Raw genomic sequence first — 56,698 nt, forward strand, 5'->3', positions numbered from 1 at the left:
AGCTACCGGAATTCGAACACCCCCACATGGGCGCAGTCCGGAACTGCGGCCGAAGGCAAAAACAACAGATGTGCCGAGCTCGCGGATATTCGCAGCTATCAGTACATGCGCATGCTGGCCTTGGGCATGGGGCAACAATTCACCCCCGCCTCTCCCACCACTAATCACGTCAACGGCTCTTACACCGAATGCCCGTCTACCAGTTCCACCGGATCAGTGTGCGATGCCATCCCGTCCGGGGCCCGCTGATGGGGTGATATTCAGGACCACCCGCCCAATCCCGGTGACAGCGGGCCACTATTACGCTTTTGGCCTCAACACCGCGTACATGAATTGCGGCCTGGCTGCGGGCGATCCGTCGTATCAGTTCGCCGCCGTTGACGGCGACGGGACAGCCACGCCGGTCGGGAACCCACTCAATGGGTGCCAAACCTGGGACGATCCCAACGTGGACTCGTTCCGGCAACAAGTCACCAGCGACGTCGGCGGAACCCCGGGAACCGTCACCAGGACCGTCAACGTCAACTCGATGACGTCGAACACGGCGATCCAGGCCAATGGCAATTCCCTGGGGCTTGAAATGTGGAATAACAACGGCACCACCAACGGGAACGATGGCGCCTTTGACGAAGTGCGCCTGCTTGACGTCACTCCAGAACTGAAGCAATCTTTCACTCCCGCGGTGGTGGGCCCCGGCGGGATTTCCACCCTCACGCTCACCGTCACCAATACCAGCGAACTCAACGCGAAGCATGACTGGTCCATCAACCAGGTGCTTCCTTCCGGACTGACGATCGCCGGGGATCCGAACATCGGGGGAACGTGCGTTCAGGTTCCCGGAACCAACCCATTCCTTCGCTCGGCAGATGCCGGCAGCGGAACGCTCTCGATTTCCGGCGGCGACCTCAGCCGGGGCCAGGCCTCGTGCACGGTGGTGGTGAATGTGACAGTTTCGGCCGAGGGCACGTATTCCAGCGCACCTACCGACATTGCAAGCAACTTGAACCCTCCGGCAGCGGCCTCCCTGGTGGTCCGGGCTCCCAGGATTACGCTGGGCAAGGCGCTGACCACCGCCCGCGCTGCGGTCTCCGACCAATTCACCATGGAGATCCGTGCGGGGTCTCCCACCGGTCCAGTGATAAATGCCACTACTCACTCCACTACCTCAGGATCTGTAGCAGGTATCGCAGCGGGCTCTGGTGTCACGGGTCAGACGACGGCCAACGCAGGCACTACCTACTACCTCACGGAAGCCGGCGGCATCCCGTCCAATTACCACCGGAACATCACCTGTACGGACACAGCTGGCCTGCAGCCGAATTTGCCCGCAGGAGCGGTGGTTGACCGACCCTTTGCGCTGACGCCCGTCGCCGGCGCAAACATCCAGTGCATTTTGACTGGCGCCGCTGCGCCCCTTCCCGGCCTCGGGTTTACCCACAGCGCTGATGCCTCCGCTGTCCACTCGCCAGCGCAGGCAGGGGATGTGATTCGCTACATCTTCAGGGCAACGAACAGTGGGAACGTGCTTCTGACTGATGTGGTCATCAACAACACTCTTGCCGGACTCCCGGAGCTGGCATATTCGTGGCCCGGGATCCCCGGCCAGCTGCTACCGGGTCAAACAGTGAGTGCTGTCGCTGCCTACAGCATCACCCAAACAGACCTCGACGCCGGTCGGGTCGCCAACTCCGCTGCGCTCGCCGGTGTTCCCGGCGCCGGCGGCCTCACGGCCTCGTTGCCTGTGACTACAGATACACCGTTGTCACCGGATGCACGCCTTGAGTTCTCCACCACCGCAGATGCCTCTGCGGTGGGTGATCCCGCAAAGGTGGGCCAGGTCATCACCTATCACTTCACGGCGAAGAACGCCGGAAACACCGCCCTCAAGAACGTCGCCATTGCGGATCACGCGCGAGGACCCAGGCCACTGGTCTACGCATGGCCCGGAGCCGCGGGTGAACTGCTGCCCGGCGAAACTGTGACGGCTTCCGCAAGCTACGAACTTACGTGGTGGGACGTCAAGGCAGGCAACGTCGCTAACTCGGCAACAGCTATGGGGACGTCTTCGGCAGGTGGGCTGGTAACAACGCATCCTGCCACAACCGCCGTGGCCTTCCCGCGAACAGGGCAGCAGGAGATCGAAAAGGCTTTCCTGCGGATAGCACCGCAACCAGGACACCAGGCCTCCTCGCGGCCCGATTCGAATCAGCCCGCTCCGAATCGGCCCGTTCCCAATCAGCCCGGCGGGTCGGTTCAGCCCGGCGGGTCCGTGATTACTTCCAATTCGTCAGCCGGGGCATTGGCCAACACGGGAGTCGCGTTCTCCATTCTGCCGGTCGCCGTCCTTATCCTTTCGGGTCTCGTCCTCTACCTGATGGGACGCCGCAAGACTGTCCGGAACCAGCCGTAGACCTAGGTAGTGGCGTGCTTCTTCTGCCACTGCGCGGCATGCCAGAACAGAAGGGCGGCCGTGACCAGAATGGCGCCTGGAAGGACGTAGGGCACCGACTGCAGGACCATGAAATTCACTTGGGATGGGGGACTTGTCGCCGTCGGACCGGTCATTGCCGCTACCGAGTCGAAAGCCCAGATGCAAAACCACGCCAACCCAGCGTCCAGCACCCAGAGGGCCGCGACGAACGGGTTCACGAGTACTCGGCGCCGTGCCCGTTCGGGGGCTTCAGGGGCATGCGGATTCACTGCCCGCACCGCATTCCCGTGTTCATCGATCTCGCGGAATCCGATCCGCTCGTGGATGTCGTCAGCCACTGGTCCCCCAACCGTAGAGTTTCTGTGCCGTTGACTCTACAGCCCTTGGCAAGAGCCGGGGTATTTTCCACGGCGTCAGCTTCCAATGAAAGTCAATGACGCTCCCCTGTTCACAAAACGGCCAGAATACGTACGTTGGGCGAAATAGGTCACAAAAGTTTGACGAAAAGGCAAGCCTAAGTAAGGCTTGCCTTTGCTAACTAGCGCCCAATGATGGAAGGAAGCTGACGTGACGTCACCAAGTGTCGAAGAGCGGATCGCTCAGGAGCAGGACTTTGGCTCCAAGGTGGAACTGGCCCTCGCTGCCACAAACCAGCTGTTCAACGCTCGAAATTCACCCAGCTATGTGGCGCAGGTTCTTCAGGGAGTCAACGCTGTCTCCACCAAAGTCCAGCGAACGGCCCGTCCGTTCACCGGCGTCGCGCATGCAGAACTGAAGGCCCGGGTTGGTGCCGTCGACCTCGAACGTCCGCTGCCGGATACGGCTGCTGCCCTTGAGGAGCTTGACGGGCTCTACCTCAAGGACGCGATCTACTTCCACGATGCCCGTTATGCGGCACACCTGAATTGCCCGGTGGTCATTCCCGCGCTGGTTGGTGAAGCCGTGCTCTCGGCAGTGAATTCCTCCATGGACACGTGGGACCAGAGTGCCGGCGCCACCATGATCGAGCGGCGCCTCATCGATTGGACTGCCGGCCGTATTGGTTTTGACGCCGCGGCCGATGGTGTCTTCACCTCGGGTGGGAGCCAGTCCAACTTCCAGGCTCTGCTGATCGCCCGCAATCACGCCGTGGCCAGGCTGCGTGCCACGAACGGCGACGCGCGCCTGCCGCACCTGCTGGATCGACTCCGGATCTTCACCTCCGTTGACAGTCACTTCAGCATCCAGAAGTCTGCTTCCATGCTCGGGCTTGGCTTCGACGCGGTGATCTCCGTGCCCACCGCTGCCGACCACCGAATGGACCCCGCCGCACTTGCGGCTGCTCTGGCGGAAGCGCACGACGCCGGCCTGGTACCGATGGCGGTCGTGGCTACTGCTGGAACCACTGACTTCGGCTCGGTCGATCCTCTCTCCGAACTGGCGGCGTTGGTGCGCGCCTATAATTCCTGGCTGCACGTGGACGCTGCTTACGGTGGCGGCCTCATCGTTTCCGGCCGCTACCGCCACCTCCTGGACGGGATTCACGTGGCCGACTCCGTCACCGTCGACTTCCACAAAACCTTCTTCCAGCCCGTCAGCTCCAGCGCAGTCCTGGTCCGCAACGGCTCAATGATGCGCCACGTCACCTACTACGCCGACTACCTGAACCCGGAGAGCGCCGCGAAGGCCGAAATCCCCAACCAGGTGGACAAGAGCATCCAGACCACCCGGCGCTTCGACGCCCTCAAGCTCTGGCTCACCCTGCGCATCATGGGCGCCGACGCGATCGGCGCGTTGTTCGACGAAGCGATCGACCTTGCTGGCCGCGTTGGAGCCCTGTTGGTGGATGACGCCGAGTTCGAACTCGCCGCCGCACCCCAGTTGAGCACTTTGGTGTTCCGCTACCGCCCGGCCGTTAACGGCGTGATCTTGGACGAGGATGCCGCAGACGTCCTCAACCCGGCCATTCGCACAGCGATCTTTGCTTCGGGCGAAGCCGTTGTTGCAGGCACCAAGGTGGCCGATCGCCACTACCTTAAATTCACCCTCCTCAACGCCGAAGCCTCCCTGAGGGACATTCAGGAAATCATCGAACTTATCCGCCGGACGGGCGACAACCTGCTGGCGAGCACCATGGAGGCTGCAGCATGAGCACCCAAGACAACGGCAAGATTTACGACGTCGCCGGCATCGGCGTCGGGCCCTTCAATCTGGGCCTGGCCGCGCTGAGCGAGCCGGTGGACAACCTCCACTGCGTTTTCCTTGACCGCAGCAAGTCCTTCGACTGGCACCCCGGCATGATGCTGGAGCCGGCCCACCTGCAGGTACCGTTCATGGCGGACCTCGTCACTCTGGCCGATCCGACGTCGCCGTTTTCGTTCCTGAACTTCCTGAAGCAGACCGGACGCTTGTACCGCTTCTACATCCGTGAAAACTTCTACCCGCTGCGGGCGGAATACAACCAGTACTGCCAATGGGTGGCCGGCCAGCTTGAGTCGGTTCGTTTTAGCACGGATGTGCTGAATGTGGCGTACGACGACGGCGTGTACCGCCTTTTGGTGCAGGGTCCGGACGGCGCTGAGGTGCTTCGCGCCCGCAAATTGGTTCTGGGAACCGGCACCTCACCGTATATTCCGGACTCCTGTGCAGGGATTGTGGACGGCGGCGGACTTGTCCTTCACAACGCCGAGTACCTGTTGAGGAAGAGTGAGCTGCAGTCCAAGCGCAGCATCACCATCGTCGGTAGCGGCCAGAGTGCCGCGGAGCTTTACTACGAACTCCTTCAGGAAATCGACGTGTGCGGCTACCAGCTCAACTGGGTGACCCGCTCGGGCCGCTTCTTCCCGTTGGAGTACACCAAGCTGACGCTTGAGATGACCTCGCCCGAGTACGTGGACTACTTCCATTCGTTGCCGGGGGAGCAGCGTGACTCCCTGATCAAGAATCAGAAGAACCTCTACAAGGGCATCAACCCGGACCTGATCGACGACATTTACGACCTCCTATACACCAAGAGCCTCTCCGGCATGGTGGATACGCAACTGCACACGCACTCATCGCTAACAGCCGCTGAGTGGGACCCGGCCACGGGCACCCACACACTGCAGTTGCACCACGAGGAACACGGCCGCAATTACAGCCTCGAGTCCGAAGCCGTTGTTCTCGCCACCGGCTATACGTACAAGGAACCCGCCTTCCTGGCCGGCATCCCGGATCGGATCCGCCGCGATGCCAAGGGCCGCTTCGACGTCGAGCGCAACTATGGAACCGGCGTCGAACCCGGCGAAATCTTCGTCCAGAACGCCGAGCTTCACACCCACGGTTTCGTCACGCCGGACCTTGGCATGGCCGCTTACCGCAATTCCTGCATCCTGCGGGAAATCACCGGCCGCGAGGTCTACCCGATCGAGCGGAGCATCGCGTTCCAGCAGTTCGGCGCACCGGCTCCAGTTGCTTCAACAGTTCCGAACGCCGCGGGGGCTGCTGTATGAGCTTCACATTCCGGCCAGTCGACCCCATAGCGGACGCACCGGTCCTCCACAGCTGGGTAAGCCAGGAGTACGCACGCTTCTGGGGCATGGTTTCGGCCACCGAGCAGGACGTTGTGGAGGAGTACTCGCGGATCGCCGAATCGGGTCACCACCAGGCGTTACTGGGACTCGACGACGGCGTGCCCGCCTTCCTGATGGAGCGGTACCGTCCAGAGTCCTCGCCGTTGGCGGACGTCTACGAGGTCCAGAGCGGTGATGTGGGTATGCACCTCCTTGTGTCCCCACCAGGTGGCGACCCGCAGCCCGGTTACACCACGGCCGTCTTGCAGTCCGTCATGGCGGAACTGTTCGACCACCCCGCAACCCAGCGGGTCGTCGTGGAGCCTGACGCCCGCAACCACAAGATCCATGTGCTGAATGAGAAGGTGGGCTTCCGTCCGCACGGCCTGGTGACCCTTCCCGCCGTCGATCCTGCCGAAGACCATAAGCAGGGGCTTCTGAGCTTCTGCACGCGCGAGGATTTCCTCGCGACCCTGACCCCGATTCTGGCCGCGCCTGCCGCGGCGACCAGAGGAGATTCCCTGTGACCACTACCGCTGAAGCGACCCTCCACGAGGCAGCCGAACTTGTATCCCACCTGACTCCGGAGCGCTGGGGCCGTCGCCAACAGGCACTTGATCCGAAAAGCCATCGCCGAGTTCTCCCACGAGCGGATCCTGGTGCCGGAGCTGATCTGTGAGGAGGGCGGCGGCGTCGGGCTCTACAAGGTGGTCAGCGACGACGCCACCGTTGAGTACCGCTTCCGTGCGCGGTTCTTGGCGCTTGAACACTGGTCCGTGGCTGTTGAGTCGATCGTCCGGCTGCGCGATGGTGCGGAGCTGCCGCTGGACGCCTTGGACTTCATCACCGAGTTCCACGAGGCACTGGCCATTCGCCAGGAGATGCTGCCCGTCTACCTCGAGGAAATCAGCAGCACACTGGCCAGCCACGCCTACAAGCAGGGCAAGCCTTTTAGCTCTGCCGAGTTGGCCGCGGGCATCACCCGCGGCGCGGACCGGGCGGCCGATTTTCAGGCGGTCGAGCACAGTATGGCTGAGGGGCATCCGTGCTTCGTTGCCAACAACGGCCGGCTGGGTTTCGGCATTGCCGATTATCATGCGTTCGCGCCGGAAACCGGTGCTGTGGTGAAGCTTCAGTGGATCGCTGTGCATCGGAGCAGAGCCGTCTTTACGTCCAGCGCAGGCTTGGATTACCGGACGCACTTTGAGGCCGAACTTGGACCTGCAACTCTGTCATGGTTCAAAGCGGAACTTGCCGCTTCCGGCCTTGATCCTGAGGACTACCTGCTCATGCCGGTGCACCCCTGGCAATGGGACAACAAGCTCACCGTGACGTTCGCGGCAGAAATCGCCCAGCGCCACATCGTAAACCTGGGCAGCGGCGAGGACTCCTACCAGGCGCAGCAGTCCATCCGTACGTTCTTCAACACCACCTCACCGGAGAAGGCGTACGTCAAAACGGCCATGTCCGTGCTGAACATGGGCTTCATGCGTGGTCTTTCTCCCCAGTACATGAAGGCAACGCCGGCGATCAACGATTGGCTGCATCAATTGATCGGCAATGACCAGGAGCTCCAGAACCGGGGCCTGGCCATGATCCGTGAAAGGGCGGCCATTGGATACCACAACCGCTATTACGAGGCTGCTTCGGCCAAGGGCTCGCCTTACCCGAAGATGCTCTCGGCTCTGTGGAGGGAAAGTCCCCTTCCGTTGCTTGAAGACGGCCAGCAGTTGGCCACCATGGCGTCCTTGTTGCACGTGGATCCCTCCGGTGCCTCGGTGGCCTCAGCCTTGATTCAGCGCTCCGGGTTGGCTCCGACGGATTGGCTGCGTCGCTACTTTGAGGCCTACCTCGTTCCGTTGATCCACTGTCTCTACGAGTATGAGCTCGCGTTCATGCCTCACGGCGAGAATGTCATCCTGATCCTGGAAGGCGGTGCACCCGTCCGCGCGATCATGAAGGATATCGCCGAGGAAATCGTGGTGATGGGAGACCGGCTCGAGTTGCCCGAGGAAGTCTCCCGCGTCAAGGCCGAGATTCCTGCCGAAGAAATGGTCCTCGCCATCTTCACCGACGTGTTCGACTGCATCTTCCGTTTCCTGGGGGCCATCCTTGTGGAGGACGGGACGCTGCGGGAAGACGAGTTCTGGGGGACTGCCGCTGCCGTGGTTCGTGAATATCAGGAACGCCATCCGGAACTAGCGGAGCAGTTCGCCATGCATGATCTGTTCGCTGCGGACTTCGAGTTGTCCTGCCTCAATCGGCTGCAGTTGCGGAACAACCAACAGATGCTCGATATCTCGGATCCCTCCGGGGGATTGCAGATGGCTGGCCGCCTGGCCAACCCCCTGGCAAAGTTCGCTTAGGCGGAAAATTGGCGGAGGCGCCACCGGGAAAGATTGCTTCATCCGGTGGCGCCTCCTCGTGACTGGCTGCCTGATCCGACCCCAGGCAGCAGCCACGCCTATGTAGTACTGGTTGCCGCTGAATCGTGTTGCGGAAAAGGACGCGGCTTCACAGCATTTCCTTATTCCGTGGCATTTCCTTTGTCAGGCTGCCCGTCTATATCGGAGGCCTGCGATTGCCCGCTCGCACTCAGCCGGCGAGGTGGGAAGATCCAGGAATTCCACGAGCGTGCGCCGCCCACCGCCCAGGTGTAGTGCGTCGATGCGTTGCAGACAGCGGAACAATGCCTCGTAACTCTCCCGCTTGCGGGTCATCATGGTGTGAATGCTTCCGCGATGGTAGGCCGCAGTGGCGTCGACCGCCGTTAATTCGCCTCGGCATATGTGTCCCATTTCGGCCAACATTTCCCAGTTAAGCAGCTTGCCGCCTTCAGACCAGCCGAGGTGCAGGGTTGCTATCGTGTGGCTTCTCCGCCGGGCGCTGCTGCCGAGCGATATTTCATGAATCAGCCGTTCGAAGTGCGCCATGGTGGCAAGCCCGGTAAAGACGTCGGTGCAGGAGAACGGCTCAAGACGTTCATTTTCCGTCGCCCAACCCTCGACGAGATCCCGCATGGAGTCGTCATCAGCAGGCACACCTGCCGCTTCAAAAAAGGCACTGAGGTCCTGCATGGTTTCGCGGACTCCAACGCCGTGATAGGCGCGGGACGCCCCAAGGTTTTTGGCAGACATTTGCAGCTCGCCACCCTCCGCTTGGGCCCTTAGCATGTCCTCGACTTCAGGAACAAGCCAGTCACCGGGAAATAGCCATCCGGATTGCTCACTACGTTGGCGCCAGCGCCCACGGAGCTGTAAGGATCTGCTTTCGATTCTCAAGTGAGCGAGTTGATCTTCCATGTCCAATGAGTGCCGGGGATGTGGAAGTCGTGACGCAATTTGGTCCAAATACTGGACATTGGTCTCGCTCGGCATCGTTCCGTGCGCAGTCCGGGCCTTGGCCACCATCTTCCTGTGAGACCCCGAGAGCTGCCTCTCAAAAAGTTTTCGTTTTCTGCGACACGAATTTTTCCCACCCCGCACTCATTGACTGGAGATCCACCTTGAAGGACGCAAGTGGGAGGCCTCCGTTGCTTCAACGTTTTGCTCGTCGGCTGTGGGGTCGGCCGGTCACTGTTCTTTGGAAGGAACCCCTTGAAGTATCCGCTAGGGAAGATTACGGCGTTCGTTGCCGCGTTGATGGTGGTCCTCGGGGCACTTTCAGTGGTGGCGCTCGGCCTGACTGCACCGGCTCAGGCCTATGAGATAGCGACCAGCCCGGCGAACATCACTGGCGGTGACGCCACTTTGACGATGCCGGGGTCGGGCCTGACCGCGACCTACGACCAATCGGGGCTAACCGACCTCGTGGGCCGGACAACGATGGATAGTCGAGGCTATGTCGCGAGCGACTTTTCACCGGCAATCCCAGCCGGGTCGCCAGCTGTCGAATTCGCCACCAACGCAATCAACAATTGCGCAGCAACTGGTCCTTGTAGCGGCTTGGGGACTGTCACGATCGCGTTCAGCCAGCCAGTTAGGAATCCTGTGCTCAACGTTGCAGGAATCGGGGCCACCTCATGGCTTGATATTGGCAAAGACGGCACGATCGACCAACAGTCCGAATTCCACGTCGTGCTGGACATGGCAACGACAGGTTTGTCCATGACCCGGCTTTCCGGTGGAAACCTGGCGGTAGTGGGAAATACGATCACTGCCACTAACGACAACACTGGCATTCGCTGCGACACGAATGTTAACGGTGGCACGCCTCCTCAGCATGACGCAGAGGCTACGGCAGCGTGCGGCTCCGTCCGGATCAACGGCATTGTCACGTCCCTGACGTTCAACATCAGCGCCATCTTCACCCAAACCACCAGCACTATGCCGCCCAACACGATCAACGACCCACAGGACTCGGGCCATAACGCCGACAACTTTCTGATGGCGATGACCGTTCCGCAGGATTTCGGTGACGCGCCTGCTTCCTACGATCAAAACAATGCCGCAAGGGCTGTTCTTTCGGATGTGACCCTTGGGGCGAACGTGACTGAGGATAACGCTCAGGTCGCCAACGGCACCGCGTCGCCGAATGCGGGTGCGACGGCGGCCCAGGACCTGATGGACGACGGCGTGGCTCTGGCGCCCATGACGCAAGGTGCTACCAGCTACTCAACCACCGTGGCGATCAGCGGGGCCAGCAAAACCGGAACGACCTGTGGCTGGATTGACTTGAACAAGGACGGCCTGTTCAATAACACCGCGGAGCGCGCCTGCGCCACGTTCGTGGCCGGTGCCACGACCGCAACACTTACCTGGACAGTCCCTGCCGGGGTCACCGCTGGGACAACGTATGCGCGGTTCCGGATCGGCTACACCGCCAGCCAGATCCAGGTCCCGATCGGTGCCTCGAATTCCGGCGAGGTGGAAGACTACATCTTCACGATCGCTCCGGCGTCCGCTCCTGCGATCACGCTGGTGAAGACGGTGGACAAGACCACCCTGGTGGCCGGTGAGACCGCCACGTATACGTTCGTGGCGAAGAACACGGGCAATGTGACGCTGACCTCGGTGGTGATCACCGAAACCCTGTTCTCCGGAACGGGCACCATGTCGGCTTTGTCGTATGCCTGGCCTGGTCTTCCGGGGATCCTTTTGCCGGGGCAGTCCGTGACGGCGACCGCAACGTATGTGGTCACGGCCTCGGATGTGACCACGGGGTTGGTGACCAACACGGCGAAGGTCACCGGGAACCCGCCCCTGGGGTTGCCTGTTTCGGCAACCGATGATGCGCAGGTCACCGCGCCGGCTGCGTGGAAGATCAAGAAGAGCGCCACGGTCAACGGGTCCGTTCCCGCAAACCAGTCCGTGAGCCCTGGCCAGACCATCGTGTACACGGTGACGGCGTCCAGTATCAGCGGCACCATCACCGGGGTGGTGCTGAAGGACAACCTGGCAGAGGTCCTGGATGACGCGACGTTCGTGTCCGGGTCAGCGACCCTGGTCATCGGCACCGGAGCACCCGTACCGGTGCCCAACCCCGTACCGCCCTCCACGGTGCTGACCACGGCGGCGTTCACGCTGCCGGCCGGTCAGACGGCCACCCTGACGTACAGTGTGCTGGTCAAGGCCGGGGCGTGGAACGAACAACTCGTCAACGTCGTGACGGGCACCTCCACCACCACACCACCGCAGACCTGCGCACCCTCTTCCGGGGCGCCCGGCCCTGACTGCACCACCACCCATCACACCCCGGCGAAGGTCCTGATCGAGAAGATCGGCGAGTCCTCCGGCGGGACCTGGGTGCCGATGGCCGGCTCCACCTGGGCGGTGCACGTCGATAACGCCGGCACCCCCGGTGCCGTGCTGGCCAGCCCCGCCATCACCGCCGTGGCCGGGCAAACAGGCCGGTTCCAACTCGAAGGAATCCAGCCCGGAACGTACTGGCTTGAAGAAACCACCGCCCCGGCCGGCTTCAACCTCCTGGCCGAACCGGTGAAATTCACCATCGCCACCAACGGCACCGTGACCCTCGGACAAGGCTCTACGGGTCAAGGCTCCGCGGGTGGGGTGGTGACCAGTACCGACGCCGATGGTGACGGGATCTTCCTGCTCACGGTCCGGGACGTGCCGGCCCTGGAGCTGCCCGAGTCCGGCGGCATCGGCTGGTGGCCCTTCACTACCGCAGGATCGGCCCTGTTGCTGGCCGCCCTCGCACTGGCCCTGGCCGCCAACCGCCGCCGCGAGTCCGCTACTACCCGGCAGGAATCCACGACCACCCGGCACGAGTCCATTACCTAAAGAAGAGCCGGGACGAGCCGGTCACCACCTAAAGAAGAGTTCCCTCCTGGCCTTGTGCGTGTTGCGGGGCGGGGCGGTGCATGTCCATCTCCGAGTACCACCTGTAGGAAGAACCATCACGATGAAAGAGGAAAACACTGTGAGTAATCACCACACCGGGCGGCTTTGGAAGACCGCCGCCGCCACGATTGCCGGGGCGGTGTTGGCGATGTCCTTCTCCGTGGCCCCGGCTTCGGCTGCGCCCCTGGTTGACGGGGACACGACCGGTTCCATCACGGTCCATAAGTTCGAACGTCCCTCCACCCCGACGGGCCTGCCGAACAACGGCACGTCCGTGGACACGACCGGTCTGACACCGTTGGCCGGTATCGAGTTCACCATTGAGCAGGTCAACACCATTGACCTGTCCACCAACGCCGGCTGGGACGCCGCGCACAACCTCTCCAGCGTCTTCGCCCCGGCCGATCCCAACGGTTCGATCACCGGCGCCGGGTACACCCTGGGTGCCGCCCAGGTGAAGACCACCGACGCTGCCGGCACCGCAGCGTTCACCGCCTTGCCGGTGGGCCTGTACCTGGTGACGGAAACGAACTACCCGGCCGGTGTGACACCCTCGGCCCCGTTCCTGGTCTCCGTGCCGTTGACGGACCCGGATAACAACGACAACTGGATCTACGACGTCCACGTCTACCCGAAGAACTCCGTCGCCGGTGCTGAAAAGACCGTCACGGACGCCCCGGACGTGAAGCTCGGGGACCAGATCGACTTCACCATCACCGGTGACATCCCGAACGAAGCCGTCATCGATGGCTACAAGATCGTGGACGTCCTGGACCAGAAACTGACCTACATCGGCGCGTCCGCGACCCTCGCTGACGGCACACCCCTGACCGCGGGCACGGACTACACCGTGAACTTCGACGCCGCGAACAACACCGTCTCGGTCATCTTCACCCCCGCCGGTCTTGCCAAACTGGCAGCCCACACCGACACCCGCGTGCAGGTCATGGTCAACACCAAGGTCAACACCATCGGTGAAATCGAAAACGAAGCCCTCGTTTACCCCAACGCTGCCAGCTTCACCATCGCCCCGGGCCAGCCCGGCGGCCCGGTCGTCACACCCCCGGTCGTGACCAAGTGGGGCGAAATGACCCTGCAGAAGGTCAACGAGAACGGTGCAGCCCTTGCCGGTGCCGCGTTCTCCGTCTACACCAACGAAGCCGACGCGAAAGCCGGAACGAACCCGGTAGACCTCAACGGCCAGAGCGTCTTCACCGTCGCCGCGGACGGCACCCTGACGATCTCGGGCCTGCGCTACTCGGCCTGGGCCAACGGCGCAGCCGTGGCACCCGGAACCCCGGACTACCGCACCTACTACCTCGTGGAAACCACCGCCCCGGCAGGCTACGAACTGCTCGCCGAGCCGGTGTCCTTCCTGATCAACAGCACCACCACCGGCGTCGGGATCGACCTGCAAGTCAAGAACATCCCCTCCAACAGCGGCTTTGAACTGCCGCTGACCGGTGGCGTCGGAACCGGCATCCTCTACGCAGCAGGAGCCCTCCTCGTCGCCGGCGCAGCCCTGATGCTCGTCCGCAACCGCCGCACCAACAACAACTAACACCCACTGCAGGGCGCCGCTACCGCGGCCCCCGCAGCAACCCCAAGTGGGGAAGAACGCCAACCAGGCGCTCTTCCCCACTTGCATTCCCTTCTGCAGTCTCCATGACTGCTGCACTGTTCCAATCGACTCACCCCAGCTACAGGAATCTTGATGACACACGCCCCAACCCGCACCCGTCGTGGACTCCGGTATCTGACCGGACCCTGGAGCCGGCAACGGCTCCTGATCGTGGTGGTCGCGGTGATGGGCGTCGGGATCCTGCTTTATCCCACGGCGGCAGCCTGGTTCTCGGATCGCGTCCATGCCACCGAGATCAGCGGGTACGTGGACTCTGTCCAGACCATGAACCCTTCCGCGAAGAAGTCCCTCCTGGACCAGGCCCGGGAGTTCAATGAAGAACTGCCCTCAGGGCCCCTCCGGGACCCTTACTCCTTGAACGAAGCCGGCGAGCAAACCACCATTGGTGCCGGCTCCGAGGCGTACAAGAAGATGTTGGCTGTGGGGCCCTGGAGGAATGATGGGCCGCATCAGCATTCCCTCCATCCACGCAGATTTGCCCATCTTCCACGGTACGGACGAGGACACTCTCTCCAAAGGTGCCGGCCACCTCTTCGGGTCCGCGCTGCCAGTGGGCGGCGAAGGCACTCATAGTGTCTTGAGTGCCCACTCAGGATTCGTCAATGCCACCCTTTTCGACGACTTGGACAAAGTTCATGAAGGCGATGTTTTCAGCATCAACGTGCTCGACGAGACCATCTACTACAAGGTCGACCAAATCCTCACGGTCCTGCCCGACCAAACCGAGGCCCTGCGCAAAGTCGAGGGCAAGGATTACCTCACACTCATTACCTGCACCCCCAAAGGCATCAACAGCCACAGACTCCTGGTTCGGGGCGAACGAACCACAGCCCCCACCAGCGCTGACGGACCCCGCACTCTGCCGTCCACTACAACAGACCCCGGATTCCCCTGGTGGATTCTCGGCATCACCGGTTCGATAGCCCTCGCCATCATCGCCACCAAGCCACGCAGGCGGCCCTCTGACGAAGAGCACGGGCCCTCTGGCGAAGAGCACTGGCTCTTTGACGAATAGACAGCAGCGCCGGGAGCGTTCAGCGCATAGTCTAGGCGCATGACGACTCGAGCCAATGAACTCACCGCCCTGGTCACCGGTGCCACGGCCGGGCTCGGTGCGGAATTCGCGCGCCAGCTCGCCGAAGCCGGACACCACCTCGTCCTGGTAGCCCGCGATGAAGAACGCCTCAAGGAAAAGGCTGAGGAGTTCGAACGCGACTTTAGTATCTCGGCGGAGGTTCTGTCCGCCGACCTGACTACCGACGTCGGGGTTTCCTTGGTGGCTGACCGCTTGCGGGACGCGGCGCGACCCGTGGATGTCCTGGTCAACAACGCCGGAATCGGACTCTTGAAGTCGTTCGAGCAGAACGATGTGGAGGAAGAAAGGCGGCACCTACGCCTTCACGTTCAGACACCGATGGAGCTGTGCCACGCGGCGCTGGAAGTCATGCTGGCACGTGGCAAGGGCCGGATCATCAACGTTGCCAGCGTCGCAGCCTTCGCCAACAGGGGCACCTACTCGGCGGCCAAAGCCTGGCAGGTGACGTTCAGCCGTTGGGCGAATATTGCATATGTGAAGTCCGGCGTGCAGGTCACAGCGGTGTGCCCTGGTTTCACGCACACAGAATTCCACGACCGCATGGGCATGGATAAGTCCGTGGCGCCGAGATTCCTGTGGCTCACCGCCGAGCGCGTGGTGCGGGAAGGGCTGGAGGACAACGCCGCGGGCAAGGCTGTTTCCATCCCGACGCGTCGATACAAAGTGGTTAGCTTCTTTGCGCGTATCTTGCCGGCGAAGCTTACCTCCGGCCCGCCGCGCCGGCCCCTGCAGCCCTAGGAGCCGCAACCACTGGTGCCCTGACCAGCACCGCTACCGCGATTCCAACCACCGCTCCGACAAACGTCTCGACGGCCCGCTCCATCACCAGCACACCCGGATCCATGGGCGACGCCAGTTGGGCGATGAGCAGGACCACGGGCGTGAAGAACACCAAGGCCCAGCCGTAGTGCCGCGCCATGAACAGCTCAGTGGGGAACTGGCAAAGGACCACCACAATGGCCAGGACGATGGCAGCATGGCCGGGGAAATACTGCAGCGGTGACAACGGACTTGGGAAAAGTACGACGGCGACCACCGCCAACCCGAGGAACGTTCCCACGATGCGGTGGATGCCTCGGTGAACGCGGCTCGGGAGGTCCGCACCTGCCAAGGGTACGGCTGCTGCGGCCATGGCCCAATGCGGATGGCCGCTCCCACTCAGAACGCCACAAGCGCCGGCAGCACTGACAGCGAGAGTGTAGCGGGCCGCATGAACAAGGGCAGATTGCCGTAAGGGTCCGCGGAGGACGGGGACATCGCGGGCAGCGCCCGGCTCCCACCTTCGGTGCCGAAGCCAGCCAGCGAATCCGACCAGAATCGAGAACGCCGCCGAAGCTGCACCGATCAGCACCGCCGTCAGGAACGGAACGCTGGTGGGGACCGACGCGCACGCCCCCAGGGCGAGGATGCCGAAGAAAGGCCCGATCGGTTTAAGACGCACTGCGTCTGCATATAAGGAACCTGCGCCGGCAAAGAGCGTCGCCACCAGCACCAGCCACCAGGAATGGATGTGATTGACGGAAAGAAGCGTGCCGATCGTGAGCCCGCCAACCAGAACAAGTGCGGCTTGGGCTTGGTGTTTGAGCCGCAGTTGGTGGGTTTCGTTGCGTCCGTACATTCCGGTGAGCGCGCCGAACACCGCATACATCATGAGGTCCGGACGGCCCACGAGAATCAGGACCAGCCCCGGAACTGCGACACTGAGGGCCACCCGAACCGCCGACAGGCGGTCGTTGTTTGGCGGCCCCAGCCTGTGGAGCTCCCGGGCATGCGCCATGAATGCGGGCAGGGAAAACACCACCAATCATTCAAGGCTTATGGGTGAACTATCAGTATCGAAAAGTATCAGGAGGCCATGCTGGCCCGCCACAAGCCCGGTCACAACCCGTAGCAAGGCACTGGCAGTACCCCTTACGTCAGTGCCTCCCAAATGGCTTGGGAAGGTTGTTGACTGGATCAATCGAGTTATTCGAAGCAAAGGGAGGCATCATGCACACACGGACACTTGGGCAAGGCCTGGAGGTCTCCGCCATCGGGCTTGGCTGCATGGGCATGTCCCAAAGCTACGGCCCAAATCCGGGGGACCGGGCGGCGATGATCAAGGTGCTCCGCGAAGCAGTGGAGATCGGAATCAATTTCTTTGACACGGCCGAGGTGTACGGGCCGTTCGTCAACGAGGAACTCGTCGGCGAGGCGCTTGCTCCTATCAAGGACCAGGTAGTCATTGCCACGAAATTCGGCTGGCGGATCGAAGACGGCAAGTCCGTTGGGCTGGACAGTTCTCCTGAACGGATCAAACGTGTGGCGGACGAGTCGCTCCGCAGGCTTGGGGTGGAAACCCTGGACCTCTTTTATCAGCACCGTGTTGATCCCAACGTGCCCATCGAGGACGTCGCGGGAGCTGTGGGTGAGCTGGTCCAGGCCGGTAAAGTACGCCACTTCGGCCTGTCCGAGGCATCCGCCAGCACTATTCGCGCGGCCCACGCGGTCTTTCCCGTGACCGCTGTCCAGAGTGAATATTCGTTGTGGACACGGGATCCGGAACCGGAGGTGCTGCCCGCCCTCGCGGAACTCGGCATCGGCTTTGTCCCGTTCAGCCCACTCGGCAAGGGATTCCTCACGGGCACTGTGGATCCGTCCACCCAATTTTCGCCGGGTGACGTCCGAGGCACTATCCCTCGATTCACCGCAGAAAACCGGGCGGCCAACCAGGCACTGGTGGATCATGTGGCCGAACTCGCCGCCTCGAAAGGTGCATCACCCGGTCAGATCGCGCTGGCTTGGCTTCACGCGCAGCAGCCACGGATCGTCCCGATCCCGGGCACACGGCGTCGGGAACGACTTGATGAGAATGCTGACGCAACCAAGGTTGCGCTATCCGCTGATGAAGTTGCCGATCTGGATGCCATGGCCAGCCGGATCGGGGTGCAGGGCAACCGCTACAACGATCAACACATGGGCCTCGTGGGAAGGTGACAGCAACACTGAGCGCTGCCCGGCAGAGTCTGGGAAGATCAAGGTATGCCCGTAGCTTTCGTCTGCCGAACCCGCTCCGCCATGTCACCGCAGGAGTTGTTCGACCTCTCCCGAAACATCGACGCCCATGTGGGGTCGATGACCAAAAGCAGGGAAAAGGCCATAGGCGGCGTCACCACAGGCCTGATCTCCGAAGGCGAGCAGGTCACCTGGCAGGCGTGGCACCTCGGAGTCCGTTTCCGCATGACCAGCCGCATCACGCATATGGACGCACCGGCGTCGTTCACTGACGAGCAGGTGCGGGGCCCGTTCAAGTACCTCCGCCACACCCATGAGTTCCGGCAGGACGGCAGCGGGACGCTGATGGTGGACACCGTGGAGTTCGCTGCCCCGTTCGGGCCGCTGGGCCGCCTGCTGGAAAAGCTGGTTCTGGCCAGATACCTGCAGGACTTGATCGAAACCCGCAATGGGTTCCTCGTAGGACAGGCACCACCCGCACTGGATAAACGGTGATCCGGCTAGCTCGAACAGACGATCTCCCGCGTTTGCAGGACATCGAACGGGCTGCGGGGGAAGCCTTTCGGGGACTGGGCATGGATCAGATCGCGGACGACGAACCCTTCTCCTTGGACGAGATGAACGTCTACGTAGGTGCCGGGCGTGCCTGGGTGTGGGTTGATGGGCTGGACTACCCCTTGGCGTATCTATTGACGGACATTGTTGATGGCAACGCGCACGTGGAGCAAGTTAGCGTGCACCCGGATCAAGCGCATCAAGGACTCGGCCGCGAACTGCTGCATGCGGCAAGGGTGTGGGCAAGGGGGCATGGCATGCATCGCCAGACCCTGAGCACCTTTCGCGACGTGCCGTGGAATGCGCCGTACTACCGGAGGTTGGGGTTCCAAACGCTCGACGCCGGCAGCTGGGGTCCTGAGCTGGCCAGGCTCATGGAGCACGAAGCTGAGTTGGGGCTGACGCGTTGGCCTCGGGTCGCCATGTGGCGTCCTGTGGTTCCGCCGACGTAGCTACTATTCAGCCACCAACTCAACTTCATAACTGTCAGTGTTGATCAAATACGCCGCGTAGTGGTCCGGACCGCCGGCGTGCGGGTACTTCGACTCGAACATCTCGTACCACCCGGCGTCGGCACCGAGCGCGCGGATCCGGTCCACATTTTCCCGGGTGCCGGCATGGAAGGCCACATGATTGAGCCCGGGATCAGTGCGCCGGTGGGCCGTTCCGGTGATGGCATCCGTGCCTTCCACCACCACGTACGTGCCATTGAGCTTCCAGCTGTAGCCAGTGGGCCACTCCTGGAAAGGCTTGTAACCAAGCTCGCCTAAGAGCCAGCCCCACTCCTCCCGGGCTCGTTCAAGGTGCGGCACCCAGATCTCAAGGTGATGGATCGAACCCACAGTTGCGTCAGGCATGCGCCGAGTCTACGAGACTTGGCGTGGCAGCGTCAGGGATTCGACGGCGGCTTGAGCCGTACGCGGACAGCGGCGCCTGCACAGAGGATCACGGCGAGCCCGCCAACAGCGGTGGTCCACGTCATCGACTCTCCCAAAAGCAGGCTTGCCCACGCGATGGTCATGACCGGTTGGACCAGTTGGATCTGGCTGACCTGTGCCATGGGTCCGATCGCCAGGCCGTGGTACCAGGCGAAGAATCCGAGGAACATGCTCACAACTCCCAGGTAAGCGAAGGACAACCACTGAACTGGCGTAGCAGAGGGCGCTCCCGATCCCAGTGAAAGGACCGTCAGCAGCAGCATGACAGGAGAGGCGACAACCAGCGCCCACGAGATTGTCTGCCACGGGCCGAGTTCGCGCGCCAGCAGACCTCCTTCTGCATAGCCTATTGCTGCCGCAATCACGGCGCCGAGGAGCAGCAGGTCGGCCCAATGAAGCTGACCGAAACCGCCGGACTGAACCAGCGCGAAAACCAGCGCGGCGATAACACCTATGGCGGTCAGGACCCAGAACAGGAGCCGCGGACGTTCACGGCCCCGGATCACCGCTACCGTTGCCGTGGCCGCAGGCAGTAGCGCGATGACGATGGCTCCGTGGCTTGCGGTGGTGGATGTCAGTGCGAACGTTGTCAGCAAGGGGAAGCCCGCAACGATGCCACCGGCCACCACAATCAGTCGAACCCACTGGAAGCCCTGCGGAAAGCGTTGGCGGGTCAGGCCCAAGGCCAGTGCTGCAAGAATGGCCGCAACAACGGCCCTGCCTGCCCCAATGAACAGCGGAGATAGGCCTTCAACGGCAACCCGGGTGAAGGGCACCGTGAACGAGAATGCGACAACGCCAAGAAGGCCCCACCAGATGCCGGTCGACGTCCGCCTGGATACCACTGGCCTTGAAAGTGTAGTAGCGCTACTATTGTGACTCATGAATAACGATAGCAGTTCCCGGATTGTCTCGCGAGTAAAGGAATGGATCGCAGGGGCCGCGCCGGGAGCCAAACTGCCATCCACCCGTCAACTCGTGGCCGAATACCAGGCAAGTCCGGTGACGGTGCAGAAGGCGTTGAGGACCCTCACTGCCCAAGGCCTCATAGAAAGCCGCCCCGGCGTTGGCACCTTCGTGCGGGCATACCGCACCGCCAGGCCGTCCGATTATGGCTGGCAGACAGCGGCGCTCCGGGCCGCGCAAACGCCGCGCCTGCTTAATTCTGGCGCCATGCGCAGCGCTTCGAACGACGTCATCGCATTCCACTCCGGCTATCCGGACCGGGAACTCCTGCCGGAACGGCTCGTCCGGGCCGCGCTAACCAGGGCTGCCCGCGGGGACGCTGCGCTGTCGCGGCCACCCGCGCAGGGGCTTCCCGAACTGCAATCCTGGTTCGCCCACGAGCTCAGCACCTCAACGCCGGTTGGCGTCACGCCGCCCCAGCCGAGCGACGTCGTCGTGCTTCCCGGGAGCCAGAGCGGACTTAGCTCGATTTTTCGCGGGCTGGTGGGACACGGCCGGCCACTGCTGGTGGAGTCGCCCAGTTATTGGGGGGCGCTGCTGGCCGGTGGCCAAGCAGGCGTTCGGGTCATTCCGGTGCCGTCCGGTCCTGAGGGGCCGGATCCTGAGGAGCTGGGGAGGGCTTTCGAGGAGTCGGGAGCCCGGATGTTCTATGCCCAGCCCAACTTTGCCAACCCCACGGGTGCCCAATGGTCACCCGAGCGGTGCGAGGAGGTCCTCAGGATTGTGCGGCAGCACGGCGCCTTCCTTGTGGAGGACGACTGGGCCCATGACTTTGGCATCACCGCACAGTCCGTCCCGCTCGCCGCCCGGGACGATTCCGGCCACGTGGTGTACATCCGCTCGCTGACCAAAAGCGTCTCGCCGTCCATCCGCGTGGCAGCGATTATCGCCCGTGGGCCCGCGCGGGAACGCATCATGGGCGCGCAGGCCGCGGAGTCGATGTACGTCAGCGGGCTGCTCCAGGCTGCAGCGCTCGACGTCGTCACTCAGCCCGGCTGGCAAACGCACCTTCGAGGCCTGGGCCATCAGCTGCAGTCGCGCCGCGATCTGCTGGTCACCAGCCTCCGCGATCACGTGCCAGAGGCGCACCTCAGCCATCTGCCCAAAGGCGGCTTGAACCTGTGGCTGCGGATGCCGGACGGGTTCGACGTCGATCAGCTCACCAAGGATTGCGAAGCGGCCGGGGTCCTCATTGCCGCGGGAACGGAGTGGTTCCCTGCGGAGCCTGAAGGCCCGTACATACGGCTCAACTACGCCGGCCCCAATCCTGGCGGATTTCCGGAGGGCGCGCGGATTATTGGCATGGCTGTTAAGGGGTTGCTCGGATCCTGACCGATGCCGAGTCCCGTTGGCGGGCCGCTATTAAGTTGCCCGGCCGCTTTTACGTTGTTGGGCAACAACGCGGGAGCGGTCTGGGAACGGGGTTGGCGGCATGAACGCGTCCTAACAGCAGTAGCCACCAACCCAAGGAGAGCGCCTTGGCGTTGGTGGCTACTGTGGGCGGCGGGGCCGCGAACTATCGGAAAGCGCTGCTCAGAAGTTGCAGGCAAGTGTTCCCTAGGCGGGAGCCAGATCCTTGTCCCGGCGGCCGAACACGTCATCATCAATTGGCTGGCCGTCGAACGGCATCTCGTCCAGGTTGATGAGCGGGTTGGTGTCCTGTGTTGCTACGAGTTCGCGGGCCTCGGCCGTAGTGTCCACGCTGGGCATGGAGCCGGGCAGCGGACGTTGGGCTGATTCACGCAGGAAGTAGATGGCGATCGCACCCACGATGGACGTTGCCATCAAGTAGTAGGCAGGCATCATGTCGTCGCCGGTATCCTCAATGAGGCCCTGCACGATGAACGGGGTGGTTCCTCCGAAGATGGCCACCGAGAAGTTGTAGGCGATACCCATTCCGCCGTAGCGGCTGGACGTCGGGAACAGTGCCGGGAGGGCCGAGGCCAGGTTGGCGATGTAGAACGTCACAGGGAATGCGATCAGGGCAAGGCCTGCCAGTGTCGACCAGATATCGCCGATGCCGATCAGCATGAAGGCAGGAACGGAGAACACGATGGTGCTGCCCGCGCCGATCCACAGCACTGGACGGCGGCCGATGCGGTCGGACAACTTACCGGTAAGCGGGATACACAGTGCCATGATCACCAGGACCGGGATGGTCAACAGGGTGCCATGAACGGGATCGTAGCCCTTGGAATCCGTGAGGTATGTAGGCATGTATGAGGTCAGGGCGTAGCCAACAGTGTTGGCCGCCGCTGCGAGGATCATTGCCAGCACGATCTGGCGCCAGTAGGCCTTGATGATGCCAACCGGGCCCTTGGCGACGTTGGCATCTTGTGCCGCGGCGTCCTTGGCGATGGCTTCCTGGGCGTCCAAGGTGGCCTGGAACTGCGGGGATTCCTCGATCTTGCTACGGAAGTACACAGCGATCAGGCCGAGGGGGCCGGCGATCAGGAACGGAAGCCTCCAGCCCCATTCCTCCATGGCTGCCTGTCCGAGCGTGAGCTGCAGGACTGAAACAAGCGCGGCGCCGAGGGCGAAGCCGATGTAGCTGCCCATGTCCAGGAAGCTGGCGAAGAAGCCGCGGCGCTTGTCCGGGGCATATTCGCTCACGAAGGTTGTGGCTCCGGCGTATTCACCGCCGGTGGAGAAGCCCTGGACGAGCTTGAGGATTACCAGCAGCGCGGCGGCCCAGATGCCGATCTGCGCATAGCCGGGCAAAAGCCCGACGGCGAAAGTGCTTGCCGCCATCAGCATCAGTGTTGCTGCGAGCACCTTCTGGCGGCCCACTTTGTCGCCGAGCCAACCAAATACGACGCCGCCAAGCGGGCGGGCGATAAAGGTTGCGGCGAAGGTGCCGAGAAGGAAGAGTGTCTGGACGGACTTGTCCGCTTCCGGGAGGAAGACGGGGCCCATGGTGGTAATGAGGTAGCCGAACACGCCGACGTCGTACCATTCCATGGTGTTGCCGACGATCGTGCCGCCGAGTGCTTTCTTCAGCATCGGCTGGTCCACAACGTTCACGTCGGATTCCTTCAACCGGCGCTTCGTGAGGAGCTTCGTTTTCTTAGCGTTCTTAACAGTGGTGGAAGCGGCCGGGGTGTGGGCTGCTTCCGTGTTTCCGATGACGTTCCTTGCGCCATCCGGAGAGACGATCTTGCTTTGGTCTATGGGCATTTGGGCTTCTCCTAGGGAGGTCATTTGCTTGCGACTTCTGCTGCCCCGCTCTGGGCAGGTGTTCAATTTTACGGGGTTTGCCGCCCAAACCCCAGTTGAGATCCGATTTTTGGGCCGTTTTGGGATGCAAATTGCCTAGCTGTGTTGCATCTCATTACCTGCTTTTGCCCTGCAATGGCGCGGAAGCCGGCCATTTTTGCCCTCCCGGGCACGTTGTTACCAAATTGTTTAGCCAAGCCCACCAGATGAGGCGTAATGGGACGCAAAAGCTTACGGATTGCCTCCGGGCGCAGGAGCGGTTCCAAGCACCAGCGTTGCATCCAATTCCTTGTCAACGAGCACCCGTGCACCCAGCCCGCCCGCCTCCATGATCCTGGCAGTTTCGGACGCCTGGTCTTCCGAGGTTTCAATCAGGAGGCAACCTCCGGGCAACAACCACTCAGCAGCGTGCCGCGCAACCCGGCGCTGGACATCCAAACCGTCAGTACCGCCGTCGAGCGCCATCATCGGTTCGTGGAAGCGCGCCTCAGGCGGCATCATTCCGATGGAACCCGTGGGGACGTACGGCGCATTGGCGAGCACCACGTCCACACGTCCCCGGAGCTGGCGGGGGAGGGCGTCGTATAGATCGCCTTGGAAAACGCGCCCGCCACGGGGCTCCACGTTCTTGCGCGCGCAGCCCACCGCGGCCGGATCAATGTCAGCGGCGTACAGCTCGCAGCTCCCCAGAAGATCGCTGAGTGCCGCACCGATCGCCCCCGAGCCACAGCAAAGATCGACGACGACACCACCTGGCGGTGCGAATTTCGCCGCCTGGCGCACCAGGAACTCCGTGCGACGCCGTGGAACGAATACACCGGGTTCAACAACCATGCGGCTCCCGCAGAAGTCCACCCAACCGAGGATGTGTTCCAAGGGCCTTCCCCTGACGCGCTGGTCCACCATGTAGTCCAAATGGTCCGGACTCGTGGCGGCCTCAATGAGGAGTTGCGCTTCGTCCTCCGCGAAGACGCATCCGGCATGGCGGAGGGTGGTGGCGACGGACATTCTCCAGGTCACGGGTGCCATGCTAGCCGAGGGGTTCACAAAAGCGGCGATTCTTGGTTAGGGTATGACGCATGGGAACACTGATTTTTGAGTAGACCGGCATCTGCCCGCAGCGGCACAGCCGAGTTTCACCTGACAAAAATCCACGCCTGTTGAGGCCCTGCCTCCATGCCGTTCCCGTTGTCGACGCTATTTTCTCGAACCGCAACGCCATGGTTTGGTGCTTCTCCAGGACTCACACCTGAAGAGGAGTCCACTTTTATGACTGCCAATCCTTCCGAAAACAACACCCCTGAGCCCGCAGTATCGGGAAATGAGCCCGCGGCATCGGGAAGTCCGAAGTCCGCCTCCGGCGGCATCAAGTCCAAACTGACCGATGCCCAGAAGGCAATGCTCGCCAGCAAGTCCGGCGGCGGCGCTCCTGCTGGCTGGCAAAGCACGGGCAAGGGCCATAAGCCCACGTCCACCAGCGGCAAGCAGGCCAAGACGGAAAAGAAGGTCCGTTGGTGATTCCTGGATGCAGATAAATCCTGCAGACAACCATCGACGGCCCACCTAGTATTGAAATTCCTTCGTTTCACTGTGGAAAGGAAGAACCATGACTGCAAAGCATCAAGGTGAAAACATCGATCCCGAGGTTGCCAGCCACTTGGTGGAGGCCATGGACATGGCTCCCATGCCTGAGCCGGCAACTATCGACGTAACCCTGGGTTTGGACCAGGAGCAGCACTGGCCGGACGGTAGCGGCAAACGCCGGCACCCGAAGGACCGCGACCAAGCCCACGGACGAATGGGCCAGGGTGCGGCCGTGACGGCGATCCACCGGACCAGCCGCCCGCAGATGCCGCACTCCTCCTGAGCGTAGCCACCCAACCCAGCCAGCCCAACTAGGTAGCAGCACAGCGCGTTTAGGGCTCTCAAAACGCGCTCAAATGCGACCTAGTTGGGCGGGCTTACGTCTTCCGGGGACTTGTCAGGACGCCACCCACGCCACACGGGATGCCGTAGCCTGCCCGGGGCCGGTCCATTCTCCGAAGGTCACTTCGGCTACCAGCTCCGGATCTACCCAACGGGCACCTGCAGCATCCTCGCGCGGGATATCGGCGAACGGGGAATCGGGTATCAGGCGGGGCTCCAGTTTCTCCATGACATCCCTCAGCTGCCACTCCTTGAACCCGGTGCCCACCCGGCCCACGTAATGCAACTTCCCGCCCTGCGGAATGCCCAACAGCAACGAGCCAAAGGTCCCATTCCGGGCACCTGCGCCGGGTCGCCAGCCACCAACAACCACTTCCTGGCTCTGCTCCAGCTTGAGTTTGATCCACGAGCGGCTGCGCCTGCCTACCACGTAGCGGCTATCTGCTTTCTTCGCCATCACCCCTTCCAAGCCGAGTTCAGCCGCGCTTGCCATGAGGTCGTCGACGTCGTGGTCCAACACCGCCGAAAGGTGAAGCGGGCAGCCCGTGCGCAAGCCCCCGGCAAACGCGGCAAGCCGCTCCCGACGCTCACGGAAAGGAAGCCGGCTCAGATCCGTGCCGCCGTCGTACAACAAATCAAAGAGCATGAGCTGCACCGGGACCGAAGCGCGGGCTCGTTCGATGTCAGCGGTCTTCACCAGGTTCATCCGGAGCTGCAGACGGCCAAAATCAGGCCGCGAACCCTTTCCAAGTGCCACGATTTCACCGTCGGCCACGAAATCGCCGTCGGGCCAGCATGATCGGTCTGTTAGTTCGGGGTAGGTGGCAGTGAGATCGTTGCCGTTGCGGCTCATGAGACGGATCCTGCCCTCGGTGCCGGTGATGATGGCGCGGATTCCGTCCCATTTCAGTTCGTACAGCCAGTCCTCGCCGCGAAGGTCGGCGACGGTGCCGGACGTGGCAAGCATGGGAGTGTAGTTCGGCATTGGCTGGGGAGCGGCTGGCCTCGATGCCGCGACGGGGGCGACCTTGTTGGGAGAACTGGCAGTGCCCTTCCGAAGCCGTCCTCCGGGTTGGTCCTTCATCAAGTGGATAAGCCAACGGTCGCCCGTATTGATCAGTGCCAGACGTTTGGTCCCGTGCAGTCCACCTCCTGGCTGGCCCGTTAGCGTTGCGATCACTTCCTTGCCGTCCCGCCATTTCTCGCACGTGTACTCGCCACGGTCCCAAATAGTCATGGTCCCTGCACCATATTCACCTTTGGGAATGACGCCAGCGAAGTCCGCGTATTCCATCGGATGGTCTTCCGTATGCACGGCAAGGTTGTTCCGGTCGGGCGTCTCCGGAACGCCGCGCGGCAAAGCCCACGACGCAAGTACGCCGTTGTGCTCCAGCCGCAGATCCAGGTGGTAGCGGCGGGCATGGTGCTCCTGGATGACGAAGATCCCGCCGGGCGGTGCAGGGTCGCCGGGCTTCGGCTGGTCAGAGGAAGATCCTCCCGGCGTCGCCGAGGCAGAAGCAGCCGACGACGCCGGGAACGGCTCCGGGGTCTTCTCCGGATCGCGCATCCCCACATATTTGGCGAGACGGTTCTCCACGGTCACCACGCGCTCGCGGGAACCGGCCGAACCGCTGCGGGTTGCCGAACCGCTGCGGGTTCCGGCACCGTCGTCGTCATCCGTATACTCTCCGTGCGGCGGGAGATGCCGTGACGAGATAGGGGCGAAGTGGTCCTTGCCGGTCTTGACCCGCTTCATCACCGCCGTGTAATCAAGATGGTCCAGGGTGCTCGAGGAGAGTTCGCGCCACGTGCGCGGCGCCGCGACCGTTGGGTGGGCTTTACCGCGGAGTGAGTAAGGGACGATGGTGGTCTTGTTCCCGCTGTTCTGGCTCCAGTCCACCAACACTTTGCCGTGGCGGAGGGATTTCTTCATGTCGCTGACCACCAGCTCGGGATGGTCGGACTCAAGGGCACGCGCCAGCTCATGGGCGAAGGCGGATACTTGCTCGGACTTCAGGGTCCCCTCCAGCCCGGTATATAGATGGATTCCTTTGCTGCCGCTGGTCACTGGCACAGGTTCCATGCCCATGTCCTGCAGGATGGAGCGGGCAAGTTTGGCCACTTCAACGCACTCAGGCAGGCCTGCGCCGGGACCGGGGTCAAGATCCAGGACGAAGCGGTCGGGCCGGAGCGGATTACCCTCGGCGTCAACCTGCCATTGGGGGACGTGGATCTCCAGGGATGCTATCTGTGCCATCCATGTGAGCGTGGCGAGGTTGTTGACCATGGGGTAGACGTTGGTGTGGTCCGAGTGCTGGATGGCCGTGCGGGGGATCCACTTGGGCGCGGAGTCTTCGAGGTTCTTCTGAAAGAACACCTGTCCGGGGTGCTCGGCAGTGCCCACCCCGTTGACCCAGCGCTTGCGTGTGACGGGCCTGTTGGCGGCGGCAGGAATGAGGAAAGGCGCGACTGCGGCATAGTATTCCAGGACTTCGGCCTTGGTTGTCCCGGTCTCGGGGTAGATGATCTTGCCCAGGTTGGTGAGGGTCAGCTCGTGGCCTTCCACGTTCACCCGCTCCTGTTGCTTGCCTGCCACCTCTTCTCCTCTGCTGTCTTGTGCTGTTGACTGGGTGCATGAGGGCCATATGGAAGGGATCTATCGCGTTCGGTCTGGTCAACGTACCAGTGAAGCTTTACAGCGCCACGGAGGACCACGATATTGGCCTTCACCAAGTCCACAATAAGGACGGGGGACGCATCCGGTACCAGCGGAAGTGTGAAATTTGCGGCGAAGTTGTTGCTTACGAAGATATCGACAAGGCCTACGAAGAGGAAGGCCGCACAGTTGTTCTCACCGCGGCCGAATTGAAGTCCTTGCCGGAAGAGAACAGCCGCGAAATTGAGGTAGTGGAATTCATCCCTGCCGAGCAACTGGACCCGATCATGTACGAGCGCAGTTATTTCCTGGAGCCGGATTCCAAATCCCCCAAAGCCTATATGCTGCTGCGGCAGACACTTGAGGACACGGACAGGATTGCAATTGTCCAGTACGCCCTGCGGCAGAAGACACGGCTCGGAGCCTTGCGCGTACGCGGGGACGTACTCCTTCTGCAGGCCCTGCTCTGGGGCGATGAAGTACGGGAGGCCAAGTTCCCCTCGCTTGAGACGGACATCAAGATCTCCGATAAGGAACTGGAAATGTCCTCCGCCCTGGTGGATTCCATGGCCCACGACTTCGACCCCGAAGAATACACCGACGACTACCAGGTGCAGCTCCGAACGTTGATCGAGGCCAAGCTCGAAAAGGGCGAAGCACTGGATACGGAGGCCACGTTCGGCGTCACGGAAGGCGAAGGGGAAGGCGGCGACGTCATCGATCTCATGGAGGCGCTGAAACGGAGCTTGGACAAGAAACGCGGCAAGGAAAAAGCGGCCGACGACGACGCTGCCGCCAGCAAAACTGCCAGCAAGCCAAAGACGCGGGCCAAGAAAAAGGCGTGACCCGGCGTCGGGCTCCCAACTGGGTCGCAGCTGAGCGCGTTTAGGGCGCCCTAAACGCGCACAACTGCGACCCAGTTTGGGTGCGTTTGCGTCAGCCTTTGACTGAACCCGCCGTGAGTCCCTGGACGATGAACTTACTGGCGAAGGCGAAGATCACCAGCGTTGGAACCACCGTCAGAACCGCAGCGGCCGACATGGAACCCCAATCAATGTTGAAACTGGAGATAAAGCCGGCCAACGCCGTCGGAATGGTCTTGTTGCTGTCGCTGTTCATCAGGGTCACGGACAAGAACAATTCATTCCAGCAATTGACGAAGTTGAAGACGAAACTCGCTGCGATGCCGGGCAGCATCACGGGAACAATGACCCTGAAGAGCGCACTCAGCCTGGAGCAGCCGTCAATCATGGCGGCTTCCTCCAAAGCGTCAGGAACATTCTCGAAAAAGCCACGGAGCATGATGGTGCAGAACGGAATGCAGATCGCGATATAGATCAGGATCAGCCCGGTCTTGGAATCCACGAGTCCGAAGTCGGTCATCATGAGGTAGAGGGGACCCAGGGCAATAAATCCGGGAATCATCTGCGTCACCAGGAACGCCCCCAGCACGGCACCGCGTCCGGAGAAATGGAATCGCGCCAGAACGTAAGCGGAGAGCAGCGAAATCAGTGTTGCCACCGAGGCGGCTACCAGCGCAACCACCAGGCTGTTGAGCATGTACTGGCCAAAGTCGGACTTCGTGAAGAGCCCGATGTAGTTGTCCAAGGACAATTGCCGCGGCCAGTAATCCAGTGGCAGCGAATAGATGGCCCCCGGCTCCTTCAGGGACGTCACCACGATCCAGTACAACGGGAAAACGGTGGCGACCAGGCACAACCCCAGGAAAACAACCTTGGAAATCCTGCCTGCGAGCGTCGGAGTGTTGATCATCGGGCTCCCTTTCGAAAGCGGACAGCCATGAGATAGAAGGCAGCGAACAGCACCAGGGTGAGCACCACGATCAAGCCGAGCGCGGACGCTTTTCCGTAGTCACCCTCCTGCGTAATTTTGATCATGTAGGTGGTGATGATGTGGGTTTGATCGGCCGGTCCACCGCCGGTCATGGCAAAGATGATGTCCGGAAAGTTGAAGATCCAGATCACCCGTAAAAGGATGGTAAGTGCCAAAGTAGTTGCGATGCTCGGCAGCGTGATACTTAAGAACGTCCTAACCTTTCCGGCGCCATCCAAGGCAGCGGCCTCGTACATTTCGTCGGACACCGACTGCAGGGCGGCGAGGATCATGATGGCAAAGAACGTGACGCCGTACCAGATGTTGGCAATGATGATTGCCGTCATGGCGAAGCCGGGATCGGACAGCCACGGAATCGGCGAGCTAATGAGCCCCGCCTTCATCAACAGGTCATTGACCACTCCAAATTCGGCATTGAACATCCACCGGAAAAGCATCCCGATGAGGAAGCCGGATACAGCCCACGGGAAGAAGATCATCGCCTGGTAGGCTCCACGCATCCTGAACCGCCGCTTCAGGAACAGCGCCACCGCGAAACCAATCACCACTTGGGGAACCAGCGAGCCAACAACCCACACCACAGTGTTGCGGACGATTGTCCCGAATTCAGGAGCATCGAACAGGCTCTGGAAATTGGCAAAACCAACCCAGGATGTGTCCGAAAGGTCGTTCAGGTTCCAGTTCCGGAACGCCATCTGGCTCCCGGAGATCATGGGGTAGTACGTGAATACCCCTACGAACAAGGCGGCCGGTGCCAGGAAGGCCAGCAAGGTAAAAGCCGTACGGGCGCTGAACCGTCGTTTGGACAGAGTTCGATTACTGGGATCCGGCTTTTCGGTCTTCCGACCCAATGGTGGGGGTGTGGCCCGCTTGACGTCGAGACTCACCGGAAGCTATCCCTTCATCTTTTCGGTCCAATACGTGTCCCAGCTTGCCAGCAGCTCGGCCGTGGACATCTGCCCCGTGAGCACCCGCTGCAGTTCGCCGTCGGACTTCTTGATCCACTCCGTCCACCACGACACACTGCGGGGCTGGATCGCGGAGACGTACGTGGCCGGGTTCTCGGTCATCTTGACGTAGGCAGCCCAGGGACCGGTGCTGTAGAAGCTGTCCTGTGCTGCGGATTTCAGGATGGGGACGAGGCTGTTGTCCTTGCTGAAGGTGGTGGCGGCGTCTCCCTGCGCCAAGTACTTGATGAGCTTGACTGCCTCCGGCTTGGATTTTGACGACTCCGCGATACCCCAGCCAGCGGAGGCTACCGGCTGCACTGCTTTACCGTCCGGGCCCACCAGCAGGGGAGCAACGTTCCACTGGTCTTCCTTGATGGACTTCGATTCCTTGACCGTGGCGATGACCTCCGGGTCCTGCAGCAGGAAGGCTGTGGAGCCGTTGCTGAAGCCCTGGACCATCTCCGGGTAGCCCCATGCCACGGACGACGGCGGTGATCCCTTCTTGAAGAGGTCGATGTAGAGGTCCATCGCCTCCTGGGGCCTTGGGGGACGAGAAGATCGTTTTGCCACTCGTGAGCTTGAAGGCGTTCTCACGGTCGATCTCGTCAGCTACATAGGCCTCAATGATGGCCACGGCGTTGGAGTTTGCATTGGTGCCCCCGCGGAACGCATATCCGAACTTGTTCTCAGATGGCTTGTTCAGGGCTGCGGCCTGTTCCGCCATCTCTGACCAGCTGCTGGGAGGACCGTCGAACCCGGCGTCCTTGACGAGGTCGGAGCGGTAGAACAGGGAAAGACCGTAGAAGCCGTAAGGGATGTAGTAGGTTTTGCCGTTCTGCTTGGAGTACGTGACCGCGTTTTCCGTCAGGTTGTTCCAGCCATCCCAGCCGTCCAGGTCCTTGGTCATGTCATAGAGCCAATTGTTGGCTCCGAAGGATCCCACCGTGATGTCACGCGCTTCCACGACGTCGATCCCCTTGCCGGACTGGAGCATCTGTTGGATCTTCTGATCAGCCTGATCGGTGGGAGGCGAAATGAGGTCGACTTTGATGTCCGGGTTTTCACGCTCGAAGCCTGAAATCAGCTTCTTCAGGGTCTCTGTCCTGGTGGGATTGGTCAAGCTCTCCACCATCTTCAAGGTGACTTTGCCATCGGCAGCATTCTGGCCGCCGCCGCATCCGGCAAGTGCAAGAACAGCCGCCAGGCCTGCTGCAGCAGACGCCATTATTCTGGATTTCACGTGGGTCCTCCGTTGATTTGGTTGAGGTGGGCAATCCGTGCGCCGGTTGCGCGGCGCAGGTGGTGCTGTCTAGAGGGATCGGGCGAGCCGCACAAGTTCAGGTACGGCTTTCGCGGCGAAAATCTCGAAGTCCGTGGGCGAGTTATAGAGGTGGGCGGAAAGTCGCAGGAAGCCCTCACCGTCATAGGTGGTCACCGCTGTTTCGATGTCCAACTCGTCCGAGATGAAAGCCCGCACAGTGTGCGAATCCTCGTGCGAAGTGGCAAGGCCATGCGGCAAGCGGATCAAGCGCAGCGGCCCAACCGGCATGCCGACGTCTACTGTGTGGTCCTGCCCTGTGAAGTCGGCAAAGGCATGGCCAATAAGGGACTCGCCGTAGTCGCAGAGGGCATTGGCGTAGCTGCGAAAAGTTCCCCAGCCGTACCGTTGCGCGATGGTGTCGAACGACGTGCGTGCGGCCATCCAGGACGTAACATCCTGGGTTCCGACGTGATCGAAGTTCTCCGGGAAGCTGTGGGGAAAGCCCCACGAGTCAATGAGCGGGGTTAGCTTGCTGGCATGTGCACCACGGGCGACGAGGGCGGCCGTACCCCTCGGAGCGCAAGCAAACTTGTGCAGATTGCCAACCCAGAACCCGTCAAAGTCGGGCACGGGCGATTCCAGGATCCCCGGCGCATGCGCTCCGTCCACGAGCACGGGAATACCCATGGCAGATGCTGCCTCGGCGATGGCCTCTACGGGAAATGCCCGGGCTGTTGCCGAGGTGATTTGGTCCACGACGATTAGGGCCGTCTTGTTGCTGACTTCTGCCATGACAAGGGCGATTGCGGTCACGGCATCCGCATCCAGCGGCACTTCCGCGATTCGGACCCGAGCGCCGTGTCTCCGGGCCACCCGGTAAGCCCCGTGCAGTACGGCTCCGTAGGCGTGGTTCGTCATCACGATTTCTGAGCCAGGTGCAAACTCCAGTGAGTTATAAACGGCACTGACCCCGGCGCTGGCATTCTGGACCAGTGCCATATGCGCGGCATCGACGCCGAGGAATGCGGCAACTTCCGTACGCGCTGCCGCCACCGCGTCGTACTGCCCCATGAACCACGTACAAGGGTTTGCTTCCATGCGGGCCCTTGAGCTCCAGCTGGAATTCCTGCGCCGCGCGAGGAACGGAACCGTATGAGCCGTGATTCAGGTGGACCTTGGTGGGAGTGAGGCTCCAGTCGGAGGAGGAAGGCTCGCCGTCCGGTGTCATCATGGGACGGGGAGCCGTGAGGTTGCTGGCTGTGTACACAGAGGCCTTCTTGCTCGGAGAGGCGGGACTGTCTGTAAGTTACCTCACACGTTCGGCCAAGACAACAGACAACTTTCCAAAGACATAAGATGACTTTCCGCAAATCCGCGAATCTATGCGCAAAACAGCCACGACTTGCAGTAAGAGATAAGATGTCTTGCAATGTGAAGTCTGACAAGATGTCATATCACTACACACCTGCGCAGGTGCTGTAGCGTGGACCGAGTCTGGAGGAGGCGGCTAATTGAGTGCAGTAGAAACGGCCATGCAGGGCCTGCGAAACAAGATCGCCTCCGGCGAACTGCTGCCCGGGCAGAAATGCCCTCCCGAAGCGGAGCTGTGCGCCCAGCTTGGAGTCTCACGGAGCTCCCTGCGGGAAGCTGTCCGCGCCATGTCAGCACTCGGAATCATGGAGTCGCGGCACGGTTCAGGGACCTATATCTCCTCTTTGGAACCCACGGTCATCCTTCAGAACTTCGCGCTGCTGGTCGACTTGCTTCCCTTGGACGGCCTTTTGGAGCTCTTCGAGATCCGACGATTGATGGAGTCGCACGCTGCTTCCGCAGCCGCCGCAAATGCAACACCTGCCGCCTTGGCTACCCTGACGGCACTGGTGGCCGGCATGGAAAGCACGGACGACCCTTCCGAATATTCTGAACTGGACTCGCAGTTCCACGAGGAAATCTGCCGGGCCAGCGGTAACGCCACTCTGGCCGGCTTAGTTCGCCTTTTCCGCTCGCGTGGGGGCCACTTCCATATTTTCGACGGCGACGAGGGCACCACTGTTCGTGAGGGGAGCACGGCCGGCCACGCTGCGATCCTGGAGGCGATTGCCCAGCGAAACCCCACTTTGGCTGCGACTGCGATGGCAGCACACATTGCGCAGACTGAAACCTGGCTCAAAAGGTTACGGCCCGCCCCGCGGCTCACCGACTAATACGGCTCACCGACTAATGAGGAAGCAGCGTCGGCCCGTGATAATGAACGGCCTACACTGTTTTCTTGTTGAATATCAGTGGTTCCGCAGCATTGAAATGATCTCGGACTTCTTCTTGCCGGAGTATCCCTTGATTCCGAGTTCCTTGGCGCGGGACTTCAGTTTGTCCACGGTCCAATCGTCGTAGTCGCCGGACTTGCCTCCCTTGCGGCCTACTTCCTTGCGTCCCTGTTTGGCCGCAGCATTGGATACGCGGGCCGCTTTTTCCTTGGACGCGCCCTCGTCGCGGAGTTCTTCATATAGCTTCGGGTCCTTCAGACTCGAATTCTTCTTTCCAGGCATGGTGCGCTTCCTTTCGCGTATTGATGTGCCTTTTGCTCACGGTGCATTTCCGCTCTTGCCGTTCCCGTTTTGCAGGGCCCGCCGCTGCAGCCATATGGGCATGCCCACAACGAGTAGCAGCAGGACCAGGACGATGAAGCCACCGGCAATCAGGGCTGCTGTTCGGCCGGCGGTGACATCGAAGACCAGGGTGGCCGAACCCACAATCAGGATGGCTACGCCGCCCAAGGCCCATTTGGTGATGGCATCGGCGCTGGAGACGAGAGTGGCTTTGAGTCCCCGGCGGAAAAGGCGGCGATGCACGCTGACCGGAAGAAGGATCAAAGCAGTTGTCAGGGGCCGCTGCCATGACATTGAAGAGGTAGAGTCCGCGTTGCCACTCGTCCAGGTGCTCAAAGCGCGCTTGGAAGGGCAAGGTCAGCAGGAAGCCTCCCAGGATCTGGACGCCGGTCTGGAGCACCCGCAGTTCCTGGATCAGCTCCATCCAGTTGCGGTCCATCCGTTCTTCAACGGATTCGTTCCTGCCGGTCCTGGGAACCTGCTCCGGCTCTACCATTCGTACACCTCCAGATAGCTATTGGTGGACGCCGACACTACACCGGACTACGGTCGAACTGTCAGCATTCCTCGAACAATTTTTGGGGCCTCAAAGGATTTCCAAGGAGGAAGAAATGAGTCAGGACGAACACCGCGTTGACCCTGAAGACGCTGCCGGCGGCTATGGCACACCAACGCCTGAGCAGGAACTGCCAGGACAGGGATCGGAGCGTGAAACACCCGAGCGGCCATCGCCGGGTACGCCTCCCGGACCGGGGGAGCCACCTGAGGGCAGGCCCACTCCGGAAGACCCGGACACTTCTCCTGTTCCGGAGTCGCCGGACGAATTCCCTACTCCGCGGGATCCTGACGTGGCACCTCCTCCCAGTACGGGCGGGTAAAACACTGCGTTTCATGCGAACATGGCGGCTAAAGCGCCCGTTCCGGAGCCTGTATCCGGGTGCCGGATGCGCCGGAGGACTGCCCCTGCTTGCAGTTCGCCTGCAGTGGGACAGTCCTCACGTTCCGCGGTATTCATCGGCAGGCCGACCAAAGTCCTTGGCCGGTGCGGGTCATTGTCGCGGTGCGCGCTCTATACCGTGTGTCCCCTGCGGCCCGACATGAAGCTGAGCAACCAGCCGATAGCTGCGATAACGAGGAGGACCACGCCTACCCACAGCAGCCAGTTCAGGGCCTGCGAGAAGCCGCCCACCAAGAGAAGGACAATTGCAACTACACCAGCAATGATCAGAAGCGTGTTCATGGTCAGCACATTCCTTTCTGGGGGAATCCGCAAAGAATCTTTGGATTCCTGACTATGCATTCCTATTTACTTCTACGGTTACTTGGGAGCGTTCCACCGCCTCCAAGTACTTTTTATCTCTACCACTTCCGGCCCTCACCGAGGGGTGAAGTTCGCCAGATGTGAACAGCAACACTCTTCATTGTACTACTAAGCAACCTTATGAAAGAGTTATTGAAGTCGCCACTTGATGAATGACCCACATCGAAGGAATTCGACACCAGGGTTTTTCGCTTGCACCGACCGTCCAAGGAGAGGAAAACATGAAAGCGTCACAGCAGCTTGCAGACAACCTTCAAATCGTCCTGACAGACCTGATCGAGCTACAGCTCCAGGGCAAGCAGGCGCACTGGAACATCGTCGGTCCGAACTTCCGTGACCTCCACCTCCAGCTGGACGAACTCGTTGCGGCCACCCGTCAATTCGCGGATGACACCGCCGAACGGATGAGGGCCCTTCACGCCTTGCCCGATGGCCGGAGCGGGACCATCTCCGCCGGCACCCGCCTTGAAGAGTTCCCCGGCGGGCTGGTCAACACCAAGAACGCAGTCAAGCTGGTCACCGAGCGTGTGGAGCGGACCGTCCAGACCATGCGGGACGTCCATGACGAGGTGGACGAAGAAGATCCCACAACAGCGGACCTGCTGCACGAATTCATCGCCCGCCTGGAGCAGCTTGTATGGATGATCAACGCCGAGGTCATGAGCGCGGGAGCCGCAGTCACGGATCCCGACGAAGCCTAGCCCACCCCTGAACTCGATCACTGAAAATGCCAAGGCTTCGGCGAAGTGACCTTTCCAAGCCCGGTATTGAACGCCGCAGGGCCGGCAAAGGGTTCAGTTACAGGTATCCCGACGGGAGCCTGGTAAGCCAAGAGGATCGCCAGCGCATTAATGCGCTGGCGATCCCGCCTGCGTGGACCGAGGTGTGGATCAGTCCCGACATCAATGGACACATCCAAGCCACGGGGGTGGACGCGGCGGGTCGAAGCCAATACATCTACCACCCTCGGTGGCGCGAACGTAAAGACACCGAGAAGTTCCAGCGGGCCACGGAATTGGGCTCGGTGCTTCCTGGCGTGCGCAGGACTGTCACACTGCACTTGAAAGACACCTTGTCTCCCAGGCAGCAGACCCTGGCCGCAGCCGTGCGTCTCATGGATCTGGGCGCTCTCCGCGTGGGCTCTGAAAGCTACATGCGTCAGAACGGCTCCTACGGACTCACCACGCTCAGGTGCCGGCACGCGAGAATCAAGGACAATGCCGTGGGCCTGAAGTTCCCGGGCAAGAGCGGGCAGTGGTGGGACATCTCCATCCAGGATCCCGCGCTGGCAGCTTTCCTGGAGCCGCTGGCCCGCCGGCCCCGGCAAGGAACGCTTGCTGGCCTACCGGTCCGATGGTTCATGGGTTTCGGTGGACGCTGCCATGATCAACGAGTACCTCCGCGGAATAGCCGGAGCGGCCTACACCTCCAAGGATTTCCGTACCTGGAAGGGGACCGCGGCGGCAGCCCTCTCCTTGTTGAAGTCCGAAGGCACCATGACGCGGCCCCAGGCTTTGGTGAAGGCCATGAAGGACGCTGCCCAACTGCTGGGCAACACCCCCACCGTGGCGCGAACTTCCTACGTGGATCCCAGGATCGTGGAGGCCTATCTGTCCGGGGAATTGCAGGACGTGAAGCCCACTGAGGCCTCGATTGCAGCCTTCCTCATTGGCAAGCAGAGCCAGGGCATTCCGGTCCAGGACACAAAAAAGGCCTGAAGCCACCCAAATCCGGGTGTCTTCAGGTCTTTTCCGTGTCGCTGAGGGGTTTAGCGGTCCTACTCGGCGTCGTGGTCCGTTTCGAGGATCTTCACCAGGCTGTCCAGGGCTGCTTCTGCCCCTTCGCCTTCGGCACGCAGCACTACGACGTCGCCGTGGGAGGCGCCCAGGCTCATGAGGGACAGGATGCTCGCTGCGTCCATGGCGTCATCGGCAGGCTCGCCTTCGCGGGCGATGGTGACCTCGAGGTCAAGGTCGCCTGCGGCTTCAGCGAAGATGGCTGCCGGGCGGGCGTGGAGGCCGACGCGGCTTGCGATGGTGGCGGTACGTTCAGGCATTGGTGCTCCTTTGATGTGGGTGGTTGTGGGGAAGTCTAGAGGCCGAGCTCGTTCAGGATGGGAAGCTGGGCCCGGACCGCGCTGCGTGCCGCGGCTGCGTTGGGGGCCGTCAAGGCAATCGCTGCCAGCTGTTGCGCCTGGGCAACAGTCACAGTGGCAAGCACGGTCGCGACGGCGGCAAGCGCCCGGGCACTCATCGACAGCGTCGCCACGCCAAGTCCAACGAGTACGACGGCGAGGGCCGGGTCCGCTGCTGCCTCACCGCAGACGCCAACCGGCTTGGCCGTGCCGCTTTCGCCGCTGACCTGCGCGGCGCCGTCGGCCGTTAGCTTGACCAGCTGCAGAACTGCAGGCTGCCACGGATCGTTCAGGGTGGCGAGCGGCCCAAGCTGGCGGTCTGCTGCCATGGCGTACTGCGTGAGATCGTTGGTGCCAAGGGACGCGAAGCTCACTTCGCGCAGAATAGTGGCGGCGGTCAGCGCTGCCGACGGAACCTCCACCATGACACCCGGGGTTTTGAGCCCGGCGGCGGAGCAAAGCGTGGCGAACCGCGCGGCCTCGTCCGCCGTCGAGATCATGGGCGCCATGACCCAGACCTCGGCGTTGTTGGCTGCTTCGGCGGCGGCGATGGCCTCGAGCTGCCGTTCAAGGACACCGGGGGACGTGAGGTCCGTACGGTATCCGCGGACACCGAGTGCGGGGTTCGGTTCGTCGGCGTTGGTGAGGAACGGCAGCGGCTTGTCCGCGCCCGCGTCCAGGGTCCTGACCACAACTTTCTTACCCGGGAAGGCTGCGAAGACGGCTCCGTAAGCCGCGATCTGTTCCTCCACAGTGGGTTCGTCGTCGCGATCCAGGAAGCAGAATTCCGTTCGCAGAAGTCCAACGCCCTCGGCGCCGGCGTCGGCCGCTTTGACCGCATCCGCACCCGTGCCAACGTTTGCCAACAACGGCACCCGGAAACCGTCGGCCATTGTGTTGTTCCCGCTGAAGGCCGCCAGCGTGGAAGCCTGGGTGGCCCACGCCTTGGCAGCCAACCGCAGTTCTTCACCGGGCTCAACTGTGATGGTGCCTGCGGCGCCGTCCACATAGACCTCGGTGCCATCCGCAATCTCGTCCACGCCCAGCGCGGCTACAACGGCGGGCAAGCCGAGAGCACGGGCAAGGATGGCTGTATGCGACTGCGGCCCGCCGCTGGAGGTAATCAGCGCGACTACCTTGGATGGGTCCAGCGTGGCAGTATCAGCGGGTGCCAGGTCCTCAGCCGCCAGGATGAACGGTACATCGGAGGCAGGGATCCCGGGTGCCGGCAGGCCCCGGAGCTCAGACACTATGCGTGCCCGGACGTCGAGGACGTCCGCCACGCGCTCGGCCATGTACCCTCCCAGGCCCTTGAGGGTCTCAGCCACCGTTCCACCAGCCTCCCAGATTGCACGTTCAGCAGTCCGTGCACCACCTGGAGCCTCAGGAGACAACAGCTTGATGGCCGATTTCACCAGCATGGGGTCGGCGGCCATCAAAGCCGTTGCTTCCAGGACTTCCTTGCCTTCTCCGTTGGCCGTAGCCGCACGGGCCCTCAGTTCAGCCTGAACCGCCTTGGCAGCGTCCTTGATGCGCTGCCCCTGCGATTCAACCGTGACGTCGGCAGGAATGTTGACGTTCGGGTGCGGCTCCTGGATCGGTTTCGGCATCTGCTTTACCGGTGCCAGGACGCGCCCGGGAGCTACGCCTACGCCTGAGAAGGTCTGCATGTATCTGGTCCTCTGATTGCTTGGGTGCTGTTGGGCTGACGGGTTATCTGCCGGCGCTTACACGCCTGCCGGGACTTACACGCCTGCTGGGACGGGAACTGCCTCGGCCTCAACCGGCTTGCGGACAGCCCAGCGCTTGAGGGCAATTACAAGGAGCGCGGTGATGACCACACCGACAGCGATCGACAGGAAGAACAACAGGAAGTTGTCGATTGCGAAGAATACGAAGATGCCACCGTGCGGAGCTTTGGACGTGACCGCGAAGGCCATGGACAGGGCACCGGTTACGGCGCCACCCACCATGCTGGCGGGGATGACGCGAAGCGGGTCAGCAGCTGCGAACGGGATGGCGCCCTCGGAGATGAAGGATGCACCCAGAAGCCAGGCGGCCTTTCCGTTTTCACGCTCAGCCAAGGAGAACAGTTTCTTGTCCAGCACGGTAGCCAGGGCCATGGCGAGCGGCGGAACCATGCCTGCTGCCATCACGGCGGCCATGATCTGCCACGGTGCCTGGTTTGCCACCGTTGCCGTGCCGAGGCCCGCAACAGCGAAGGAGTACGCAACCTTGTTGACAGGACCACCAAGGTCGAAGCACATCATGAGGCCCAGGATGATGCCGAGGACGATTGCGCCTGCGCCGGTGAGGCCCGAAAGGCCGGTGTTCAGTGCCTTGGTCAGTGCCACGATCGGAGCACCAAGGATCAGGAACATCAGGCCGGAGGCCACGAGGGAGGCGAGCAACGGAATAATGACCACAGGCATCAGGCCACGCAGCCAGCGGGGAACATCGAGCTTGCCGATCTGGAAGGCGATGTAGCCGGCCAGCAGACCGCCAACAATGGCCCCGAGGAAGCCTGCGCCCATGAACCCGGATACAGCGCCGGCAACAAAACCGGGGGCAATGCCGGGACGGTCAGCGATGGCGTAGGCGATGTAGCCGGCCAACGCGGGAACCAGGAATCCGAGGGACAGTGCGCCGATCTTGAACAGCACAGCACCGATGTAGGCGCCGAGCGGACCCCAGGCGTTGTCCGGGAACTCGGTGGGCAGGTTGAAGATGCTGTTCTGAACCAGCATCTTGTCAGCGAAGCCGGTGATTTCGTAACCGCCAAGCAGGAAGCCGATCGCAATCAGCAGGCCGCCACCGGCGACGAACGGGATCATGTACGAAACACCGGTGAGGAGTGCGCGCTTGAGCTTCTGGCCGATGTGCTCGCCCTTTTCCTCAGCAGCACGCTCGGCCTGCTCTTCGGCACCGAAGTGCGGGACGCGGCGGGCGTGCGGGTCATCCGCAGCAGCCAACGCTTCCTGGACCATCTTGGTGGGTTCATCGATGCCGCGCTTAACCGGAGCGTTGATGACCGGCTTGCCGGCGAAGCGCTCCTTGCCACGGACGTCCACGTCGACAGCGAAAATCACTGCGTCAGCAGCGGCAATGATGGCCGGATCCAGCGGCTTGGCGCCGGAGGAACCCTGCGTCTCAACCTGGAGATCCACGCCCATTTCCTGGGCCGCGGCAACCAGTGAGTCAGCAGCCATGTAGGTGTGAGCGATGCCGGTGGGGCACGCTGTAACGGCGACGATGCGCTTGGGTCCGGCAGCCGCCGTCGTGGTTGATCCGGCAGTGGCCCCAGCGGCAGCGGGTGCCGCAGCAGCTTCGGTGGCCGGAGCAGCTGCAGCTGCAGCGGGCTTGTCCGCCAAGGCCCCATCAACGAGGTCCACGATGTCCTGCTCAGTGGCTGCCGCGCGCAACGCTGCCGTGAAGTCCTTCTTGATGAGGGAGCGGGCCAGCTTGGAGAGCAACTTCAGGTGCTCCTGGTCAGCGCCGTCCGGGGCGGCAATGAAGAAGATGAGGTCCGCCGGGCCGTCCTTGGCGCCGAAGTCCACCTTGTGGGACAGGCGGGCCATGGCAAGGGCGGGCTCGGTGACTGCGGCCGAGCGGCAGTGCGGAATCGCTATGCCGCCGGGGACTCCGGTAGCGGTTTTCTGCTCGCGGGCGAAGGCATCAGTGAAGAGCCCTTCAACCTCGGTAGCACGGCCAGCAGCGGCGACTTTGCCGGCCAGGACGCGGATGACGTCGGCAGGGGAGTCGCCCAGGTTCTGGTCGAGGATGACCAATTGGGGTGTGATCAGCTGGGTCACTGTTAGTCCTTCTGGAGGGCCGTGATGGTTACGGCGTTGGGGGTTGTCTGGTGGACTGCAGGGACAGTGGAGCCCGGCAGCGAAGCAGCAGCGGCACCATGTGCCACGGCCTGACGAAGGCAGTCCTGGGCGGAACCGCCTTGGATAGCAGCCAGCAAGTAGCCGGCCAGTGCAGAATCCCCGGCGCCCACCGTGCTGACGGCCTGGATGGGAGGATGCGTGGCAAGCCACGCCCCATCGGCCGTCACCAGGATTGCGCCCTTGGATCCGAGTGTTGCCAGAACGGCGCCCACGCCGCTTTCGACGACGGCGGCAGCAGCTTGGGCGGCTCGTGCCGGGTCGGCTTCCAGTTCCTCGGCGGTGGAGACAATGGCGAAGCCGGCAGCGGCTGCGAGCTCTGCGAGCTCTTCGGCGTTGGGCTTGAGGAGATCGGGTTTTCCTGCGGCATCGCCTTTCAAAGCTGCCGCAAGCGGGGCCCCGGAAGAGTCGATGGCGATGCCGGGGATGGCCGATCCATCGGTGTTCGACCGGAGCCGACGAGCGATTGTGGCGTAGAAATCCGCGGGCACTCCTGGTGGGAGCGAGCCTGCGAGAACCACCCAGCTGGCGCCACGGGAGCGCTCCAGCAGCAGCCCGATCAGGGCTTCCTGCTGTTCGTCGCTCAGCTCCGGGCCGGGTTCGTTGATCTTGGTGGTGACGCCATCCGGTTCGGTGAGGGTGACGTTGCTGCGTAGCGCCTGACCGATGGGCAGGGCAGCGAACGGCACACCGGCGTCGTGCAGTCCGGAAAGTACCGGATCCGAGTCAGCGCCTGGAAGGACGGCAAGTGTTTCGAGGCCGGAAGCCACCAGGGCGCGGGAAACATTGACGCCTTTTCCGCCCGACTCCTGGTGGACGGCGACGGCACGCTGTACCTCGCCGCGGGCCAGTGGTGCCGGAAGCTCCACCGTGCGGTCCAGGCTTGGGTTGGCCGTGAGTGTGACGATCATGCGATCACCACGTCAACGCCGGCTTCGGCCAGGGCTGCACTGAGTTCAGCGGAGGGTTCACTGTCTGTAATCAAAGTGTCAACATCCTTCAGGGTGGCGAACTGGACCAATGTCTCGGCGTCCAGCTTGGAAGAATCGGCCAATGCCACAACGCGGCGGGCTGACTTGACGAAGGCGGCTTTTACCGCGGCTTCTTCAGGATCGGGCGTGCTGAGCCCGAAGGTGGCGTGGATGCCGTTTGCGCCGACGAAGGCGATGTCAGGACGAAGCCTGAAAGCGGCCTCCACTGTGGACTGTCCGACAGCGGCCTGGGTCAGCCCGCGTACCCGGCCACCCAGGATCTGAAGGGCGATGCCCGCTGTGGAGGAAAGCTTGCCGGCAATGGGAATGGCGTGGGTGATGACCACGAGTTCTTCGTTGCCGTTGGCTGCGGGCGTCCGCTGCGCGAGCAGGTCTGCCAGGGTCTCGGTTGTGGAGCCTGCGTCCAGCAGGATGCTGCCCGTGGTGAGTTCCGGAATCAGGGCGAGCGCGGCAGCTGCGATGCGGTGTTTCTCGGATTGGCGCTGGATGGCGCGCTCCAGGATGCTTTCCTCGCGGGTACTCAAGCGGTCCGAGGGGACAGCCCCACCATGAACGCGGCGCAGGCTCCCCGAAACTTCGAGAGCTGCGAGATCACGGCGGATGGTCTCCGTGGTGATGCTGAAACGGTCGGCGAGGTCAGTGACGCTCACCCGTCCGCGCTCTGCGACGAGTGCGGAGATCAGTTGTTGGCGCTCTTCAGCGAACACTTACCCTCCATTGCGGTAAAGCCATTTGTCAGTGCAGCCCATCAGGTGACTGCTGTCACAACGATGTGGAATTGCTTGACTCTATCTTTGTTTGTGTTGGTAAGTCAATAGAAACCAACATAAACAAAGATCGGATGGGGGTTGGCTGTTCAGTACGGCGTTGAGGCTGGCTGGCTTCGGGGCGCGCCAAAGTTCGGGCACGCCAAAGCTTCGGGCACGCGAAAGGGCATGCCACACTCCCTGTAGTGCGGCATGCCCTCCTTCGGGTCCTGACTGGGGGATTTGCCAGGATCCGGTCTATGGGGCTGGAAACCTCCTAAAGAGGCGGTTGTCCAGGCGGTTGTCCAGTATCTGGCCGCGCCGGTGGAGACGGCACTGTTGGCCCCGGCGTCGGGTCCGGGACCGGGGGAGGCCCTGGTTCCGGCAAGGGAACCGGCTCCGGTGTGGGTCCCGGTTCCCTGGTGGGATCTTTCCTGGTGGGATCCGGTTGCGAAGGGTCCGGCGGGAAGTCACTCAAGGTCAAACGCCCCGTAGGTGCGTGGTACGCCGATGAAGTTCGCGCGCGACGCTGGGCGAGTACCTGCTGATGTCCCACCCGGAGCCTGGGTAGTCGATCGGAAGATTGTCCGGGTCCGGCGGATCCGGAAGCTTGTGCTTTCTAACCGGCCTGTGATCAGTCCCGGTAACTGGAGACTCGTCCTTCTTTGAATCGGTCTGCATGTTTTCCCTTCCTGTTCCTCTACCTCTGTTAAAACTGGTTTCGTTGCTAGGGGGCGTGATTACCGCATCTAGTCCGGGATTTCCATGCGGAAGCCGCACGGGCAGCGGAGGATGCGGGTATTGATGATGACCTCGTACATGCGTAGTTGGCCCCCAGGCTTCAGGACAAGCGGGGCCTGGATCCGCCGTAGCTCGCAACTACTGGTCCTCATGGGTTCCCCACAATGCAAGTACTGGCCCCCGAACTGCAGTACTCCCTGGGAAACCCCGGGGCGGTTCAGGACGACAGCCACTCTTTGTACCGTGGCGGTCTGGTCGTAGGAGTAATTGCAGGCGTGGCATTCGTAGGCCACATCTACCGTGTTGGGGGAGGGAGGATAGTGCGATTGGATCGAATCCACCACCAAATGTTGGTCAGTATTGCAGCGTGTACACCATAGGGGGTCGTCTGGTTGGTGGGCTTCGTCGGGAACTCTTGACTCGGGCTGGGCCGACATGGGATTTACCTCTGCATTGTTAATGCGGGGTGCCCGTCTGCATGAGCTGTAAAGCCTGTCCGCCAATGCGGACTCTAGCTAGATTGTGCACATAGGTGCACGGCAGATGCAAGGATTCTGGAGCTTGTTCTTCCGGGAGTGACGAGTTGGCTCCGGACGATCGTAAACTGAATCATGGACGAAATGCACGTTGATTTTGCGGTGCCGGACGATGTCCCAGCGCCGCGGGATACTGTCCCATCGCTTGACGATGTTTCGGTGCCTGAACAACTTCAGGACTTGGTGATCGACAGCGATGATGTAGCAGGATTCCTGCATGATCTTGCCGTCTTCTCCGCGGCCTCCGTCTCCGAAGCCGTAGGCCTGGACGTCCTGTGCGGCATCACTTTGAGCAGGCGACGCCGCACTGCAACCGTGGCCGGAAGTACCCATGAAGCGAGGCTGATCGATGAAGTTCAGCAAGCTTACGGCGATGGCCCCTGCCTGGAGGCCATGCGCACCCATGCCACGGTGCATGTGCCCGATACCTCCAAGGAGGAAAGGTGGTCCGAGTACTGTACTGTCATCGCGGAACGGGGGCACCTGTCGGCCCTTTGCGTCCCGCTGGAATTGGATGAGGGGGCTACGGCAGCCCTGAACTTCTTCGCCCCGACGGCCAATGTCTACGATGACGAGACAATCCGGAATTGTGAGTTGTACGCCAGCCAGGCCGAGCGTTCACTGAGGTTGGCCGTGAGGATCGGCGTCAAGCAGCAGCATGCCGAGGATCTTCAGGCGGCAATGCAGTCCAGGACAGTGATTGACTTGGCGTGCGGCATCATTATGGGCCAAAACCGCTGTAGCCAGGATGAGGCCTTCAGGATCCTCACCAAGGCTTCCAACGGTCGCAACCAAAAACTCAGGGACGTGGCTGAGCAGCTCATCAAGGCTGTGGCGGCCGAAGCTCCCGTAGCGCACTTTGAGCCCTAAGGGCTGTCGCCCGCGTTTTCATCCCACCGTTAGGACCTGTGACGGACCTTGCACACTTGTGACGCCCGCCACTGATGAACTACATTCATAGGTGGGTTAAGCAGATAGCCCTTGGAGACTCATGACCTGAAGCCATCCAAGATGGTCCAAGAACTGCACCTTAAGCTGTGGCCACAATCGGCCGGCTCGCCGCGTGCATCCATGCAGGCCTCCTCGAGGAGCAATCAGCTTCTCCCGACGCGATTCAATATGTTGTCGGAACCCACCTCGCGGTGGATACGTGCATAAAGGAGAATGGCAATGACGCTTGGATCCCCTATTCCCGCCCCTAAACCCATGGTTGGGGCGAAACCCGCAACTTTTGACACCGCCACACGGCCTTGGTGCACTGTTTGCAATACTGATTCGTACATTTTTGTTGAGACCGTCGTAGAAGCAGAACCAAACCAGTCCGAAATCGTTGAAGTCAGCTATACCTGCAGTGAGTGCGATACGTTTTACGCCCACCCCGTGCCCCTGGTTGAACTAGTACCGGAGATCCAAGCCGAATTCCTGTCTACGTCCGCATCCGGCCTGTGGTTCAGCTGCACGCATTGCGGCGAGCCCATGACGTTGGGACGCCCCTCGGAGAGCATCATCGAGCCACCCCGTAGCACCGACGACCCGGACGGCCCGAGCCTGTTCGAGGTCTATCTGCAAACGCAGGTGCTCCATTGCCGCTGCGGTTTCCAGATGGAGGTTCCGCGCCACGTGGGATAACCGCGGCATCTAATTTCGTTACTGCGGGGAGGGTAGCTATGCGTACGTTTGGCGTCGAGGAAGAGTTGCTGATCGCAGATCCCGTTGACGGGATGCCGCTTCCGCTTGCTGCCGGCATTCTGGACATAGCTGCCCAACCCCACATGAACGCGGCAACTTATCCGGAAGCCGGGGATTCCCTCAAGTCCGAGTTCAAACAGGAACAGATTGAGGTGAATTCCCGGCCTTGCCGGACAGCAGCGGAGCTTCGCGACGAGATCCGCCTTGGCCGGGCATTGGCCGACTCGGCTGCGCGGACCTTGGGCGCCAGGGTGGCAGCCTTGGCCACACCCCCCGAATTCCATGCGACGCCCACCCTGGGCAATCAACGCTACGCAACCATGGGCACCGAGTTCGGCCTTATTTCGCGCGAGCAGCTAACCTGCGGATTCCACGTCCACGTGGCGATCGAATCGCCGGATGAAGGCGTGGGCGTCCTGGACAGGATGCGCCAATGGCTGCCTGTGCTCCTTGCATTGAGTGCCAATTCTCCGTTTTGGATGGGCTCCGACACAGGCTTTGCCAGTTACCGGACCCAAATTTGGAACAGGTGGCCCACGGCCGGGCCAATGGATGTCTTCGGTTCGGCAGAAGGCTACCGCGGGGTGCTCGCGAACCTCCTGGGCACAGGCGTCCCCTTGGACGAGGGCATGATCTACTTCGATGCCCGCCTTTCCAGAGGCCATCCCACTGTTGAACTCCGCATCGCAGACGTCTGCCTGTACGCCGAAGACGCACTCACCATCGCGGTGATTGCCCGGGCTTTGGTGGAGACCGCGGCGACACAATGGCGGAAGGGGGAGCCGCCGTCGGACGCTTTGACCAGCCTGTTGCGCATGGCCAACTGGCGGTCCAGCCGCTTTGGCATCAACGATCAACTGATACACCCGATGGACCACCGGCCCTATCCTGCTGCAGATGTAGCGGGGGCCTTGTTGAGGCACGTACGCGGGGCGCTGACTAGATCCGGGGACCTGGCCCTCGCACGGTCCGGCGTGGCGAAGATCCTGCGCCGCGGCACGGGTGAACGTCTTCAACGTCAGGCTTACAACCGGCGGCTCAGGCTCTCCGATGTCGTTTCCGCCGCCATCGCCTCGACGCACGAGTACGGCGAACGCTCAAGCGCTGGCCTGTTGAGCCACTGATTGGTGGCTGCGGAACCGGGAAAAGCACCCACATTCCGCGGAAAGTACGACGACCTGCGGAAAGCACGACGGCGGCAGGCCCGGTAAGTGCGCCGGGTACCCGCCGTCGTCGTGCTGATACTGGGGCGTTAGCCCTGGTTGATGCGGATCATGTTCCCTGATGGATCGCGGAAGGCGCAGTCGCGGGGACCCCAAGGCTGCACAATCGGCTCCTGGAGCACTTCGGCACCCGACGCGCGCAGCCTTTCAAAGGTGGCATCGAGATCGTCCGTGTTGAAGACGAGCATGGGCATGACGCCTTTGGTGAGCAGCTCCTGGATGGCGTCGCCATCAGCCTGGGAGCGGCCGGCGTGCGGAGGGGAAAGAACGAGTTCGAGGTCCGGCTGGGCATCGCTGCCCAGGGTGACCCAGCGCTGGCCGTCCGAGCCGACGTCGTTCCGGACTTCCAGGCCGAGGGCGTCGCGGTAGAAGGCGAGCGACTCATCGACATCGTTGACGGTGACGTGTGCGTACTTCAATGAAATGTTCATGTCTCACACGCTATTGCAGCTGTGAGACCGGCGCTTCTTCAATCCTGCTCAGGTTCTTACTGCCGTTTCTTTCAGGGCGCGTTTGCTGCTTCGCGATGCAGGTGGGCATCGCCTTCACTGCATGGTGCTCGCGCGAGCGGTATTCGCTGGGCGTTACGCCGACGATCTCCGTGAAGCGTGAACTGAAGGAGCCCAAGGATGTACAGCCCACCTCCATGCAAGCATCGGTAACGCTGGTTCCGGCCCGCAGCAGGGCCATGGCACGTTCGATGCGCCGGGTCATGAGGTAGTTGTAGGGAGATTCACCGTACGCGGCCTTGAACTGGCGGGAGAAATGCGCGGGGGACATGAGGGCGCCGGCCCGCCATGGTGGGCACATCCAAAGGCCGCGCGTACTCGCGATCGATGAAATCGCGGGCGCGCCGCAGATGGGCCAGGTTGGCCAGTTCCTGCGGTGTCATGGGGCCAGTCTACTAGGCTCGTTCCATGGATTCAGTGGTCTGGTCGAAGCCCGAAAACCAGCGCGGGGGCACCCCGTTGCTGGTGATGATGCATGGCTACGGAACCAGCGAGCAGCGCATGGTGGACCTGTTTCCGTTTCTTCCCGCGGAATTCACCTGTGCGGCCCTTCGCGGCCCGAAGGAAATTGGCGACCACTACGGTTGGTTCCTCCTGGACTACTTCCTGACTAACGACTTCGCCGACGTCATCACTTCAACCAACTCCGTTTTCAACTGGATCAATACCGTGAAAGAGAACCACAGCAGCGTCAGCCTGCTCGGCTACTCGCAGGGAATGGCCATGGCCAGCACGCTCCTGCGGCTGCGGCCCCACGCTTTCAAGGCAACGGTTGGCCTGTCTGGGTTCGTCCTGGAAAACGACCTCCTGGCGCTCAGCGAATCCTTCGATTCGCCTCCGCCGTTCTTTTGGGGCCGCGACAAGGCGGACCCGGTGATCAATGAAGACGCCATCGCCCACACTGAAGAGTGGCTACACGCGAACGTTGCCCTGACGGCGCGGACGTACCCGGGGATGGGGCACAGGATCGAGCCTGCGGAGCTGGTGGATGTCAGCGCGTTCCTTCGGTACTACGTTTTGAACGGGCACTGAGGGTTTTGAACGGGCACTGAGGGTTTTGAACGGGCACTGACGGTCTTGAACGGGCACTGACGGTGAACGGGAGCTTGGGGGCAGGCTCCGGATTAGACGGCATCAGCCCCTCAGAATCAACCTTTCCGTGAGATTCGCGTCACAAATTCGCATTCGACCACACACTATTGAATGACAAAATTGTAAGCGCTTACACTTTTGGCTTGCGGCCGCCCCAATGTGGGAGCTCTCCCCGGGTGCAGTGCCGTTATCCCAACGTGTAGTCGAGTATGGAAAGGGTTGAGGCCGTGTTGCATGGTTAGGACTCACAGGGTGACAATCCAGGACGTCGCAGTCCTCTCCGGATTGTCCATTTGTACGGTGTCCAGGGCTCTGAGGAATCTCCCCAACGTTTCCGAAAAGGCCCAACGGCAAGTGGCGGAAGCCGCAAACAAGCTGGGCTACAAAGCCTCGGCAGCAGCATCCAGACTGGCGGGTGGCAGCACGGGTTCCGTGGCCATCATCGCCCCCACCGCTACAGCCTGGTTCTTCGCGCAGGCGGTGGAAGCGGCGGAAGAGGTCTTCGGCGACAGCGGCTACGACACCGTCCTGATCAGCCTTCGCAACAAGACCAGCGTGCGTAAGCAGGTTTTCGGCGATCTTGAACGGTTGGCGCAAAGGGTGGACGGGCTGCTCCTGCTCAATGTTGACCTCGACCCCGGGGAAGTGGAAGCCTTGGAGGCTTCCGGGCTGCCAGTCGCCAGCGTGGGCATGCGGAATGTTCCGTGGGACAATGTTGGTATCGATGACGAGCACGCAGCTTGGCAGGCCACCCAACACCTGCTGGGGCTGGGCCATTGGGACTTGGCCGTTCTCTCGAGCAATGAACACTCCGTTGTGACTGAGACCCCACGGTTCCACGGCTTCAGGCGTGCACTGGATGAACACCACCTCACCGTCCACCCGGACCTTGTGGTGGCTGCCGGGCCAAGCATCGACGACGGCCGCCGGGCAATGACCGAACTCATCACCCGCGGCGCACGGCCCACTGCAGTGTTCGCCCATTGTGACGAAGCAGCGTTCGGCGCGCTGATGGCCTTGCGGGAGCATGGCCTGTCCGTGCCCAAGAACGTTTCCGTGATCGGAATCGATGACCACCCCATGGGCTGGTTCCTTGGACTGAGCACTGTGGCGCAACCCGTTGCCGACCAAGGTGCCTTCGCCGCGAACCTGCTGTGCGAACGACTTTTGAATACAGATCCCCCCAACCCACCCTCCAACCACCTGCTCGATACCAAGCTCATCGAACGCAAAACCACGCGCCACAAGCGCTGAACGGAACTATGCACATGACTGATCTTCGTAATGCCTGGACTGGTGCTTCGGCGCTCTTGTTCGACCTCGACGGCGTGCTGACGCCCACTGCCGTGGTACACGAGCAAGCCTGGCAGGAGCTGTTCGACTCCTACCTCGCCGATGCCGGGCACCCGCAGGGATACCAGGAAAGCGACTACTTCGATCACATCGACGGCAAGCCACGCTTCGACGGCGTCCGGGACTTCCTGACCTCGCGCGGCATCACGCTGCCGGAAGGTCCGCTGGATGATGCCGCCACGAACGAAACCGTGCAGGGCCTGGGAAACCGCAAGAACGCAATCTTCAACGAGATCGTGGACACCCGCGGCGTCGAGCCCTTCCCCGGCTCGGTCAAGTTCATCAACGCCGCGCTTGAGCTGGGACTCAAGGTTGCCGTCGTGTCCTCTTCGAGGAACGCCCCCGCCGTACTGAAGGCAGCTGGACTTGACCACCACTTCACGGTGGTCGTCGATGGCCAGGTGGCCGCCGCCGTCGGACTTCCGGGCAAGCCTGACCCGGCCACGTTCACCTACGCTGCGTCCCTGCTGGACGTCCCCACCCAGGAATGCATCGTGGTGGAAGACGCCGTTTCCGGCGTGCAGGCCGGCAGTGCCGGCAACTTCCAGGCCGTCATCGGCGTGGACCGCGGCGCTGGCCGCCAAACACTGCTCGACGCCGGCGCCACCCTTGTGGTCGACGACCTCATCGATCTTCTCTGACCCTACTTTTCGAAGGACCTCTTTAGCCCATGGCATTCATCAGCTCTGATCGGCTGCGCTTTCCCTGCGAGCCTTGGAAGCTCGTGGAAAGTATCCACGTCCCCGGTGACGAGGGAACCCTGGAAACGCTGTTCGCCCTTGGCAACGGCCACCTTGGCGTCCGTGGCGCCCATTCCACGCGTGGCGACGGCGAACTTCCCGGCACGTTCATCAACGGCTTCCACGAAATCTGGGACATCAAGCACGCCGAGAATGCGTACGGCTTTGCGCGTACGGGCCAGCGGATTGTGTACGTCCCGGACGCCAACAATTTCACGGTATCAATCGATGGCGAGGCCCTGAGCCTGGCCGAATCCACGGTGCTGGACTATCACCGAAATGTGGACTTCTCCACAGGCGTCTATGAGGAAACCACCACCTGGGCTTGCCGCTCCGGGGCTACGGTCACCACGGTGGAGCGCCGCGCTGTCGGGTTCGATTCGCGCGGATGTCTTGGCCTGGAACTGACCGTGAGCGCTGACCGCGACGTGTCCGCGGACATCGTTTCCGGCGTCGTGAACCGCCAGGACCAGCCTGTGGAGGACCACTCGGTCCATGACCCCAGGCGATCCGGCCGGCACGCCGGCCGTGTCCTGTTGCCGCTGCACCTCCAGGGCGCCGATGGCTCCCTGCGCCTGGCATGGGAGACCTCCGAATCCCGCCAGCGCATCGCGATGGCCGTGGACCACTGGATCTCCGCGGAAGGCCAGCCCTTCGAGACTGTCGTGGCCGAGGACGAATCGTCCGTCCGCTACGTCCTGGCCATCAACAGCGGTGAAGCGTTCCGCCTGGAGAAAACGGTCAGCTACGTCGTGGCCGGGCGCACCCTGACGGACGATGACGACGGCGGCGAGAGCCTGACGGCGGACGCCGAGGCAAACCTGGTGCCGTTCTCCGAAATCCTCGCGCAGAGCCAGGCCCACTACAGCCAGTACTGGACAACCGCGGACGTGGCAATCGGCGGCCAGCCCGAACTCCAGCAGGCCGTGCGGTGGGCCCTCTTTCAGCTGGCGCAGGCAACAGCCCGCGCCGGGGTCGCCGGCATTCCTGCGAAGGGCGTAAGTGGCTCCGGCTACGAGGGCCACTACTTCTGGGACCAAGAGGTCTACCTGCTCCCTTATCTGACGTACACCAATCCCGACGGTGCACGGAAAGTGCTCGAATCACGGCACGCCATGCTTCCGGACGCGCGTGTCCGCGCCAAGGAACTCAGTGTGGACGGCGCCCTGTTCCCGTGGCGAACCATCAATGGCCTGGAAGCGAGTGCCTACTACGCCGCCGGAACAGCACAATTCCACATCGCAGCGGCCATCGCGTTTGCCGCCAACCGCTACGAGTGGGCCAGCGGCGACGCCAGCTTCCGCGCCGACATCGGTGCCGACCTGCTCATTGAGACGGCGCGCATGTGGGTCTCCCTGGGCTTCTTCGGAAAGGATGGCCTCTTCCACATCCACGGCGTCACCGGGCCCGATGAATACACCGCCGTGGTCAACGACAACCTCTACACCAACGTCATGGCACGGTTTAACCTCCGTGCTGCGGCTGCCTTGGAACACGAGGGCATCGCTGACACGGAACGCTTGGTGTGGCGCCAAGCTGCCGAGCGCATGTCCCTCCCTTATGATCCCCACTTGGAGGTCTTCAGCCAGGACAACGACTTCATGACTTTGGAGCCATGGGATTGGAATACGCCCAAGTCCAAGTACCCTCTCCTGCTGAACTTCCACCCGTTGGTGATCTACCGGCACCAGGTCCTTAAGCAGGCCGATACCGTTCTAGCCATGTTCCTCCAGTGGCAGGACTTCTCAGCCGAGGAAAAGCAGCGTGCCTTCGACTTCTACGATCCCATCACCACCGGCGACTCCACCCTGTCCGCCTGCGTGCAGGGCATCATGGCTGCCGAAGTTGGGTATGGCGACGTCGCACTGAAGCATTTCACCGAAGCCTTGTTCATTGACCTGGACAACTCACACGGCAACACGATCGATGGCGTCCACATCGCGTCCACCGGCGGAATTTGGAGCTCACTGGTCTGCGGTTTCGCCGGAATGCGTGACCAGGGCGAGGTACTGCGCTTCGATCCGCGGCTGCCAGTGGAGTGGGACGGCCTCTCCTTCCGGCTCAAGGTGCGTGGTCGCTTGCTGTCTGTTGAACTCATTCAGGGATCCATCGCGCTGGCGCTCGTTACCGGCTCAGGCTACAGCGATGAACCACTGCCGATTCGGGTTCGGGATCACGACGTCACAGTCAGCGCGGACACCATCACGGTGCCGCTGGAGACTGTACCCGTCCCGCCGCCGTCGATCTTTCCCAGCGTCTTCCCGACGACAGGACTGCCAATCGTTCGGGCATAGGCCGGCACGGCTCTTTGGGTCGGTTGCAGTATTAGCGGTTGTTCCCCCGTGGGAGCAACCGCTAATGCGACTCAGTGAGGCGAGGGAAACGTCGATGTGTGGTCCTCGATGAGGCCACTCGCTGCGATTTCCCTCAGCGTGTAAATAGCTTTGGCTGCTGCGCCTTTGTCCCTATAAGTGACGGTTAGCGCGAGTTCGATCCCGTCATCATCGACGAGGCGTACCCTGCAGTCGCCGCCAATGGCGTCAACGACTTCGAAATGCCCCGCCATTAAGCGGCACCCGGCTGCATTGCCTCTGCCGTATCTGTTTCGGCCCCCTGCGTGTTGGCCCCTTGCTGATGACCAAATGCGCGACGCCGATCCAACTCGTTGTTGATGAGCTCCAGAAGCGCTTGGGCCGGCTCGGACAAATGATGGGTATCGGCCGAGCCCAGCTGATCGCAATGGATGAGGACGTGGCGGATGCGTTCAAGCTCGCGGGATGGAACCAAAGGCCAACGGTGGAACAGTTGCCGTACGGCTATCGCCCCGAGGAGGGCGTCGGGTTTGTTGGGCGCGACATGGTGTCCAGCTGCCCTTCGTCGAGCGACAGCAGCCGCGGAAGGCGCGACTCCATGTGCGAGGAGAATCTCGGATTTGAGGGAATTGGGGGCCATGCGGACCTCCCGAAATAGTGCGAGGGAAGCCGGCTGCGTGACTTTCAATCAAGCTTACAGAATGTGAGTTATGTCATGTCAATCATTACGTGATCTGCAACAGAGGCAGGATGGGTTCGGGCGTTGGTGCGGGCAGGCTGGCCATCCCCAGCCTGCACTCCGGTTGGGATTGTTAGGCTGGAACGCATGAATCGCCGCCTTGCAACATTGTCCGCCGTGCCCCTCTTCCTCCTCCTCGCCGGCTGCGGCTCCGTGCAGGAAGCCGCCGGGAATGCTGCCAGCGATGCAGCCTCGAAGGTAGCCACTGCTGCTGCCGAGGAAGTCAACAAACAAATTTGTGCTGTGGTCCAGGACGGTTTGGTGAGTGTTGAGGACAAGCAGGTACTCAGTGGGCTGGTCACTGCTGCCCGCACCGCCGGTGTTCCGGCTGAAATCACGACTCCGCTAAACCAGATTGCTGAGGCTGGCGACGACGTCCCGACTGAGTCGGTCCAGGCATTGAAGGAAGCTTGTTCGGCATAGCCCCTGTTCGACATGGTCCTGGTTCTTCATAGCCCTGGTTCGACATGGTCCTCGTACCGGCATCCGCTCCGGTGTCAGTTCCAACTGGTGCGGTGCAGCACGTCGTTTTCCAGCCGCATCCCAGCCATGGAGAAGTGGGAGGCTGGCGAAGCTGGTGACCATGACGCTGTTTCGGGCGCCTCTGCCGGCACGGGTAAAGGAGGCGCCGGTGAAGTAGGTGCCGGTGAAGGCGGTGCTGGTGAAATTGCCGGAAAGCGCGTGTGGCCTGGCAGTGGTGGGGCTTTGGATTGGTAGGTGTGGCCGGTGGGGGTGCTGATTTCGAGGTGATGTCGGCTGCCGGGGATTGTTTTTGCGTTGCGGCCGGGGTTTTCTTTGGTGTGGTTGCAGGCTTCGCAGAGCCCGGCGCCGTTTTCCAGGCTGGTGGGTCCGCCGTTGTGCCAGGGGATGATGTGGTCGATGTGGCGGATTGGCGCGTCGCAGTAGGGTGTGCGGCAGGTGTCGTCCCGGGTTTGGATGAAGCGTCTCATCCCGGGTGGGAAGAGCCGGGTTTTGGAGTCCATGGCCAGTAGTTCGCCGCTGGCGGGGGCTGTGTAGAGCCGGCGGAGGTAGACGTTGAATGCCTTATCTTCCGTGGACTCCGGGCTCACCTCGGATTGTGCTCCGGTGAGGAGGGTTCTGGCCCACCCGGCGGGGATGGTTCCGTAGCCTTGGAGCCGTGCTGGTTCGGTGTCGGCTTGGAAGAGGGTGCGGTCGGTCATGACGAGCTGGATATTGATGGCGCTGATGCCGCCGGGGGTGCCGGTGAGGCGTTGGACGAGGGTGTCGGCCATGACTTGTCCGCGGGTGCGGGTGTCTCCGCCGGCGCGTGCCGAGTCGGCGGCCCGGGTGAGGGCGGTGTAGGCGGCGACGCCTTGGGCTGCCGGGAGCAGGGCGGTGAGGATGGTCATGGTGTCCGGGGCTGGGCGGAGGCTGACGTGTCGTTCGGACGCTGCCCGGGCCGCGCGTTGGGTGACGGTGCGTGGGTCGCGGCGGTAGGCGGCGGCTCGTGCGAGGGCGGTGATGGTCTTGTCGCCGGCGCCGTTGAAGGTTCCGGTGTCGGGGGCGAGTTCCTGATCTACGGCGGCGCGGTCTTCGATGGAGAGGCAGGCTGTTTCCTTCACGAGCAGGGTGGCCCGCCATTCGTTCAGTTGTCCGGTTTCCAGGGCGGCCATGGTGCGGGGCATCTCGGACACGAGGGCTTTGGCGAGTCCGAGGAGGCGGGAACCGCGGTTGGGTGATTCCCGCCGGGCGAGGGCGATCTGCGCGCCGACGCCCTGGCCGAGGTCCGGGGAGGGG

At 62.1% G+C, this 56,698-nt stretch carries 51 protein-coding genes and 6 pseudogenes (2 of these 57 cut by a window edge); 30 read left to right on the forward strand and 27 right to left on the reverse strand.

The genetic code is table 11. The features are described 5' to 3' along the window. Both LDP01_RS19595 and LDP01_RS19600 read left to right on the forward strand, forming a co-directional pair. Positions 1 to 249, forward strand: the final stretch of a protein-coding gene (locus LDP01_RS19595) for a hypothetical protein (protein WP_224094732.1). It extends 327 nt beyond the left edge of the window; 249 of the gene's 576 nt are visible here — the last part of the coding sequence; its start codon lies off the left edge, out of view; its stop codon occupies positions 247 to 249. A 4-nt stretch (positions 250 to 253) separates the two neighbouring features. Continuing rightward, positions 254 to 2,410 (forward strand): CLIPPER-2 domain-containing protein, encoded by a 2,157-nt coding sequence (locus tag LDP01_RS19600; RefSeq protein WP_224094734.1) that lies wholly within the window; start codon positions 254 to 256, stop codon positions 2,408 to 2,410. Between the two features lie 2 nt (positions 2,411 to 2,412). Here LDP01_RS19600 and LDP01_RS19605 read toward each other — a convergent pair whose 3' ends face one another. Further along, positions 2,413 to 2,769 (reverse strand): hypothetical protein, encoded by a 357-nt coding sequence (locus LDP01_RS19605; protein WP_224094736.1) that lies wholly within the window; start codon positions 2,767 to 2,769, stop codon positions 2,413 to 2,415. A gap of 229 nt (positions 2,770 to 2,998) precedes the next feature. Here LDP01_RS19605 and LDP01_RS19610 point away from each other — a divergent pair, with 229 nt between their 5' ends. From LDP01_RS19610 to LDP01_RS19625, 4 genes and pseudogenes are all read left to right on the forward strand, one after another. Beyond that, positions 2,999 to 4,561: a pyridoxal phosphate-dependent decarboxylase family protein gene (locus tag LDP01_RS19610; RefSeq protein ID WP_275964968.1), complete on the forward strand. Its 1,563-nt coding sequence runs from the start codon at positions 2,999 to 3,001 to the stop codon at positions 4,559 to 4,561. Next, complete coding sequence (locus tag LDP01_RS19615; RefSeq protein WP_224094738.1) at positions 4,558 to 5,901, forward strand: lysine N(6)-hydroxylase/L-ornithine N(5)-oxygenase family protein; 1,344 nt, start codon at positions 4,558 to 4,560, stop codon at positions 5,899 to 5,901. Before LDP01_RS19610 ends, LDP01_RS19615 begins: the two co-directional genes overlap by 4 nt. Beyond that, on the forward strand, positions 5,898 to 6,488 hold the full coding sequence (locus tag LDP01_RS19620) for a GNAT family N-acetyltransferase (protein ID WP_224094740.1): 591 nt from the start codon (positions 5,898 to 5,900) through the stop codon (positions 6,486 to 6,488). The genes LDP01_RS19615 and LDP01_RS19620 overlap by 4 nt, the downstream gene beginning before the upstream one ends. Beyond that, a pseudogene (locus tag LDP01_RS19625) lies at positions 6,485 to 8,327 on the forward strand (IucA/IucC family protein). Before LDP01_RS19620 ends, LDP01_RS19625 begins: the two are co-directional and overlap by 4 nt. Before the next feature lie 183 nt (positions 8,328 to 8,510). Here LDP01_RS19625 and LDP01_RS19630 read toward each other — a convergent pair. Continuing rightward, positions 8,511 to 9,098: a hypothetical protein gene (locus LDP01_RS19630; RefSeq protein WP_224094742.1), complete on the reverse strand. Its 588-nt coding sequence runs from the start codon at positions 9,096 to 9,098 to the stop codon at positions 8,511 to 8,513. Positions 9,099 to 9,557: 459 nt separating this feature from the next. On the opposite strand from LDP01_RS19630, the gene LDP01_RS19635 reads away from it, so the two are divergent. From LDP01_RS19635 to LDP01_RS19650, 5 genes are all read left to right on the forward strand, one after another. Next, a complete protein-coding gene (locus LDP01_RS19635; protein ID WP_224094744.1) occupies positions 9,558 to 12,203 on the forward strand; it encodes a CLIPPER-2 domain-containing protein in 2,646 nt (881 codons plus the stop codon). A gap of 139 nt (positions 12,204 to 12,342) precedes the next feature. Next, the gene (locus LDP01_RS19640) at positions 12,343 to 13,824 is read left to right on the forward strand and encodes a SpaH/EbpB family LPXTG-anchored major pilin (RefSeq protein ID WP_224094746.1); all 1,482 of its coding nucleotides are present in this window, start codon (positions 12,343 to 12,345) and stop codon (positions 13,822 to 13,824) included. A gap of 153 nt (positions 13,825 to 13,977) precedes the next feature. Beyond that, positions 13,978 to 14,478: a hypothetical protein gene (locus tag LDP01_RS23560; RefSeq protein WP_276573613.1), complete on the forward strand. Its 501-nt coding sequence runs from the start codon at positions 13,978 to 13,980 to the stop codon at positions 14,476 to 14,478. Further along, on the forward strand, positions 14,381 to 14,920 hold the full coding sequence (locus tag LDP01_RS23565) for a class C sortase (protein WP_276573614.1): 540 nt from the start codon (positions 14,381 to 14,383) through the stop codon (positions 14,918 to 14,920). Before LDP01_RS23560 ends, LDP01_RS23565 begins: the two co-directional genes overlap by 98 nt. Before the next feature lie 39 nt (positions 14,921 to 14,959). Then, positions 14,960 to 15,739 (forward strand): SDR family NAD(P)-dependent oxidoreductase, encoded by a 780-nt coding sequence (locus LDP01_RS19650; protein WP_224094748.1) that lies wholly within the window; start codon positions 14,960 to 14,962, stop codon positions 15,737 to 15,739. On the opposite strand, the gene LDP01_RS19655 is transcribed toward LDP01_RS19650, so the two are convergent. Beyond that, positions 15,702 to 16,778, reverse strand: coding sequence for an FUSC family protein (locus LDP01_RS19655; RefSeq protein ID WP_527249111.1), 1,077 nt, complete (start codon positions 16,776 to 16,778; stop codon positions 15,702 to 15,704). The genes LDP01_RS19650 and LDP01_RS19655 overlap by 38 nt on opposite strands. Positions 16,779 to 16,990: 212 nt before the next feature. On the opposite strand from LDP01_RS19655, the gene LDP01_RS19660 reads away from it, so the two are divergent. Genes LDP01_RS19660 through LDP01_RS19670 form a run of 3 tightly spaced genes read left to right on the forward strand, consistent with a single transcriptional unit; the run spans position 16,991 to position 19,002 of the window. Continuing rightward, positions 16,991 to 17,977, forward strand: coding sequence for an aldo/keto reductase (locus LDP01_RS19660; RefSeq protein WP_224094750.1), 987 nt, complete (start codon positions 16,991 to 16,993; stop codon positions 17,975 to 17,977). Positions 17,978 to 18,022: 45 nt separating this feature from the next. After that, complete coding sequence (locus LDP01_RS19665; protein WP_224094752.1) at positions 18,023 to 18,490, forward strand: SRPBCC family protein; 468 nt, start codon at positions 18,023 to 18,025, stop codon at positions 18,488 to 18,490. Continuing rightward, the gene (locus LDP01_RS19670) at positions 18,487 to 19,002 is read left to right on the forward strand and encodes a GNAT family N-acetyltransferase (RefSeq protein ID WP_224094754.1); all 516 of its coding nucleotides are present in this window, start codon (positions 18,487 to 18,489) and stop codon (positions 19,000 to 19,002) included. Before LDP01_RS19665 ends, LDP01_RS19670 begins: the two co-directional genes overlap by 4 nt. Before the next feature lie 3 nt (positions 19,003 to 19,005). Here LDP01_RS19670 and LDP01_RS19675 read toward each other — a convergent pair whose 3' ends face one another. Both LDP01_RS19675 and LDP01_RS19680 read right to left on the reverse strand, forming a co-directional pair. After that, entirely contained in the window at positions 19,006 to 19,407 is a 402-nt protein-coding gene (locus LDP01_RS19675; RefSeq protein ID WP_224094756.1) for a VOC family protein, read from the reverse strand. 32 nt (positions 19,408 to 19,439) lie between these two features. After that, positions 19,440 to 20,372 (reverse strand): DMT family transporter, encoded by a 933-nt coding sequence (locus tag LDP01_RS19680; protein ID WP_224094758.1) that lies wholly within the window; start codon positions 20,370 to 20,372, stop codon positions 19,440 to 19,442. Between LDP01_RS19680 and LDP01_RS19685 the strand changes: the two genes are divergently transcribed. Next, complete coding sequence (locus LDP01_RS19685; RefSeq protein WP_224094760.1) at positions 20,371 to 21,786, forward strand: aminotransferase-like domain-containing protein; 1,416 nt, start codon at positions 20,371 to 20,373, stop codon at positions 21,784 to 21,786. The genes LDP01_RS19680 and LDP01_RS19685 overlap by 2 nt on opposite strands. A 225-nt stretch (positions 21,787 to 22,011) precedes the next feature. On the opposite strand, the gene LDP01_RS19690 is transcribed toward LDP01_RS19685, so the two are convergent. Together LDP01_RS19690 and LDP01_RS19695 are read right to left on the reverse strand one after the other, a co-directional pair. Continuing rightward, positions 22,012 to 23,631: an MFS transporter gene (locus LDP01_RS19690; protein ID WP_224094762.1), complete on the reverse strand. Its 1,620-nt coding sequence runs from the start codon at positions 23,629 to 23,631 to the stop codon at positions 22,012 to 22,014. A gap of 270 nt (positions 23,632 to 23,901) precedes the next feature. Next, positions 23,902 to 24,699 (reverse strand): putative protein N(5)-glutamine methyltransferase, encoded by a 798-nt coding sequence (locus LDP01_RS19695; protein ID WP_224094764.1) that lies wholly within the window; start codon positions 24,697 to 24,699, stop codon positions 23,902 to 23,904. A 240-nt stretch (positions 24,700 to 24,939) separates the two neighbouring features. Here LDP01_RS19695 and LDP01_RS19700 point away from each other — a divergent pair, with 240 nt between their 5' ends. Further along, a complete protein-coding gene (locus LDP01_RS19700) occupies positions 24,940 to 25,188 on the forward strand; it encodes a hypothetical protein (RefSeq protein ID WP_224094766.1) in 249 nt (82 codons plus the stop codon). An 88-nt stretch (positions 25,189 to 25,276) separates the two neighbouring features. Further along, positions 25,277 to 25,537, forward strand: coding sequence for a hypothetical protein (locus LDP01_RS19705; RefSeq protein WP_224094768.1), 261 nt, complete (start codon positions 25,277 to 25,279; stop codon positions 25,535 to 25,537). An 80-nt stretch (positions 25,538 to 25,617) separates the two neighbouring features. Here LDP01_RS19705 and LDP01_RS19710 read toward each other — a convergent pair. Beyond that, positions 25,618 to 28,192 (reverse strand): annotated as a pseudogene (locus LDP01_RS19710) (ATP-dependent DNA ligase). Between the two features lie 38 nt (positions 28,193 to 28,230). Between LDP01_RS19710 and ku the strand changes: the two are divergent. Beyond that, positions 28,231 to 29,097: a non-homologous end joining protein Ku gene (gene ku, locus LDP01_RS19715; RefSeq protein WP_224094770.1), complete on the forward strand. Its 867-nt coding sequence runs from the start codon at positions 28,231 to 28,233 to the stop codon at positions 29,095 to 29,097. 91 nt (positions 29,098 to 29,188) lie between these two features. Here the strand turns inward: ku and LDP01_RS19720 are convergent, their stop codons facing one another. From LDP01_RS19720 to LDP01_RS19735, 4 genes and pseudogenes are all read right to left on the reverse strand, one after another. Then, entirely contained in the window at positions 29,189 to 30,025 is an 837-nt protein-coding gene (locus LDP01_RS19720) for a carbohydrate ABC transporter permease (protein ID WP_224094772.1), read from the reverse strand. After that, a complete protein-coding gene (locus LDP01_RS19725; protein ID WP_224094774.1) occupies positions 30,022 to 30,993 on the reverse strand; it encodes a carbohydrate ABC transporter permease in 972 nt (323 codons plus the stop codon). Before LDP01_RS19725 ends, LDP01_RS19720 begins: the two co-directional genes overlap by 4 nt. Positions 30,994 to 30,999: 6 nt before the next feature. Continuing rightward, a pseudogene (locus LDP01_RS19730) lies at positions 31,000 to 32,281 on the reverse strand (ABC transporter substrate-binding protein). 84 nt (positions 32,282 to 32,365) lie between these two features. Continuing rightward, entirely contained in the window at positions 32,366 to 33,415 is a 1,050-nt protein-coding gene (locus LDP01_RS19735) for an aminotransferase class V-fold PLP-dependent enzyme (RefSeq protein ID WP_346658947.1), read from the reverse strand. Between the two features lie 413 nt (positions 33,416 to 33,828). On the opposite strand from LDP01_RS19735, the gene LDP01_RS19740 reads away from it, so the two are divergent. After that, a complete protein-coding gene (locus tag LDP01_RS19740) occupies positions 33,829 to 34,521 on the forward strand; it encodes a FadR/GntR family transcriptional regulator (RefSeq protein ID WP_224094777.1) in 693 nt (230 codons plus the stop codon). Between the two features lie 75 nt (positions 34,522 to 34,596). On the opposite strand, the gene LDP01_RS19745 is transcribed toward LDP01_RS19740, so the two are convergent. Further along, positions 34,597 to 34,863 (reverse strand): DUF7218 family protein, encoded by a 267-nt coding sequence (locus LDP01_RS19745; protein ID WP_224094779.1) that lies wholly within the window; start codon positions 34,861 to 34,863, stop codon positions 34,597 to 34,599. 36 nt (positions 34,864 to 34,899) lie between these two features. Beyond that, positions 34,900 to 35,419 (reverse strand): annotated as a pseudogene (locus LDP01_RS19750) (DUF6328 family protein). 115 nt (positions 35,420 to 35,534) lie between these two features. Between LDP01_RS19750 and LDP01_RS19755 the strand changes: the two are divergent. Continuing rightward, positions 35,535 to 35,801 (forward strand): hypothetical protein, encoded by a 267-nt coding sequence (locus tag LDP01_RS19755; protein ID WP_224094781.1) that lies wholly within the window; start codon positions 35,535 to 35,537, stop codon positions 35,799 to 35,801. 191 nt (positions 35,802 to 35,992) lie between these two features. On the opposite strand, the gene LDP01_RS19760 is transcribed toward LDP01_RS19755, so the two are convergent. After that, on the reverse strand, positions 35,993 to 36,163 hold the full coding sequence (locus LDP01_RS19760; RefSeq protein WP_018778938.1) for a hypothetical protein: 171 nt from the start codon (positions 36,161 to 36,163) through the stop codon (positions 35,993 to 35,995). Between the two features lie 302 nt (positions 36,164 to 36,465). On the opposite strand from LDP01_RS19760, the gene LDP01_RS19765 reads away from it, so the two are divergent. Then, positions 36,466 to 36,945 (forward strand): Dps family protein, encoded by a 480-nt coding sequence (locus tag LDP01_RS19765; protein WP_224094784.1) that lies wholly within the window; start codon positions 36,466 to 36,468, stop codon positions 36,943 to 36,945. Between the two features lie 26 nt (positions 36,946 to 36,971). Continuing rightward, positions 36,972 to 37,962 (forward strand): annotated as a pseudogene (locus LDP01_RS24015) (DNA topoisomerase IB). Between the two features lie 59 nt (positions 37,963 to 38,021). On the opposite strand, the gene LDP01_RS19775 reads toward LDP01_RS24015, so the two are convergent. From LDP01_RS19775 to LDP01_RS19805, 7 genes are all read right to left on the reverse strand, one after another. Next, entirely contained in the window at positions 38,022 to 38,300 is a 279-nt protein-coding gene (locus LDP01_RS19775; RefSeq protein WP_223935423.1) for an HPr family phosphocarrier protein, read from the reverse strand. A 35-nt stretch (positions 38,301 to 38,335) separates the two neighbouring features. Continuing rightward, entirely contained in the window at positions 38,336 to 40,048 is a 1,713-nt protein-coding gene (gene ptsP / locus LDP01_RS19780) for a phosphoenolpyruvate--protein phosphotransferase (RefSeq protein WP_224094786.1), read from the reverse strand. 75 nt (positions 40,049 to 40,123) lie between these two features. Next, on the reverse strand, positions 40,124 to 42,190 hold the full coding sequence (locus LDP01_RS19785; RefSeq protein ID WP_224094788.1) for a PTS fructose transporter subunit IIABC: 2,067 nt from the start codon (positions 42,188 to 42,190) through the stop codon (positions 40,124 to 40,126). Between the two features lie 2 nt (positions 42,191 to 42,192). Further along, positions 42,193 to 43,179 carry a 1-phosphofructokinase family hexose kinase gene (locus tag LDP01_RS19790; RefSeq protein ID WP_224094790.1) on the reverse strand — a complete coding sequence of 329 codons (987 nt, stop codon included), beginning with the start codon at positions 43,177 to 43,179 and terminating at the stop codon, positions 42,193 to 42,195. After that, positions 43,176 to 43,967, reverse strand: coding sequence for a DeoR/GlpR family DNA-binding transcription regulator (locus tag LDP01_RS19795; RefSeq protein ID WP_224094793.1), 792 nt, complete (start codon positions 43,965 to 43,967; stop codon positions 43,176 to 43,178). The genes LDP01_RS19790 and LDP01_RS19795 overlap by 4 nt, the downstream gene beginning before the upstream one ends. Before the next feature lie 519 nt (positions 43,968 to 44,486). Next, entirely contained in the window at positions 44,487 to 44,687 is a 201-nt protein-coding gene (locus LDP01_RS19800; protein WP_224094795.1) for a hypothetical protein, read from the reverse strand. Between the two features lie 68 nt (positions 44,688 to 44,755). Next, entirely contained in the window at positions 44,756 to 45,088 is a 333-nt protein-coding gene (locus LDP01_RS19805; RefSeq protein WP_224094797.1) for a hypothetical protein, read from the reverse strand. Positions 45,089 to 45,358: 270 nt separating this feature from the next. Between LDP01_RS19805 and LDP01_RS19810 the strand changes: the two genes are divergently transcribed. From LDP01_RS19810 to LDP01_RS19820, 3 genes are all read left to right on the forward strand, one after another. Next, positions 45,359 to 46,153: a GAF and ANTAR domain-containing protein gene (locus LDP01_RS19810; protein ID WP_224094799.1), complete on the forward strand. Its 795-nt coding sequence runs from the start codon at positions 45,359 to 45,361 to the stop codon at positions 46,151 to 46,153. A 300-nt stretch (positions 46,154 to 46,453) separates the two neighbouring features. Next, entirely contained in the window at positions 46,454 to 46,912 is a 459-nt protein-coding gene (locus tag LDP01_RS19815) for a hypothetical protein (protein ID WP_224094801.1), read from the forward strand. Between the two features lie 38 nt (positions 46,913 to 46,950). Beyond that, positions 46,951 to 48,096 (forward strand): glutamate--cysteine ligase 2, encoded by a 1,146-nt coding sequence (locus LDP01_RS19820; protein WP_224094802.1) that lies wholly within the window; start codon positions 46,951 to 46,953, stop codon positions 48,094 to 48,096. A 128-nt stretch (positions 48,097 to 48,224) separates the two neighbouring features. Here LDP01_RS19820 and LDP01_RS19825 read toward each other — a convergent pair whose 3' ends face one another. Beyond that, positions 48,225 to 48,626 (reverse strand): VOC family protein, encoded by a 402-nt coding sequence (locus LDP01_RS19825; RefSeq protein ID WP_224094804.1) that lies wholly within the window; start codon positions 48,624 to 48,626, stop codon positions 48,225 to 48,227. Positions 48,627 to 48,636: 10 nt separating this feature from the next. Next, positions 48,637 to 49,087: pseudogene (locus LDP01_RS19830) on the reverse strand (helix-turn-helix transcriptional regulator). Between the two features lie 25 nt (positions 49,088 to 49,112). Between LDP01_RS19830 and LDP01_RS19835 the strand changes: the two are divergent. The 4 genes from LDP01_RS19835 to LDP01_RS19850 all read left to right on the forward strand — a co-directional run bounded on the left by LDP01_RS19835 (position 49,113) and on the right by LDP01_RS19850 (position 54,183). Continuing rightward, positions 49,113 to 49,736 (forward strand): alpha/beta hydrolase, encoded by a 624-nt coding sequence (locus LDP01_RS19835; protein WP_224094806.1) that lies wholly within the window; start codon positions 49,113 to 49,115, stop codon positions 49,734 to 49,736. Between the two features lie 312 nt (positions 49,737 to 50,048). Beyond that, a complete protein-coding gene (locus LDP01_RS19840) occupies positions 50,049 to 51,050 on the forward strand; it encodes a LacI family DNA-binding transcriptional regulator (RefSeq protein WP_224094808.1) in 1,002 nt (333 codons plus the stop codon). An 8-nt stretch (positions 51,051 to 51,058) separates the two neighbouring features. Further along, positions 51,059 to 51,790, forward strand: a complete 732-nt coding sequence (locus LDP01_RS19845) for an HAD family hydrolase (RefSeq protein WP_224094810.1) — start codon at positions 51,059 to 51,061, stop codon at positions 51,788 to 51,790. Positions 51,791 to 51,819: 29 nt separating this feature from the next. Beyond that, a complete protein-coding gene (locus tag LDP01_RS19850) occupies positions 51,820 to 54,183 on the forward strand; it encodes a glycoside hydrolase family 65 protein (protein WP_224094812.1) in 2,364 nt (787 codons plus the stop codon). Between the two features lie 71 nt (positions 54,184 to 54,254). On the opposite strand, the gene LDP01_RS19855 is transcribed toward LDP01_RS19850, so the two are convergent. Next, entirely contained in the window at positions 54,255 to 54,455 is a 201-nt protein-coding gene (locus tag LDP01_RS19855; protein WP_224094814.1) for a YegP family protein, read from the reverse strand. Further along, positions 54,455 to 54,841 carry a hypothetical protein gene (locus tag LDP01_RS19860; RefSeq protein WP_224094816.1) on the reverse strand — a complete coding sequence of 129 codons (387 nt, stop codon included), beginning with the start codon at positions 54,839 to 54,841 and terminating at the stop codon, positions 54,455 to 54,457. Before LDP01_RS19860 ends, LDP01_RS19855 begins: the two co-directional genes overlap by 1 nt. A gap of 186 nt (positions 54,842 to 55,027) precedes the next feature. Between LDP01_RS19860 and LDP01_RS19865 the strand changes: the two genes are divergently transcribed. Beyond that, the gene (locus tag LDP01_RS19865; protein WP_224094817.1) at positions 55,028 to 55,363 is read left to right on the forward strand and encodes a hypothetical protein; all 336 of its coding nucleotides are present in this window, start codon (positions 55,028 to 55,030) and stop codon (positions 55,361 to 55,363) included. A 74-nt stretch (positions 55,364 to 55,437) separates the two neighbouring features. On the opposite strand, the gene LDP01_RS19870 is transcribed toward LDP01_RS19865, so the two are convergent. Beyond that, a protein-coding gene (locus LDP01_RS19870) for an HNH endonuclease (protein ID WP_224094818.1) crosses the window boundary here: on the reverse strand, positions 55,438 to 56,698 show its 3' portion. Its footprint extends 254 nt past the window's final position; only the last 1,261 of its 1,515 coding nucleotides appear in the window; its start codon lies beyond the right edge, outside the window — the gene reads right to left on this strand; its stop codon occupies positions 55,438 to 55,440.

The sequence above is a fragment of the Arthrobacter sp. StoSoilB13 genome (assembly GCF_019977255.1).
GTDB lineage: Bacteria > Actinomycetota > Actinomycetes > Actinomycetales > Micrococcaceae > Arthrobacter.

Bases quoted from the DNA above. Each gene is read 5' to 3' on its own strand.
- LDP01_RS19695 (WP_224094764.1), bottom strand. From the start codon at position 24,699: ATGGCACCCGTGACCTGGAGAATGTCCGTCGCCACCACCCTCCGCCAT.
- LDP01_RS19800 (WP_224094795.1), bottom strand. From the start codon at position 44,687: ATGCAGACCGATTCAAAGAAGGACGAGTCTCCAGTTACCGGGACTGAT.
- LDP01_RS19775 (WP_223935423.1), bottom strand. From the start codon at position 38,300: ATGCCTGAACGTACCGCCACCATCGCAAGCCGCGTCGGCCTCCACGCC.
- LDP01_RS19790 (WP_224094790.1), bottom strand. From the start codon at position 43,179: ATGATCGTCACACTCACGGCCAACCCAAGCCTGGACCGCACGGTGGAG.
- LDP01_RS19850 (WP_224094812.1), top strand. From the start codon at position 51,820: ATGGCATTCATCAGCTCTGATCGGCTGCGCTTTCCCTGCGAGCCTTGG.
- LDP01_RS19815 (WP_224094801.1), top strand. From the start codon at position 46,454: ATGACGCTTGGATCCCCTATTCCCGCCCCTAAACCCATGGTTGGGGCG.
- LDP01_RS19660 (WP_224094750.1), top strand. From the start codon at position 16,991: ATGCACACACGGACACTTGGGCAAGGCCTGGAGGTCTCCGCCATCGGG.
- LDP01_RS19765 (WP_224094784.1), top strand. From the start codon at position 36,466: ATGAAAGCGTCACAGCAGCTTGCAGACAACCTTCAAATCGTCCTGACA.
- LDP01_RS19745 (WP_224094779.1), bottom strand. From the start codon at position 34,863: ATGCCTGGAAAGAAGAATTCGAGTCTGAAGGACCCGAAGCTATATGAA.
- LDP01_RS19690 (WP_224094762.1), bottom strand. From the start codon at position 23,631: ATGCCCATAGACCAAAGCAAGATCGTCTCTCCGGATGGCGCAAGGAAC.
- ku (WP_224094770.1), top strand. From the start codon at position 28,231: ATGAGGGCCATATGGAAGGGATCTATCGCGTTCGGTCTGGTCAACGTA.
- LDP01_RS19810 (WP_224094799.1), top strand. From the start codon at position 45,359: ATGGACGAAATGCACGTTGATTTTGCGGTGCCGGACGATGTCCCAGCG.
- LDP01_RS19655 (WP_527249111.1), bottom strand. From the start codon at position 16,778: ATGGCGCATGCCCGGGAGCTCCACAGGCTGGGGCCGCCAAACAACGAC.
- LDP01_RS19865 (WP_224094817.1), top strand. From the start codon at position 55,028: ATGAATCGCCGCCTTGCAACATTGTCCGCCGTGCCCCTCTTCCTCCTC.
- LDP01_RS19835 (WP_224094806.1), top strand. From the start codon at position 49,113: ATGGATTCAGTGGTCTGGTCGAAGCCCGAAAACCAGCGCGGGGGCACC.
- LDP01_RS19665 (WP_224094752.1), top strand. From the start codon at position 18,023: ATGCCCGTAGCTTTCGTCTGCCGAACCCGCTCCGCCATGTCACCGCAG.
- LDP01_RS19620 (WP_224094740.1), top strand. From the start codon at position 5,898: ATGAGCTTCACATTCCGGCCAGTCGACCCCATAGCGGACGCACCGGTC.
- LDP01_RS19685 (WP_224094760.1), top strand. From the start codon at position 20,371: ATGAATAACGATAGCAGTTCCCGGATTGTCTCGCGAGTAAAGGAATGG.
- LDP01_RS19720 (WP_224094772.1), bottom strand. From the start codon at position 30,025: ATGATCAACACTCCGACGCTCGCAGGCAGGATTTCCAAGGTTGTTTTC.
- LDP01_RS19650 (WP_224094748.1), top strand. From the start codon at position 14,960: ATGACGACTCGAGCCAATGAACTCACCGCCCTGGTCACCGGTGCCACG.
- LDP01_RS19845 (WP_224094810.1), top strand. From the start codon at position 51,059: ATGCACATGACTGATCTTCGTAATGCCTGGACTGGTGCTTCGGCGCTC.
- LDP01_RS19755 (WP_224094781.1), top strand. From the start codon at position 35,535: ATGAGTCAGGACGAACACCGCGTTGACCCTGAAGACGCTGCCGGCGGC.
- LDP01_RS19825 (WP_224094804.1), bottom strand. From the start codon at position 48,626: ATGAACATTTCATTGAAGTACGCACACGTCACCGTCAACGATGTCGAT.
- LDP01_RS19630 (WP_224094742.1), bottom strand. From the start codon at position 9,098: ATGTCTGCCAAAAACCTTGGGGCGTCCCGCGCCTATCACGGCGTTGGA.
- LDP01_RS19680 (WP_224094758.1), bottom strand. From the start codon at position 20,372: ATGAGTCACAATAGTAGCGCTACTACACTTTCAAGGCCAGTGGTATCC.
- LDP01_RS23560 (WP_276573613.1), top strand. From the start codon at position 13,978: ATGACACACGCCCCAACCCGCACCCGTCGTGGACTCCGGTATCTGACC.
- LDP01_RS19860 (WP_224094816.1), bottom strand. From the start codon at position 54,841: ATGGCCCCCAATTCCCTCAAATCCGAGATTCTCCTCGCACATGGAGTC.
- ptsP (WP_224094786.1), bottom strand. From the start codon at position 40,048: ATGCAGACCTTCTCAGGCGTAGGCGTAGCTCCCGGGCGCGTCCTGGCA.
- LDP01_RS19820 (WP_224094802.1), top strand. From the start codon at position 46,951: ATGCGTACGTTTGGCGTCGAGGAAGAGTTGCTGATCGCAGATCCCGTT.
- LDP01_RS19700 (WP_224094766.1), top strand. From the start codon at position 24,940: ATGACTGCCAATCCTTCCGAAAACAACACCCCTGAGCCCGCAGTATCG.
- LDP01_RS19675 (WP_224094756.1), bottom strand. From the start codon at position 19,407: ATGCCTGACGCAACTGTGGGTTCGATCCATCACCTTGAGATCTGGGTG.
- LDP01_RS19705 (WP_224094768.1), top strand. From the start codon at position 25,277: ATGACTGCAAAGCATCAAGGTGAAAACATCGATCCCGAGGTTGCCAGC.
- LDP01_RS19735 (WP_346658947.1), bottom strand. From the start codon at position 33,415: ATGGAAGCAAACCCTTGTACGTGGTTCATGGGGCAGTACGACGCGGTG.
- LDP01_RS19615 (WP_224094738.1), top strand. From the start codon at position 4,558: ATGAGCACCCAAGACAACGGCAAGATTTACGACGTCGCCGGCATCGGC.
- LDP01_RS19760 (WP_018778938.1), bottom strand. From the start codon at position 36,163: ATGAACACGCTTCTGATCATTGCTGGTGTAGTTGCAATTGTCCTTCTC.
- LDP01_RS19855 (WP_224094814.1), bottom strand. From the start codon at position 54,455: ATGGCGGGGCATTTCGAAGTCGTTGACGCCATTGGCGGCGACTGCAGG.